Origin of the sequence: Streptomyces reniochalinae, from assembly GCF_003323735.1 — a bacterium.
Taxonomy (GTDB): domain Bacteria; phylum Actinomycetota; class Actinomycetes; order Streptomycetales; family Streptomycetaceae; genus Streptomyces; species Streptomyces reniochalinae.
Window position 1 is genome coordinate 627,393 of the sequence record NZ_QOIM01000042.1, and the last position, 55,759, is coordinate 683,151.

54 protein-coding genes, 1 other RNA gene and 2 pseudogenes (2 of these 57 only partly in view) are annotated in these 55,759 nt (G+C 72.3%); 23 read left to right on the top strand and 34 right to left on the bottom strand.

The features are described 5' to 3' along the window. The 5 genes and pseudogenes from DQ392_RS28255 to DQ392_RS28275 all read right to left on the bottom strand — a co-directional run. A protein-coding gene (locus DQ392_RS28255; protein ID WP_114018489.1) for an SCO6880 family protein crosses the window boundary here: on the bottom strand, positions 1–582 show its beginning. It extends 891 nt beyond the left edge of the window; 582 of the gene's 1,473 nt are visible here — the first part of the coding sequence; its start codon is at positions 580–582; its stop codon lies beyond the left edge, outside the window. 94 nt (positions 583–676) lie between these two features. Next, positions 677–2,065 (bottom strand): SCO6881 family protein, encoded by a 1,389-nt coding sequence (locus DQ392_RS28260; protein WP_181856603.1) that lies wholly within the window; start codon positions 2,063–2,065, stop codon positions 677–679. 30 nt (positions 2,066–2,095) lie between these two features. Then, positions 2,096–2,782, bottom strand: a complete 687-nt coding sequence (locus DQ392_RS28265) for a hypothetical protein (RefSeq protein ID WP_114018490.1) — start codon at positions 2,780–2,782, stop codon at positions 2,096–2,098. Beyond that, the gene (locus DQ392_RS28270; protein ID WP_114018491.1) at positions 2,782–3,090 is read right to left on the bottom strand and encodes a DUF6112 family protein; all 309 of its coding nucleotides are present in this window, start codon (positions 3,088–3,090) and stop codon (positions 2,782–2,784) included. Before DQ392_RS28270 ends, DQ392_RS28265 begins: the two co-directional genes overlap by 1 nt. A 73-nt stretch (positions 3,091–3,163) precedes the next feature. Then, positions 3,164–4,307 (bottom strand): annotated as a pseudogene (locus tag DQ392_RS28275) (C40 family peptidase). A 626-nt stretch (positions 4,308–4,933) separates the two neighbouring features. Here DQ392_RS28275 and DQ392_RS28285 point away from each other — a divergent pair. After that, a complete protein-coding gene (locus DQ392_RS28285) occupies positions 4,934–5,683 on the top strand; it encodes a DNA-methyltransferase (protein WP_114018494.1) in 750 nt (249 codons plus the stop codon). Between the two features lie 93 nt (positions 5,684–5,776). On the opposite strand, the gene DQ392_RS28290 is transcribed toward DQ392_RS28285, so the two are convergent. From DQ392_RS28290 to DQ392_RS28305, 4 genes are all read right to left on the bottom strand, one after another. Next, a complete protein-coding gene (locus DQ392_RS28290) occupies positions 5,777–6,694 on the bottom strand; it encodes a DUF5655 domain-containing protein (RefSeq protein ID WP_114018495.1) in 918 nt (305 codons plus the stop codon). A 255-nt stretch (positions 6,695–6,949) separates the two neighbouring features. Then, positions 6,950–8,239: an APC family permease gene (locus DQ392_RS28295; protein WP_114018496.1), complete on the bottom strand. Its 1,290-nt coding sequence runs from the start codon at positions 8,237–8,239 to the stop codon at positions 6,950–6,952. 112 nt (positions 8,240–8,351) lie between these two features. Continuing rightward, a complete protein-coding gene (locus DQ392_RS28300) occupies positions 8,352–8,687 on the bottom strand; it encodes a YnfA family protein (RefSeq protein WP_114018497.1) in 336 nt (111 codons plus the stop codon). Between the two features lie 46 nt (positions 8,688–8,733). Continuing rightward, positions 8,734–9,132 carry a heavy metal-responsive transcriptional regulator gene (locus DQ392_RS28305; RefSeq protein ID WP_114018674.1) on the bottom strand — a complete coding sequence of 133 codons (399 nt, stop codon included), beginning with the start codon at positions 9,130–9,132 and terminating at the stop codon, positions 8,734–8,736. Between the two features lie 55 nt (positions 9,133–9,187). Between DQ392_RS28305 and DQ392_RS28310 the strand changes: the two genes are divergently transcribed. Further along, positions 9,188–10,135, top strand: coding sequence for an alkylmercury lyase family protein (locus tag DQ392_RS28310; protein WP_114018498.1), 948 nt, complete (start codon positions 9,188–9,190; stop codon positions 10,133–10,135). 27 nt (positions 10,136–10,162) lie between these two features. Here DQ392_RS28310 and DQ392_RS28315 read toward each other — a convergent pair whose 3' ends face one another. Beyond that, positions 10,163–10,834 (bottom strand): class I SAM-dependent methyltransferase, encoded by a 672-nt coding sequence (locus tag DQ392_RS28315; RefSeq protein ID WP_245982047.1) that lies wholly within the window; start codon positions 10,832–10,834, stop codon positions 10,163–10,165. Between the two features lie 200 nt (positions 10,835–11,034). Here DQ392_RS28315 and DQ392_RS28320 point away from each other — a divergent pair, with 200 nt between their 5' ends. From DQ392_RS28320 to DQ392_RS28335, 3 genes are all read left to right on the top strand, one after another. Beyond that, entirely contained in the window at positions 11,035–11,370 is a 336-nt protein-coding gene (locus DQ392_RS28320; protein ID WP_114018499.1) for an ArsR/SmtB family transcription factor, read from the top strand. After that, a complete protein-coding gene (locus DQ392_RS28325; protein WP_114018500.1) occupies positions 11,370–12,092 on the top strand; it encodes a cation diffusion facilitator family transporter in 723 nt (240 codons plus the stop codon). Before DQ392_RS28320 ends, DQ392_RS28325 begins: the two co-directional genes overlap by 1 nt. 590 nt (positions 12,093–12,682) lie before the next feature. Beyond that, complete coding sequence (locus DQ392_RS28335) at positions 12,683–12,994, top strand: Rv3488 family transcriptional regulator (protein ID WP_114018676.1); 312 nt, start codon at positions 12,683–12,685, stop codon at positions 12,992–12,994. Positions 12,995–13,901: 907 nt separating this feature from the next. On the opposite strand, the gene DQ392_RS28345 is transcribed toward DQ392_RS28335, so the two are convergent. After that, complete coding sequence (locus DQ392_RS28345) at positions 13,902–14,222, bottom strand: hypothetical protein (protein ID WP_114018502.1); 321 nt, start codon at positions 14,220–14,222, stop codon at positions 13,902–13,904. A 174-nt stretch (positions 14,223–14,396) separates the two neighbouring features. Between DQ392_RS28345 and DQ392_RS28350 the strand changes: the two genes are divergently transcribed. The 3 genes from DQ392_RS28350 to DQ392_RS28360 all read left to right on the top strand — a co-directional run bounded on the left by DQ392_RS28350 (position 14,397) and on the right by DQ392_RS28360 (position 17,312). Further along, the gene (locus DQ392_RS28350) at positions 14,397–14,798 is read left to right on the top strand and encodes a hypothetical protein (RefSeq protein ID WP_114018503.1); all 402 of its coding nucleotides are present in this window, start codon (positions 14,397–14,399) and stop codon (positions 14,796–14,798) included. Positions 14,799–14,883: 85 nt separating this feature from the next. Next, complete coding sequence (locus DQ392_RS28355) at positions 14,884–16,005, top strand: PLP-dependent cysteine synthase family protein (protein WP_114018504.1); 1,122 nt, start codon at positions 14,884–14,886, stop codon at positions 16,003–16,005. Between the two features lie 74 nt (positions 16,006–16,079). Continuing rightward, complete coding sequence (locus tag DQ392_RS28360; RefSeq protein ID WP_114018677.1) at positions 16,080–17,312, top strand: MFS transporter; 1,233 nt, start codon at positions 16,080–16,082, stop codon at positions 17,310–17,312. Positions 17,313–17,408: 96 nt separating this feature from the next. On the opposite strand, the gene DQ392_RS34620 is transcribed toward DQ392_RS28360, so the two are convergent. From DQ392_RS34620 to DQ392_RS28370, 5 genes are all read right to left on the bottom strand, one after another. Continuing rightward, positions 17,409–17,585 carry a hypothetical protein gene (locus DQ392_RS34620; RefSeq protein ID WP_181856605.1) on the bottom strand — a complete coding sequence of 59 codons (177 nt, stop codon included), beginning with the start codon at positions 17,583–17,585 and terminating at the stop codon, positions 17,409–17,411. An 86-nt stretch (positions 17,586–17,671) separates the two neighbouring features. Next, positions 17,672–18,319, bottom strand: a complete 648-nt coding sequence (locus tag DQ392_RS28365) for a DUF305 domain-containing protein (RefSeq protein WP_114018505.1) — start codon at positions 18,317–18,319, stop codon at positions 17,672–17,674. Between the two features lie 93 nt (positions 18,320–18,412). Continuing rightward, positions 18,413–18,859: a DUF6153 family protein gene (locus DQ392_RS36320; protein ID WP_425470620.1), complete on the bottom strand. Its 447-nt coding sequence runs from the start codon at positions 18,857–18,859 to the stop codon at positions 18,413–18,415. A 115-nt stretch (positions 18,860–18,974) separates the two neighbouring features. Then, entirely contained in the window at positions 18,975–19,151 is a 177-nt protein-coding gene (locus tag DQ392_RS34625) for a DUF6223 family protein (protein WP_181856606.1), read from the bottom strand. 140 nt (positions 19,152–19,291) lie between these two features. Continuing rightward, a complete protein-coding gene (locus DQ392_RS28370) occupies positions 19,292–20,365 on the bottom strand; it encodes a cation diffusion facilitator family transporter (protein ID WP_114018506.1) in 1,074 nt (357 codons plus the stop codon). An 80-nt stretch (positions 20,366–20,445) separates the two neighbouring features. Between DQ392_RS28370 and DQ392_RS28375 the strand changes: the two genes are divergently transcribed. Continuing rightward, positions 20,446–20,805: an ArsR/SmtB family transcription factor gene (locus tag DQ392_RS28375; RefSeq protein ID WP_181856607.1), complete on the top strand. Its 360-nt coding sequence runs from the start codon at positions 20,446–20,448 to the stop codon at positions 20,803–20,805. 100 nt (positions 20,806–20,905) lie between these two features. Here DQ392_RS28375 and DQ392_RS35535 read toward each other — a convergent pair. From DQ392_RS35535 to DQ392_RS28395, 4 genes and pseudogenes are all read right to left on the bottom strand, one after another. After that, a pseudogene (locus tag DQ392_RS35535) lies at positions 20,906–21,130 on the bottom strand (NAD(P)-binding protein); the annotation flags it as partial. A gap of 926 nt (positions 21,131–22,056) precedes the next feature. After that, an RNA gene (gene rnpB, locus DQ392_RS28385) (RNase P RNA component class A) lies at positions 22,057–22,469 on the bottom strand. A 78-nt stretch (positions 22,470–22,547) separates the two neighbouring features. Next, positions 22,548–23,783, bottom strand: coding sequence for an alpha-hydroxy-acid oxidizing protein (locus tag DQ392_RS28390; protein ID WP_114018507.1), 1,236 nt, complete (start codon positions 23,781–23,783; stop codon positions 22,548–22,550). Between the two features lie 141 nt (positions 23,784–23,924). After that, on the bottom strand, positions 23,925–24,728 hold the full coding sequence (locus DQ392_RS28395; protein ID WP_114018679.1) for an SDR family oxidoreductase: 804 nt from the start codon (positions 24,726–24,728) through the stop codon (positions 23,925–23,927). Between the two features lie 164 nt (positions 24,729–24,892). Here DQ392_RS28395 and DQ392_RS28400 point away from each other — a divergent pair, with 164 nt between their 5' ends. From DQ392_RS28400 to DQ392_RS28410, 3 genes are all read left to right on the top strand, one after another. Next, a complete protein-coding gene (locus tag DQ392_RS28400; RefSeq protein ID WP_114018508.1) occupies positions 24,893–26,245 on the top strand; it encodes a multidrug effflux MFS transporter in 1,353 nt (450 codons plus the stop codon). Beyond that, positions 26,227–27,546: a serine hydrolase domain-containing protein gene (locus tag DQ392_RS28405; RefSeq protein WP_245982049.1), complete on the top strand. Its 1,320-nt coding sequence runs from the start codon at positions 26,227–26,229 to the stop codon at positions 27,544–27,546. The genes DQ392_RS28400 and DQ392_RS28405 overlap by 19 nt, the downstream gene beginning before the upstream one ends. 142 nt (positions 27,547–27,688) lie before the next feature. After that, positions 27,689–28,681 (top strand): small ribosomal subunit Rsm22 family protein, encoded by a 993-nt coding sequence (locus DQ392_RS28410; RefSeq protein ID WP_114018509.1) that lies wholly within the window; start codon positions 27,689–27,691, stop codon positions 28,679–28,681. Positions 28,682–28,819: 138 nt separating this feature from the next. Here DQ392_RS28410 and DQ392_RS28415 read toward each other — a convergent pair whose 3' ends face one another. Continuing rightward, positions 28,820–29,476, bottom strand: a complete 657-nt coding sequence (locus DQ392_RS28415) for a response regulator (RefSeq protein ID WP_114018510.1) — start codon at positions 29,474–29,476, stop codon at positions 28,820–28,822. Further along, positions 29,473–30,711: a sensor histidine kinase gene (locus tag DQ392_RS28420; protein WP_114018511.1), complete on the bottom strand. Its 1,239-nt coding sequence runs from the start codon at positions 30,709–30,711 to the stop codon at positions 29,473–29,475. Before DQ392_RS28420 ends, DQ392_RS28415 begins: the two co-directional genes overlap by 4 nt. A 286-nt stretch (positions 30,712–30,997) precedes the next feature. Between DQ392_RS28420 and DQ392_RS28425 the strand changes: the two genes are divergently transcribed. Together DQ392_RS28425 and DQ392_RS28430 are read left to right on the top strand one after the other, a co-directional pair. After that, the gene (locus DQ392_RS28425) at positions 30,998–32,002 is read left to right on the top strand and encodes an ABC transporter ATP-binding protein (RefSeq protein WP_114018512.1); all 1,005 of its coding nucleotides are present in this window, start codon (positions 30,998–31,000) and stop codon (positions 32,000–32,002) included. Continuing rightward, complete coding sequence (locus DQ392_RS28430; RefSeq protein WP_114018513.1) at positions 31,999–33,036, top strand: ABC transporter permease; 1,038 nt, start codon at positions 31,999–32,001, stop codon at positions 33,034–33,036. The genes DQ392_RS28425 and DQ392_RS28430 overlap by 4 nt, the downstream gene beginning before the upstream one ends. 114 nt (positions 33,037–33,150) lie before the next feature. Here the strand turns inward: DQ392_RS28430 and DQ392_RS28435 are convergent, their stop codons facing one another. The 3 genes from DQ392_RS28435 to DQ392_RS34630 form a co-directional block, all read right to left on the bottom strand. After that, on the bottom strand, positions 33,151–33,609 hold the full coding sequence (locus DQ392_RS28435) for a carboxymuconolactone decarboxylase family protein (protein WP_114018514.1): 459 nt from the start codon (positions 33,607–33,609) through the stop codon (positions 33,151–33,153). Between the two features lie 165 nt (positions 33,610–33,774). Beyond that, on the bottom strand, positions 33,775–34,581 hold the full coding sequence (gene ddaH / locus DQ392_RS28440; protein WP_114018515.1) for a dimethylargininase: 807 nt from the start codon (positions 34,579–34,581) through the stop codon (positions 33,775–33,777). A 136-nt stretch (positions 34,582–34,717) separates the two neighbouring features. Further along, on the bottom strand, positions 34,718–34,891 hold the full coding sequence (locus tag DQ392_RS34630; protein WP_181856608.1) for a DUF6243 family protein: 174 nt from the start codon (positions 34,889–34,891) through the stop codon (positions 34,718–34,720). A 152-nt stretch (positions 34,892–35,043) separates the two neighbouring features. Between DQ392_RS34630 and DQ392_RS28445 the strand changes: the two genes are divergently transcribed. Continuing rightward, positions 35,044–35,652 carry a TetR/AcrR family transcriptional regulator gene (locus DQ392_RS28445; RefSeq protein WP_114018516.1) on the top strand — a complete coding sequence of 203 codons (609 nt, stop codon included), beginning with the start codon at positions 35,044–35,046 and terminating at the stop codon, positions 35,650–35,652. An 18-nt stretch (positions 35,653–35,670) separates the two neighbouring features. On the opposite strand, the gene DQ392_RS28450 is transcribed toward DQ392_RS28445, so the two are convergent. Continuing rightward, positions 35,671–36,627, bottom strand: coding sequence for a glycerophosphodiester phosphodiesterase (locus DQ392_RS28450; RefSeq protein WP_245982050.1), 957 nt, complete (start codon positions 36,625–36,627; stop codon positions 35,671–35,673). A 226-nt stretch (positions 36,628–36,853) separates the two neighbouring features. Here DQ392_RS28450 and DQ392_RS28455 point away from each other — a divergent pair, with 226 nt between their 5' ends. Further along, positions 36,854–37,792 (top strand): bifunctional DNA primase/polymerase, encoded by a 939-nt coding sequence (locus DQ392_RS28455; protein ID WP_114018517.1) that lies wholly within the window; start codon positions 36,854–36,856, stop codon positions 37,790–37,792. Between the two features lie 60 nt (positions 37,793–37,852). Here DQ392_RS28455 and DQ392_RS28460 read toward each other — a convergent pair whose 3' ends face one another. Continuing rightward, positions 37,853–38,851, bottom strand: a complete 999-nt coding sequence (locus DQ392_RS28460) for an SCO2278 family lipoprotein (protein WP_484421985.1) — start codon at positions 38,849–38,851, stop codon at positions 37,853–37,855. 110 nt (positions 38,852–38,961) lie between these two features. Between DQ392_RS28460 and DQ392_RS28465 the strand changes: the two genes are divergently transcribed. Continuing rightward, a complete protein-coding gene (locus DQ392_RS28465) occupies positions 38,962–39,708 on the top strand; it encodes a CDP-alcohol phosphatidyltransferase family protein (RefSeq protein ID WP_114018518.1) in 747 nt (248 codons plus the stop codon). On the opposite strand, the gene DQ392_RS28470 is transcribed toward DQ392_RS28465, so the two are convergent. After that, positions 39,677–40,138, bottom strand: coding sequence for an FAD synthase family protein (locus tag DQ392_RS28470; protein ID WP_114018519.1), 462 nt, complete (start codon positions 40,136–40,138; stop codon positions 39,677–39,679). The genes DQ392_RS28465 and DQ392_RS28470 overlap by 32 nt on opposite strands. Positions 40,139–40,351: 213 nt before the next feature. Between DQ392_RS28470 and DQ392_RS28475 the strand changes: the two genes are divergently transcribed. From DQ392_RS28475 to DQ392_RS28485, 3 genes are all read left to right on the top strand, one after another. Then, positions 40,352–41,683: a glycosyltransferase family 4 protein gene (locus tag DQ392_RS28475; RefSeq protein ID WP_114018520.1), complete on the top strand. Its 1,332-nt coding sequence runs from the start codon at positions 40,352–40,354 to the stop codon at positions 41,681–41,683. Continuing rightward, positions 41,680–43,359 carry a lipopolysaccharide biosynthesis protein gene (locus DQ392_RS28480; RefSeq protein ID WP_114018521.1) on the top strand — a complete coding sequence of 560 codons (1,680 nt, stop codon included), beginning with the start codon at positions 41,680–41,682 and terminating at the stop codon, positions 43,357–43,359. Before DQ392_RS28475 ends, DQ392_RS28480 begins: the two co-directional genes overlap by 4 nt. Positions 43,360–43,502: 143 nt before the next feature. Then, positions 43,503–44,747: an MATE family efflux transporter gene (locus DQ392_RS28485; protein ID WP_245982103.1), complete on the top strand. Its 1,245-nt coding sequence runs from the start codon at positions 43,503–43,505 to the stop codon at positions 44,745–44,747. On the opposite strand, the gene DQ392_RS28490 is transcribed toward DQ392_RS28485, so the two are convergent. Beyond that, a complete protein-coding gene (locus DQ392_RS28490) occupies positions 44,701–46,236 on the bottom strand; it encodes an oligosaccharide repeat unit polymerase (RefSeq protein WP_114018522.1) in 1,536 nt (511 codons plus the stop codon). The two genes, DQ392_RS28485 and DQ392_RS28490, sit on opposite strands and share 47 nt — an antisense overlap. Positions 46,237–46,338: 102 nt before the next feature. On the opposite strand from DQ392_RS28490, the gene DQ392_RS28495 reads away from it, so the two are divergent. Continuing rightward, positions 46,339–47,565, top strand: coding sequence for a glycosyltransferase (locus tag DQ392_RS28495; protein ID WP_114018523.1), 1,227 nt, complete (start codon positions 46,339–46,341; stop codon positions 47,563–47,565). On the opposite strand, the gene DQ392_RS28500 is transcribed toward DQ392_RS28495, so the two are convergent. The 4 genes from DQ392_RS28500 to gmd all read right to left on the bottom strand — a co-directional run bounded on the left by DQ392_RS28500 (position 47,498) and on the right by gmd (position 52,133). After that, a complete protein-coding gene (locus DQ392_RS28500; RefSeq protein WP_114018524.1) occupies positions 47,498–48,370 on the bottom strand; it encodes a glycosyltransferase family 2 protein in 873 nt (290 codons plus the stop codon). The two genes, DQ392_RS28495 and DQ392_RS28500, sit on opposite strands and share 68 nt — an antisense overlap. A gap of 43 nt (positions 48,371–48,413) precedes the next feature. Next, positions 48,414–48,908, bottom strand: a complete 495-nt coding sequence (locus DQ392_RS28505; RefSeq protein WP_114018525.1) for a hypothetical protein — start codon at positions 48,906–48,908, stop codon at positions 48,414–48,416. Then, a complete protein-coding gene (locus DQ392_RS28510; RefSeq protein WP_181856609.1) occupies positions 48,905–51,022 on the bottom strand; it encodes a CBM96 family carbohydrate-binding protein in 2,118 nt (705 codons plus the stop codon). The genes DQ392_RS28505 and DQ392_RS28510 overlap by 4 nt, the downstream gene beginning before the upstream one ends. Before the next feature lie 94 nt (positions 51,023–51,116). Continuing rightward, complete coding sequence (gmd, locus tag DQ392_RS28515) at positions 51,117–52,133, bottom strand: GDP-mannose 4,6-dehydratase (protein ID WP_114018684.1); 1,017 nt, start codon at positions 52,131–52,133, stop codon at positions 51,117–51,119. A 180-nt stretch (positions 52,134–52,313) separates the two neighbouring features. Between gmd and DQ392_RS28520 the strand changes: the two genes are divergently transcribed. Further along, positions 52,314–53,465: a GDP-L-fucose synthase family protein gene (locus DQ392_RS28520; RefSeq protein ID WP_147266587.1), complete on the top strand. Its 1,152-nt coding sequence runs from the start codon at positions 52,314–52,316 to the stop codon at positions 53,463–53,465. A 42-nt stretch (positions 53,466–53,507) separates the two neighbouring features. Here the strand turns inward: DQ392_RS28520 and DQ392_RS28525 are convergent, their stop codons facing one another. Further along, positions 53,508–55,073 carry a sugar transferase gene (locus tag DQ392_RS28525; protein WP_114018526.1) on the bottom strand — a complete coding sequence of 522 codons (1,566 nt, stop codon included), beginning with the start codon at positions 55,071–55,073 and terminating at the stop codon, positions 53,508–53,510. A gap of 268 nt (positions 55,074–55,341) precedes the next feature. On the opposite strand from DQ392_RS28525, the gene DQ392_RS28530 reads away from it, so the two are divergent. Continuing rightward, positions 55,342–55,759, top strand: the 5' portion of a protein-coding gene (locus DQ392_RS28530; RefSeq protein WP_114018527.1) for an SDR family NAD(P)-dependent oxidoreductase. Its footprint extends 380 nt past the window's final position; only the first 418 of its 798 coding nucleotides appear in the window; its start codon is at positions 55,342–55,344; its stop codon lies beyond the right edge, outside the window.

Below are 55,759 nucleotides of genomic sequence, written 5' to 3' on the forward strand. Positions count from 1 at the left end.
GTCGGGGACGGTGCGCTCCAGGACCTGGATACGGGCGACGTGTCCGGTGCGGGCGAGCGCGGCCAGGGTGCGGCCCCAGCCGGTGACGTTGGCGGACTGGGTGGCCGGGTCGAGCAGCGCGAAGGCGCGGGCGGAGACGCGGACCACGGCGGTGAGGGTTCCGGCGTGTGGGTCGTGGACCGCGCCGAAGTGACCGTTGGGCGCCGTGGCGACGCGGAGCGAGGCGGTCGTACCGGGCAGGTGGAGCTGTCCCTCCCGGCGGGGCCGGGTGGTGGGCCGGGCCAGCCACACCAACTGGCCCTTCGCGCGGCGCAGTGCGTAGCGCGCGGCGATGGGGGCCCAGTCGGCCAGCGACCGTCCCCGGTGTCGTACGAAGACGCCCGCCAGGAGCAGGGCCCACAGCGGGAGGAGCTTGAGCGCGCCGAGGACGCCGGAGGTGAGCAGGACCGTGAGCAAGAGCAGGCCGGTGACCGCGACACCGAGCGACTGCGGTACAGAGAGGCCCATAAGGACGCCACGACGTGTGCGATGGGGAAACTTCACGGTGGCCGGGCCGTCGGAGGGGGAGGTTTCGGAGAGCATGGGCAGAGCCGTCCTTGAAAGCAGAGGCGAAGAGGGAAGAAGGACGGGGGCGGGCGGCCGGGCGGGCCTGAGCCCGCCCCCGTCAGAGGTGGCTCTAGGTGCCGGAATCACCGGGTGGGCCGGGGTAGACCCACCGCTGCGGTGTGGCACCGCCCTGGGGAGGCGGGCCGCTCGATGGCGGCGGACCGCTCGCTTGATGCCGGCTCCCCGACGATCCGCCAGTGGCGCCCTGGGGCGTCGGGCCGGAGGAGACCGGAGCCGAATCCGCACCCGACCCGGATTCCTGTCCCGGGCGCTGGATGAGGGGTTGGCCTTGGTCACCGCCGGTGGGCGGTCGGCGAATGAGGGCCTTGCCCTTGTCGCCCCCAGCGTTCGGGCTCCCACCGAAGCGGAAGTGGGTCTGCTTCGGAGACCCGCCGCTGCCAGCGGAGCCGTTACCCGAACCGCTCGGGTTGATCCCCGAGGCGACGCCCCCGCTGCCCTGACCGGGGACCTTCGAGGGCCCTTGCGGCGCCATGCCGCCCATCTTGGCCTGCATCGCGAGCTGGCCCGCGGTCTTCGCAGCCCCGGCGGCCGTGCCGACTCCGGCGACGCCGGAGCGGTGCAGGTCATCGTGGCCGCCGCCGTCGGCCGCCCAGTGCACGAACTTGTAGGTCGCGTACGGGCACAGCAGGACGAGGACCATGACCACGATGCCGGAGACGGCGTCGGAGAGTGCCGCCATGCCGCCGTCGGAGTCGGACTTGCCCATCGCGGAGACGCCGAGGAGGAAGACGATCGTCATCAACAGCTTGGAGACGATGAGGGTGGCGGTGGCCTCGATCCACCCGCGTCGCCAGCGCTTGGCGACCTCCCAGCCGCCGCCCGCGCCTGCGAAGACCGCGAGCGTGACGAGGACGAGGATGCCGACCTTTCGGGCGATCATCACGGCCCAGTACAAGAACGCGCCGATCGCGCAGCCGAGCGCGACGATGGCCGAGACGCCCCAGCCCAGGCCGTACGTGGCCCCCAGGTTGTCGACCTTGATGACGCGGCGGATCGCGTCATCGACCGAAGAGTTGGCCGCCTGGAAGAGCCCGGCGGACAGGGCGTCGACGACGGTGAGGGCGACGGTGGTGCAGGCGATGGCGGCGAAGGCGAACAGGACGCCGATCATCGTCCCGAACGCGGCCTGTGCCATGGCGCGTTCGTCGCGGCGCCAGGCGGCGCGGGTGAGCTGGAGACAGAACGTGCCCACCGTGAGCACGAGTCCGATGGGGAGGATCAGTTCGTAGTTGTCGCGGAACCAGGTCGCGTTCAGGTCGACGGCGGTGGTCTTGTCCACCGCCTTGGAGGCCAGGTCGGCGGCGGACTGGGCGACCTCGCCCATGGACTTGGCGATCCAGGCACCGATGCCGTCCGTGATGGCCTCACCGGTCTCGCTGGCCACGCCACCGACGGCGCCGCAGACCGTGTTCATCAGGGGAAGGTCACAGGCCCCCATCAGGCACCTCCTTGCATGTTGCGGCGCGGCTCACGGGGCGACCTCCGGCAGCACGCCGGACAGGGCGCAGTCGTGATCAGGGCGGCACTGGACGGCGAGCGTGGTCGAGCGGGGTTCGGCCCCGGCGCCCGAGCCCTTCCAGGCCAGGGACTGCTTGCCGGTCACGGTCACGGCGTAGACATACGCCTGGGTGATGCCGCCGGGGTCCTGGGACAGGGCGGTCTTGAACGCCTCGGGGAAGCGGCCCTCGCTCACCTTGGCGGTGGCGTGCTGGTGGTTGTCGTGCATCCGCGACCACAGCGCCTTGCCGGGCACTTCACCGCTCACGGACTTCCAGTCGGCGTACTTCTTCTCGCCGGTCATCCACCGCTCGAGGCCGGCCAGATGCTCGGAGCGGGAGAAGCGCTGGGTGTCATACGTCCACAGCGCCTTGGTCGCGGCCTTCGCGAACGTCACCGGATCGTCGGTACGAGGCGGTGCGGCGACAGCCTCGCTCGCACGTGGCTGGGGCGTCGGAGAGTGCGGTGAAGCGGCGGACTGTGGATGGCCACCCGACTGTGGTTCCGGGGCTTCCGGCCGGGTGAGGTAGGCGGCCATCCCGGCGACAGCTAGCAGCACCGCCAGGATGACGCCGATCATCAGCGACCGCCGCAGTACCGATGACTCCTCGACGGGCTGATCTGACGGCTTGGGGAATCGCTTCTTCAGGGTCGGCATCAGTGGACCTGTGTCCCCATCGCCGAGAAGAAGGCGACGATCCCGTTCGCGGCGCCCAACAGCAGGGCGACGCCTGCGGCGATGGTCGTTCCCTTCTTGCCGTTCTGCTCGGCCTGGTGGCCGCCGCTGTGGTGGCCCCAGGCCCAGATCACCGCCGAGAGAGCCAGGGCTCCGACCGTGGCGATGATCCCGAAGAGATTGATCGAACCGATCACCTTCTTCAAGACCTCAAGGCCCGGCAGGCCGCCCTCCTTCGGGTGAACGCCTGGGTCGTAGGCCAGGTACTGAATACGCTGCGCGAGTTTCAAGGGGGAACTCCTGTTCGAGTTCGGGCAGGCGAGAGCCCGGAAGTGGTGCGAGAGAGGGGAGAGGAGGGGCGTGTCAGGCGACGCGACGTGCGGCGAGGATGGAGGGACGCCAGTCGGCGAGCCGGGTGATCTTGGTGACGTCGCCGGTGCGGGGGGCCTGCAGGATCAGGCCGTGCCCGATGTACATCCCGACGTGCTCCGGCCGGGCGGCCGAGCCGCGGGTGAAGAGCAGGTCCCCTGGCTTCAGCCGCTCTGGGCTGACCGCCTTGCCCTCCTTGACCTGCGTGTACGTGGTCCGGGAGAGCTTGATGCCGCCGGCCTTGTAGGACGCCTGCATCAGCGAGGAGCAGTCGCAGCGGCCCATCGGGCCCTTGCCGTGCGCGTCTGCGCACGAGCCGCCCCACTGGTATGGCGTCCCGAGCTGCCCCAGGCCCCACCGGATCGCCGTACGGACCGGCTTGGGCGCCGAAGCCGGGATCTTGTAGCCCTTGGGTACGGACCCCTTCGGAATCGGACCGAACGACGAGCCGTCCTCGTAGCCGCACTCACCCCCGGCAGGAGCATCAGCCTTGTCGCCGTTGCCCTTGTCGGTGTCCTTGCCGGAACCGCCGCCACCCTTGAGGGACTTGGCGAGGGCCTTCTGCAGCGCCGTGGCCAGCGACTCCCACTTCGCGTACGCGTCGGGGAACCCACTCGCCTGGACCGCCTGAGCGGCCTGGGCGACGGTCATCGATTGCCAGCCCGAGACCTTCTTCAGATGCGTGTAGAAGGAGGTCGCCGCGTGCACAGGATCGCGGACCTGCTGGGCGGTTCCCCAGCCCTGGCTCGGTCGCTGCTGGAACAGACCCAGCGAGTCCCGGTCGCCGTAGTTCAGATTCCGGAGGCCCGACTCCTGAAGGGCTGTGGCCAGCGCGACCACCTGACCCCGGGGCGGGATCTTCAGCGCGACGCCGGTGGCCTGGATCTTCTTCGCGTTCGGGACCTGCTCGGTGGGGGCATCGAGCCCGGCCACGTGGACCGAACCAGCCTTGCCGCCATCGAGGATCGAGCGCACCTGCTTGCTGACCGCCGCAGCATCAACGTCGCCGCCCGCGTCGTCTTTTACAGGCCGCTTCGGCGCCGTGCGCACCGGCCATCGCCATCGCCATCGCCAGCGGAGCGATCAGCAGCATCGGCGCGGTCACCACCGCACCGACGGCCACCAGGGTCTTGTTCACGAGCGCGGACCGGTCACCGGACGGGGAGCGAGCCGACCGTCCTGCCGTGGAGCCGGACATTTCAGGGGGTGCCGCATCGGCAACTCCTTGTGTGTAGGCGGCGCGGTGCGGGCGCTCTCGTCGAAAAGGCCACCGGCACCGCGCCGGTCAAGAATCCGAAACCCCCTTGCTGGGGGTGGCGGATCCGGTGGCCGGGGTCTGCTCACCCCGGCCACCGGGCCGCTTTAGCGGAGAGCGGCAGCAAGCCGCGCTGGTAATCTCACGCGCCACATTCCACGATGCCCTTTCTCCCGTCAGGAGACGTTCGACAGCACGCTGAAGCGAAGCGCCCGTTGGACGGCGCAACACGCATCAGCACAGCTCAACGAGGGCGGAGCGGACTCTTTCCCGATGAGCTTGCCGAGACTGTAGAGACGAATTCCGGCCGCACCAAACGAGCCGATCCAGGCGTCGATCCAGGCCCGATTCTGGCTTGGTGCGGCCGGAATCCCGCACTACTCTTCAGCGCGCACCGGCCCCCGCCCCCGAAACCCGAAGGGGCAATTCGCCCGGCGTTCCCCTGCCACGCACCCGCCCCCCTACGGGGTCGGGCGTGCGCGCACCACATCCTGAGAGAGAACCTCGTTATGCCCTACACCCTGCACCGAGGCGACGCGCTGAGCGTCCTGTCCGACATCCCGGACGCCAGCGTCGACGCCCTGATCACCGACCCGCCCTACAACTCCGGCGGACGCACCAGCAGCGAGCGAACCGGGAGGACCGCGAAGGCGAAGTACACCGCCGTGGACGCCGGACACCAGCTCGCCAACTTCCCCGGCGAGAACCGCGACCAGCGCTCCTACGGGTACTGGCTCTCGCTGCTGCTGACCGAGTCCTACCGGGCCACCGTCGAGTCCGGCACCGCGCTGGTCTTCACCGACTGGCGCCAACTTCCGACCACCACCGACGCGTTGCAGGCCGCGGGGTGGACGTGGCGGGGCATCGCCTCCTGGCACAAGCCGGTCTCCCGCCCACAGAAGGGACGGCTCAAGCAGTCCTGCGAGTACATCGTCTGGGGCACCAAGGGCCCCGTCGACGCGAACCGCAACCCCGTCTACCTCCCCGGCCTCTATCAGGCCAGCCAGCCTCGCAAGGACCGCGTGCACATCACGCAGAAGCCCGTAGAGGTGATGCAGGAACTGGTCAAGATCTGCCCCGAAGCCGGCACGGTCCTCGACCCCTTCACCGGCTCCGGCTCAACCGGCGTCGCAGCCCTGCGCGAGGGACGGCAGTTCGTCGGCATCGAACTGTCCGACCACTACGCCGACATCGCCGAACAGCGCATGGCCCACGAGCTGACCCAGGACGACTTCGGCCTCGCCGGGCCCGAGGAGTGACCCCAGGCGGGAGACCAGGGCGCACGGCAGTACGCGCGAAGGGGCGGTCGCATACCCGACATGGGCACGCGACCGTCCCTTCGTACGGCGTGGTCAGGAGGCCGCGATGCCCCGCGCGATCAACTCCTCGGCCCGCTCCAGGTCGGCGCGCGAGCGCAAGCTCACCTCGACCCCCTTGATGCCGTGACAGCCGATCTCGGTCACATCCCGGGTGAAGCCCTCCTCCAACTTCACCGTCGCCGGATCGAGCTTCAGGTTCACCGCCACAACCTCCTTGCGCGGCAACACCCGCACCGAGGCGAACTTCTGCAACCGCCGGTAGACGACGTAGAGCTGCTGCGGCTCTATCCACGCCCCCTCCGGCAACAGCAGCCGCTCATCGACCGCGCCGAACAACTCCCTCACCTTCGCCGGAGCCCCCTCCAGCCGCTGCTGCGGCACACTCACCACCGGCCCCGCCGCGCTCGAAACCGTCGGCGCCTTGCCGCGAGAGGAAGACCCGCCGGCGCCGGCGACCGAGGCGATCAGCCGCAACGTGAGTACGTCGTCGAAGACCCGGTAGGAGACCAGGTCGATCCGACGGCCGATCTCCTCGACCGCCACCGTGTCGTGGTACGTGAACTCCCCTGCCACACACACCACCCGCGGGTTGCTCCAGTCCACCGCCCCGGCCGCCTCCGCACCGAACCGGTCGGAGACCAGCCGCTCGAACTCATGGTGATGGTCCCGCAGCCACACCAGATATGAGAGCGCCTGGTTGATCACGTTCTGATCGCGCGACCGCTTGTACTCGACGATGACCGGCGTCCCGCTTTCATCCAGCCCGAGCGAATCCACCCGACCCCGGTGCCGCCGACCGGTCCGGTACTCCGAGGCCAGGAAACGAATACCGAGCATCGCCTCCATATTGGCCTCGATCAGCGACTGCAACTCCCGCTCCACCGCCACCGACGAACCCGGAATCTCCGTCGCCCGGCCACCCCTGACCCGGAAGACCTTCAGGTCACCCATGCACTCCTCCCCACTCCCGCACGATCACTGCGAGGGAGGAATCGGAAACCGGCGCGCGTTTATTCCCGGTAGGCAACGCATAGGTAGGGCACCGCATTCTTCGTCGTGAACGCTGTTGGCCGACCCAAGCTCACGTTGGGCCCGCTTGCTGGGCGAGGCCGACGGCGAAACCCTCGGTGATGGGCCACTCCGGAGGCGGGCGGTCGATACCGCCGAGCATCAGGTCAAAGTCCAGAGGTTCTTCGCACCTACGTGTCACATGCCCAGCGTGTGGTCGCTGCGCGCGCTACGGAGGCGGCGTAGCCCGTAGACCACGGCGCCGAGCGCGAGCACCGCGGCTCCGGAGAGAACCGAGGTCAGCGGAAGGGCGAAGGCCAGGCTCAGGCAGCCGACCAGTCCGAGGAGGGGGATCAGGCGGTGGGGTCGTCCTTCGGCTGGAGTGAGGGTCCAGGCGGAGGCGTTGGCGATGGCGTAGTAGGCCAGGACGGCGAAGGAGGAGAAGCCGATCGCCCCGCGTACGTCCGCCGTCGCGGCGACCAGGGCCACCACGGCGCCGACGACCAACTCGGCCCGGTGGGGGACTTGGTGGCGGGGGTGGATGGCGGCCAGGGCGTGCGGCAGGTGGCGGTCACGGGCCATGGCCAGGGTGGTGCGGGAGACGCCGAGGATCAGCGCGAGCAGTGAGCCCAGAGCTGCTACGGCGGCCCCGACGTGCACGACCGGCGCCAGCCAGTCCGCTTCCGAGGCCCGTACGGCGTCCGACAGCGGCGCGGCGGTATCCGCCAACTGATGGGGTCCCAGGGCCATGAGCGCGGCCACGGCGACAACGGCGTAGACGGCCAGGGTGATGCCGAGTGCGAGGGGGATGGCGCGAGGGATGGTGCGCGCCGGGTCTCTGACCTCCTCGCCGAGGGTGGCGATGCGGGCGTATCCGGCAAAGGCGAAGAAGAGCAGGCCCGCCGCCTGAAGCACGCCACCGAAGGTGGCATCGTCGCTGACACTCAGCCGTGTCGTCTCGGCGCCGTCCGAGGTGAGGACGGTCACCACCACGGCGGCGAGAACGGCCAGGACCACGGCGACGATCGCCCGGGTGAGCAGCGCGGACTTGTGCACCCCCGCGTAGTTGGCCACGGTCAGCGCCACCACGGCGGCCACCGCCACGACATGGGCGTGAGCGGGCCAGACATACGCGCCGACCGTGAGAGCCATGGCCGCGCAGGAGGCGGTCTTGCCGACCACGAACCCCCAACCGGCCAGATATCCCCAGAAGGCGCCGAGCCGTTCGCGGCCGTAGACGTAGGTGCCGCCGGAGGCCGGGTAGCGGGCGGCCAGCCGCGCCGAGGACGTCGCGTTGCAGTACGCGACCACGGCGGCGAGGGCCAGGCCGAGCAGCAGTCCCGAGCCGGCAGCATCCGCCGCCGGGGCCAGGGCGGCGAAGATCCCGGCGCCGATCATCGACCCGAGGCCGATCATCACCGCATCGGGCACTCCGAGCCGCCGCTGCAGTTCATCCGGGACCTCTGCGTTGGTCGATGACTTGCTCATGACCCACTCCCTCGGTGGCACGGACAGGCCCGCCCTTACGGAACTCGATATCGGAACACGATACCGGTGTCGCCAACCTTGGGAGTGAACGTGCTGTGGAGGGGCGCGCGAGTCACTCGCCGCGCGGTGCGTACATGAGAACGCCCATGCCGACGAGGCAGATCAGGGCGCCGATGATGTCGTAGCGGTCGGGGCGGTACCCGTCGGCGACCATGCCCCAGGCGATGGACCCGGCGACGAAGATCCCGCCGTACGCGGCGAGGATCCGCCCGAAATTGGCGTCGGACTGGAGCGTGGCGACGAAACCGTACAGGCCCAGCGCGATCACCCCGGCTCCGATCCAGATCCAGCCCTTGTGCTCCCGGACGCCCTGCCACACGAGCCAGGCACCTCCGATCTCGAACAGGGCGGCGACGACGAACAGGGCGACAGAACGGGCGATGAGCACGGTGGGGCTTTCCGGGGAGTGCGGGCGGGGATTCCGGGACGGTCTCTCAAGTGTGATTGAGGATGCGGCAGATGGGGCCTTCGGGGCAGGTGCTGGGGTCGGTGGACTCGGATGCGGCCTTGAGACCGAGCAACGTCGCGCGGGCGCGGGTGAGTTCGGCGATACGTTCCTCGACCTGACGCAGGTGCGCGGTGATCAGCTCCCCGACCTGCGCGCACGGCGCCTGCCCTCCGTCCCGGATGGCCAGGACGCCCCGGATCTCGGCGAGCGCGAGGCCGGCGGCCTGGGCGTTGCGGATGAAGGCCAGGCGGTCCGCGGTCGCGGCCGGGTAGTCGCGGTACCCGGAAGGCGTACGCGGCGGGTCAGGCAGCAGCCCGGACTGCTCGTAGAAGCGGACGGCCTTCGTGCTCACTCCCGCCTTGGCTGCGAGGACTCCGATACGCATAGCGTCACCGTACGCCTTGACCTTCCAGCGCACTGGAAGGTCTACCGTCGGCGGCATGGAGATCACAGTGCTGGCGGTCCCGGACTGCCCGACAGGTGGGGTGCTGCGGCAGCGGCTGGACGAGGTGCTCGACGGCCGTGCAGGCGTGCGGGTGGAGTGGCGTGTGGTGCGGGACGAAGGCGAAGCCGTACGCCTGGGCATGGTCGGCTCGCCGACACTGCTGGTCAACGGGACGGACCCGTTCGCCGGGGGAGGGGAGACGGCGAGCGTGTCGTGCCGGTTGTACGGGCCCGAGCACGAGGCGGTGAACGGGGTGCCCTCCGTCGCGCGGCTGCGCGCGCTAGTGGACGAGGTGTTCGCGGTGGAACTCGTCGCCGAGGTGGCCGGGCGGGGTGGTCGAGGGCGTCTGGCGCCGGAGGAGGGCGGTCTGCGCGCCGTCCAGCAGGCGGTGTTGCGCGCGTTCGCCGCCCACGGTCGTGCGCCCGCGGACCGTGAACTCGACGCGGCGGCGGAACCCTTCGGCGTTCCCGCCCGGCAGGTTCTGGCTGAGCTGGACGCGGCCGACTTCCTGAGCCTCGACGGCGAGGGCCGCCTCCGGGCCGCCTATCCCTTCTCGCCCGTGCCCACGGATCACCACGTGCGCATCCAGGATGGCCCGCGGGTGTGGGCGATGTGCGCGGTGGACGCGCTCGGCATCGCCCCGATGCTCGGGCGGGATACCGAGATCCGTTCGCTGGACCCTGTCAACGGGCGGGAGGTGACGGTCTACTTCCGGCGTGGGCAGGTGGCCTGGACGCCGGAGTCTGCCGTGGTCCTCGCCTCCTCCGGCTCGTGCTCCGGCCCGGCGGTGGACGTCTGCTGCTCCGCGCTGAACTTCTTCACCGACCGGACGTCCGCGGCAAGCTGGGCCGAGAACCACCCGGACATGCACGCGGTGCCGCTGAGCCTCCGGCAGGCGGAATCCCTCGCCCGGGAGATCTTCGGTCCACTGCTGGCGAAATGATGCCTGTGGCTCATATCGCGCTAGGGATCAGCGCGACACCCGCTGAGTGACGCGCCACAGACGACGGGGCAGATCGCCCTCCTCGAAGGCATGGACCTCGTCCAGCTCCCATCCCTCGGCGAGGGCGTCGACGAGGTGCCGGGAGAAGAAGTGGACGGCGAAGCCGCCGTGTTCGTGGATGTCGTCGCCGTGGGCGATACCGGTGCCGTAGTGCGCGTCGCCTGTGTGGCGGACGGTGTAGACGAACGTGCCGCCGGGGCGCAGGACACGGCGGACCTCGCGGACCAGGCGCTTGATCTCCTCCGTGGACAACGCCATGCACAGCAGCATGTGCGCGAAGACCCCGTCGGCGGAAGCGTCAGCCAGGGGAAGCGGTTCGCGGACATCGTGGAGGGCGGTCGTGAGACGGGCCCCTATGCCCATGCTCCGGGCGGCGTCCCGCGCCTGCTCCAGCCCGACGCCGCTGAAGTCGGTCGCCTGGACGCTGAAGCCCTGGCGCGCGAAGAAGAGCGCGTCCCGGCCGTGCCCGGCGCCCAGTTCCACGACGTCCCGGGCTCCGGCACGCAGAAGAAGTTCTGCCGCGTAGCGGGCGGGGGCCGAGGGTTGGTTGCCGTACATACCGGGGTGCGAGGTGTAGGTCTGCTGCCAGTGCGCGCGCTGCGCGCGCGCCAGCTCGTCGCCCTGTTCGTGCGTGGCCACGTGCGCGGTTCCTCCTCGGGGCTGCCTTCCCGGCCGTACCGGACACGGCAAGCGTAGATCCCGTAGCTGAGCCCGGTGCTCCGGGCCGACGACTGGAACACCGGGTGCCGCACGACGTGAGGGCCGCGCCCCTGGAGAGTGGAGAGCTTGCGCGATGATTCACCTTGCTCTGAATTCAGAAAATTGTGTACTCTCAGGTTGTGCTGACTCTCGCTTCCGACATCGAGGTGCTGGCGCGCTTCGGCCGCGCGCTCGCCGACCCCATCCGCTGCCGGATCCTTCTCGCCCTGCGTGAAGCCCCGGCCCACCCCGCCGATCTTGCGCAGAAGCTGGGCATCTCGCGTACGCGGATGTCGAACCATCTGGCGTGCCTGCGCGACTGCGGGCTGGTGGTGGCCGTGCCGGTCGGCCGCCGAACCCGCTACGAACTCGCCGACGACCGCCTCGGGCACGCGCTGGACGACCTGCGTACCGCCGTGGTCGCCGTCGAGGCGGACCGCACCTGCCCGGACGCCGAGGAGAAGGGCTGCTGCTGATGTCCGCGGAGATATCCATAGGCCCAACGCCGGCCCGGCGCGACCTTCTTGCGAAGCGGGTACGGCTGCTCGTCGCGGCCACCATCACCTACAACGTCATCGAGGCCGTGGTCGCGATCACAGCGGGAACGCTCGCCTCGTCCACTGCCCTGATCGGCTTTGGGCTGGACTCGGTGATCGAGGTCTCCTCTGCCGCCGCGGTCGCCTGGCAGTTCTCCGCCCGCGACCATGCCGTGCGCGAGGCGCGGGAGAAGACCACCCTGCGGATCATCGCGGTCTCCTTCTTCGCGCTCGCCGCCTACGTGAGCGTCGACTCCATCCGTGCCTTGGCCGGAGGGGGCGAGGCCGACCGGTCATTGCCGGGCATCGTCATCGCCGCACTGTCCCTGGCCGTGATGCCCTTCCTGTCCGCAGCCCAGCGCAGGGCCGGACGCGAGTTGGGATCGGCCTCGGCCGTCGCCGACTCCAAGCAGACCCTGCTGTGCACCTACCTCTCGGCCGTCCTCCTGGTGGGCCTCGTACTCAACGCCACGCTCGGCTGGACCTGGGCCGACCCCGTCGCCGCCCTCGTCATCGCGGGCATCGCGGTCAAGGAGGGCCGCGAAGCCTGGCAGGGCAAGGGATGCTGCGCCCCCACACCGGCCGTGTCTCCCTCGGGGCCCGCGACGCCCCAGCAAGAGGGCGACGCGTGCGGCTGCCGGGAAGGCTGCGCCTGCTGCTGAACGGATACACGCGGACCGCCGCTGTCCGCAGTAAGCGGAGGAGCGCGGCACATAGCGGACGACCGCGTGCAGCGCCCAGGAGCGGCCCACTGGTGTGTCTGGCTGCCAGTGCGGGCCCGGCGTCGGTGGCCCGCCGAAGGTCACGTGCGGACCGCGCGTCAGGAGCCGTACCTCCGTACCCGCTTCGTGGAGCAGCGCGGAACTCTCCAGCGCGGACTGGCCCGTTCCGAGGACGACCATCCTTCCGCTTGCGAACCTGATCAGATCGTGGTGCTGGGAGCTGTGCGAGACCGGGCCCGGAGGGGAAGAGCCGTCCGGGCTGATCCTGGCCAGAGGCTCGGGCGGGTGTGCGAATCCGTCAGGGCGCTGGCCACGATCACCGCGGCGGCGTGGATCTCTTCCCCGGAGGCGAGCTTGACGCGCAGTCCAGCCGGGTGGCGGTCGACCGTCGAGACCTGGACGTCATCCACATCGGGCACCAACTGGTCCCGGAACCACAGACCGACCCTCTCGGACCGGGCCGTCGTAGACTCGAAGGCCGATATCGGTCTCGTCATAGTCGCGGATGTGCGTGGGAGGAGGTGGGCGCGGTGCGGGAGTTCCAACGGGGCGCGGTGCGACTGCACATCCTGCATCACGCCGCCGATGAGGAGATCCATGGCGCATGGATGACCGAGGAACTCGCACGGCACGGTTACCAGATCAGCCCCGGAACTCTCTACCCCACGCTGCACCGGCTGGAGAGCGACGGCCTGCTCGTTTCCGAGCAGCGCACGGTGGACGGACGGGTACGTCGCGTCTACCGAGCGACCGACGCTGGGCGGGCTGCTCTGGCCGAAGACCGCAAGGCACTGGCCGAGCTGGCGCGGGAAGTGCTCGGCGAGGAGAACGGCTTGGCTTGAGCCTCGTCGCGGAGCCGGGCGCGGATAAGGGGGTTCACCCGGTGTGCCCTCGCCCACGGCACTGTCGGCGGGGCTTCTTGGCGACGTACGTCGCTCTCGCCCCACACCGCACCGAAGCCGAGGCGCTGTTGCGCTGATACTCCGAGCCCGCATGGTCGTGGGGATCCCGGCACACCGTGACGTGACACCGGGCGGCGCGGCAGCGCGCCCGGCGTCGATGATCGGCATCGACTTGCCGCCCGCCCAGCCATTCCACGCGCCGTATCGTGCTCGGCCAGTACCTGGGCTTCGCCGCGATCCTCGCTGTCGCGGTGGCCGGCGCCTTCGGCGCCACGTTCCCGAGACGGCCATCCCCTACCTCCGTCTGCTGCCGCTCGCGCTGGGCCTCAAGGCCGGGTGGCAGGCGTGGGAGGAGCACCACGACGGTTGCGAGGGGTAGGCCAAAGGGGGCGGGCCGAGTCCGTTGGAGGTCGCCGCGGTTACTTTCGCCAACGGCGGCGACAACATCGGTGTCTACGTCCCAGTGTTCGCAACCGCCGCCGTTGGCGGGATGAGCGCGTTCGTTGTCGTGTTCCTTGTGTTCGTCGCCGTCTAGTGTTTCGCGGCCAGCTCTTCGCCTCCCGTCCGGTTATCGCCCGGGCCCTCGCGCGCCGAAGTCACATCCTGCTGTCGTTGGTCCTCGTCGTCATGGTCTTCGCATCCTCATCGAAGGAGAGGCTTTCGGTCTGTGACCTGGTTGGCACGCCGCCGGGAGCGATCGGCCCGCGCGTCGGTACGCAAGCCGAGGCATCCGTACGTGTTTTCGCGCCTCGGCTTTGTCCGGAATGTTGTCCTGGGCTTCCGGGTGAATGGTTAGGATCACGACGTGGTCACAGCAGGATTGCAGCCGGGTGTCGGGCGGCTCCGCTCAACAGCGGGTCCGCTCTGGACGCTTGGGCTGGCCTTGCTTCTGCTGGGGTTGCTGTATGCGCATGGTGCGGGCGCGGGGAATGCTGCCGGGCACCATGGAGGGGCCGTCGCCGCCCAGCCCGCCTCCGCGCAGGTCGGGACAGCGGCGGTGCACCATGAACATGAGGAGCATGAGGGGCACCCGAGCGGCGCTCACCAGGCGCTGGAGTGTCTCGCCGGGCAGCCGCAGGACGGCCTTGTCCTTGATGTCCCGGGTCCGGCCCCTGCGCCATGGATGGCGTCTGCGCGGGACGAATCCGTTGTGAAGCGAGCCGCGCACGCTGCCGGAGGCTGTCCGGCGGACGGTACGGACCTGTCGCGGGCGACGACGGTTCTGCGGATCTAGACGGCGGGGCGGGGCCCTCCCCGCCCTTGCGCTTCCGCCACTTCCGTCTGCCGACCTGTGCGCGCTGCCCGCTCCCCGTGAGGCCGGGCAGTGCCGCACGGAGGACCCGTGACGTCGTACCGCATCCCAGCCATTTTCGTGCGGCGCCTGCTGAGCCTGTTGCTGATCATGGCAGCGGCCGTCTGTGCGCCAGCCGGTGAGGGCCACACCGGCGATGTGCCCGTACAGGACACACGTGTCGTGGCCGTCGACCGCGCCGTGGGCGGCGCGGCCCCGGTTCCGCACCCTCACGCGCCCGTTTCCTGTTCCGCCGGCGATCACCTCGCCCAGTCCCCTCAAAGCCCCCGTGTCGCACAGGAGGCGGCCCATGGCTCGTCGTCCGGTCCGGCCGATTTCGTGGCCATGGGCGTGGCGGCGTGCGCCGTCGCGTCCGCCTTCCTCCCCGAGAGACCGGCGCTGATACGGCCTGGTCGCAGCACCCTGCTCTTCGTCTGCCGGTGGCGCGTGTAGGAGCGGCTCGGCACGGCCGCCGCGAGCGGCGGCTCGTGCCGAAGCTCGCACACACCACCTTCGAACTTCGAACGAGAGCGGACTGATGCACTCTTCATTTCTCGATACGAGCGATACCGCCCACTTCGACCCACTTCCCTCCGACCGTTCGGCGCTGGCCGGACTGGTCGGCCGTACGCCGCTGATTCGGGTGACCGAGCCCTTCGCGCCTGCTGGGCGTGGCTTCTGGGCGAAGCTGGAGGGCTTCAACCCCGGCGGTATCAAGGACCGCCCCGGGCTGCACATGATCGAGCGCGCCCGTTCACGCGGGGAACTGCACCCCGGCGCTCCGGTCGTCGAGTCCACCAGCGGAACCCTCGGCCTGGGACTCGCGCTGGCGGGACTGGTCCACGGCCACCCCGTCACCCTCGTCACCGACCCCGGCCTCGAACCCTCGATGGCACGGTTGTTGGGCGTCTACGGCGCCGAGGTCCAGATCGTCGAGGAGCCCCACCCGGCGGGCGGCTGGCAGCAGGCCCGCCGCGACCGCGTGACGCAACTCCTCGCCGGTACGCCCGGCTCCTGGTGCCCGGACCAGTACAACAACCCCGACAACGTCGCCGCCTACACCCCGCTCGCCCTCGAACTCGCCGCCCAGATGGGCCACATCGACGTCCTGGTGTGCAGCGTGGGCACCGGCGGCCACTCCGCCGGGATCTCCCGCGTGCTGCGCCAGCTCCACCCCGGACTGCGGCTGATCGGCGTCGACACCATCGGCTCGACCATCTTCGGCCAACCGGCACGCGACCGGCTGATGCGCGGACTGGGCTCCAGCATCTACCCCCGCAACGTCCCCTACGACCACTTCAGCGAGGTCCACTGGGTCCCGCCCGGCGAAGCGGTCTGGGCGGCCCGCCGACTCGCCACCTCGCACTACGCCACCGGCGGATGGAGCGTCGGCGCCGTAGCACTGGTCGCCGGGTGGCTCGCCCGTACGCTGCCGCCCGCCGACCGTATCGCGGCGGTCTTCCCCGACGGCCCGCAGCGCTACCTCACCACCGTCTTCGATGACGACTACTGCGCCACCCACGGCCTCCTCGGCGCCCGGCCGACGCCGGAGCCCGAGGTGATCGGCAGCCTGGCGGAGAAGGAGGTCACGCGGTGGACGCGCTGCTCCGAGGTGGCCGACCCGCTCTCCCGCCCCGCGGCCGAGGAGGCGAGCCAGTGACGACGTCCCTGCGGAAACCGGCCGGGTCCCTGGTCGCGCAGACGCGCGGCTACGAGCGCAGCGTCCAGTTGTTGATGGTCAATCAGTTCACCATCAACCTCGGCTTCTACATGCTGATGCCGTACCTCGCCCAGCACCTGTCCGGCACCCTCGGGCTGGCCGGATGGCTGGTCGGACTGATCCTGGGCGTACGGAACTTCAGCCAGCAGGGCATGTTCCTGGTCGGCGGCACGCTCGCCGATCGGCTGGGCTACAAGCCGCTGATCATCGCCGGGTGCGTGCTGCGTACCGCCGGCTTCGCCGTGCTCGGCCTGGTCGACTCGCTGCCCGCCCTGCTCGCCGCCTCGGCGGCGACCGGGCTGGCGGGTGCCCTGTTCAACCCGGCCGTACGGGCGTACCTGGCAGCCGACGCGGGCGAGCGGCGGGTGGAGGCGTTCGCGCTCTTCAACGTCTACTACCAGGCCGGGATCCTGCTCGGACCCGTCGTCGGGATGGCACTGATGGGGGTGAGCTTCCGCGTCACGTGCCTGGTCTCGGCCGGGATCTTCGCGCTGCTGAGCGCCGTGCAGATTCGGGCTCTTCCTGCTCGCCGGGCCAACGAGCGGGCGTCGGGCGAGCGACAGGAGAGCGTGCTCGCGCAGTGGCGTGTGGTCGTCTCCAACCGCCCGTTCCTGCTCTTCTCCCTGGCCATGGTCGGCTCGTACATCCTGTCCTTCCAGATCTATTTGGCCCTTCCGCTAGAGGTCCGGCGGCTGGGAGGACAAGGGCTGACGGGGACCTCGGCCGTGGCGCTGCTGTTCGCGGTCTCCGGGCTGAGTACGATCCTCGCCCAGACCCGGGTGACCGCCTGGTGCAAGGCCCACATCAGCCCAGGCCAAGCTCTCAGCCGAGGTCTCCTGCTGATGGGCGGCGCCTTCCTGCCGCTGCTCGCGGCGACCGCCGTGCCCGTGCCGGACGGGGGAGCGGGGCGCTGGCTGCTGGTGGCCGTACCGCCGGCGCTCACCGCGCTCCTGCTGGCCATGGGCACGATGGTCGCCTACCCCTTCGAGATGGACACCATCGTCCGCCTCAGCGGCGACCGGCTCGTGGCCACGCACTACGGCCTGTACAACACCATCAGCGGCCTCGGTATCGCCCTGGGCAATCTGCTGACCGGGACCGCGCTCGATGCCGCCCGCGCGGCGGGACTGTCCGCACTGCCTTGGCTGGTGCTGAGCACCCTTGGCCTGGCGTGCGCGGCAGCCTTGTACGGGCTCCACCGCACCGGACAGCTCGCCCCGCTCCAATCGCAGACGGCAACGGTGTGACATGCGGAAGCCGTGGGAGCTGAACTCCGGCTCCCACGGCTTCCGTGGCTCCTGTGCTCTATGAGGGATCTTTCGAGTGGCGGAAAGTTCCACCACTCACACCTCGATCTGCTCCTTGTTCGCGGAGGCCGTGGCTTCCTTTTGCGAACCCGGCGCCGCACGGATCGAAAAGCGGTCGAGGACATCGGCTACGACTGCACCGGCCGCGCCTGCTTTGGCAGCAGAACGCAGGGAACGGACTCCCAGGAAATTCTGTCGGGCCTCGTGCCCCACAGCCGTCGCCTTGTCGGGCGCCCGGCTGCGGAGCACGAGTGGTGAGCGTGGGCGTGCCAACGCGTCACCCCTTCGCGGCCGTTGAGTCAGCTCCTGCCGAGCAGCTTGTTCATCTGGGTGATCTCACTGGTCTGAGCGCTGATCACGTCACCGGCAAGCTTCTTGGCAGGGTCGTACTTCCCCTGCTTCTTCTCGGTCTCGGCCATCTCTACGGCGCCCTTGTGGTGACCGACCATCATGGTCAGGAACTGCTTGTCGAACTTCCTGCCCGAGGCGTTCTTCAGCTCGGCCATCTGCTTTTGGTCCATCATCCCGGGCATCTCGGAGCTGTCTCCCTGGCCCATGTCGTGGTCCATGCCGGACATGTCCTCGGGGACCTTCTCTCCCCAGGACTTCAGCCACCCGGACATCGTTTTGATCTCGGGGCCCTGAGCCTTCTCGATCTTCTTCGCGAGGCCCTTGACCTTGCCGGAGGAGGCGCGGGACGCCGCCATGTCGGACATCTCCACCGCCTGGCGGTGGTGGGGGATCATGCCCTTCGCGAATTCCACATCCGCCTTGTTGTGGTTCCTGGCCTTCTTCTCCGGGGCCGACGACGACGAGCCGCTGTCGTGTCCCTCGTGGGTACCGGAGGACTTGTCGTCACCGTTGCCGCAGGCGGTCAGGGCGAGCGCGGCGGCTGCGGCGGTGGCGGTCAGGGCCGTGCTGCGGATGAGGGAACGGGTCTTGGTCATGCTGGTTGCTCCTGCCTGGTTCGGATCAAAACACGCCGATGCGAGGCGCCGACCGGCTCCCGAGAGGGAGGGCCTGCGCCGCGTGGGCAGCGTCTATATCCGCAGGAGCTGAAGTTCCGACAGGGACGGTGGAGCCCGTCCACCCTCCGGTTCGTAGCGCACAGACGGCTGCGGCTGAGCAGCCAGGTCAGCCAACGGTAGCGGCGAGACGGCCAGGGCCGGAGCCGCTGGGGCGCTGGCCGCTCCAGCAGCCGCGCATGGATTGTCCGCGTGCGCGCTGTGATGGGCGGGGACACCGCCGTGGCACGCCCATTCCGGCTTCGGGCTGTACGTGGGCTTGTGGTGCGAGGCCGTCGGCATCGCCCTATGGTGCTCGCCTCCACCGGGCGGGCTGGCGGAGCCCAGCCCATGCATGCCCAGCAGCCCTCCCAGCAGCAGAACGATGAGCATGGCTCGGCCCAGCAGCACATGCTGCTGGGCCGAGCCATGCTCATTGCGGTTCACAGCACCCATCGTAGGCATCGCGAGACCGTCGGACATCCAAGGGCGCGGTCCTCCGTTACGGATATGCCGTGGGGGTGATCACAGGCGGTGCCCCACACGGGTGCTCGTTCGAGGTTTCCGCATCTAGCGGTGGGCTGTTCCTGCGACGCCGTCAAGTCCAGCCCCTCCTGGATTCGCCTATGGCATTGCGGCCCTTGCCGGTCTGCCGGTCTGTGCGGCGGGTGCGGGTCTGCGCCAGGGCGCCGAGGGCCAGGCTGATCAGCCCCAGTATCAGGGCGACGAAGGCTCCGCCTCGGCCGGTGCCGGTGCCATTGTCGGAGGTGGCCACGACGAGCCCCCGAGCGCCATGGCGATCAACCCCGCCACCAGTAGGTGCGGCGGGACTTCCTCGCAGGCAGTGAACTGGGTTAAGTGCGGGGCTGTCTGGCTCGTGCGGCTGTGTGCTCCTGTTCGGCGGGCCGGAGGCTGTCAGGCGTGGGTGTGGTGGGCCAGGGCGTGATGGGGGTCGCCCTCGCCGGCCGCGGGCTGGATGTCGGTGTGGATCACGGCGGAGGTCAGCTTGGGGACGGCGTGGAGGAGTGCGTGTTCTGCTTCGACGGCGATGGCGTGTCCGTCCCGGACGCTCTGGGAGCCGTCGATGACGATGCCCGCTTCCGCGCGGAGGCGGTGCCCGATCCAGCGCAGCCGCAGTTGTCCGGTCTCGCGAACTCCGGGCACGGTACGCAGGGCGGTCTCGGCCGCATCGACTAGGACGGGTTCGACGGCGTCCATCATGCGGTGGAAGACCTCGCGGGCGGCGTCGCGCAGGACCAGCAAGATCGCCGCGGTGATCAGCAGTCCCACCACCGGATCGGCGAGCTGCCAGCCCATCGCCGCGCCGCCGGCGCTGAGGAGGACGGCGAGGGAGGTGTAGCCGTCGGTGCGGGCGTGCAGCCCGTCAGCCACCAGAGCGGCCGAGCCGATCTGTCGGCCGACGCGGATGCGGTAGCGGGCTACCCACTCGTTGCCAGCGAATCCGACCACTGCGGCTGCGGCCACCACCCACAGGTGTGTCATCTCGCGCGGGTTGAGCAACCGGTCGACGGCCGTCCAGGCGGCGAAAAGGGCGGAAGCGGCGATGGTGGCGACGATGACGATGCCCGCCAAGTCCTCGGCCCTCCCGTAGCCGTAGGTGAAGCGGCGGGTCGCCGCGCGACGGCCGAGGACGAAGGCGATGCCCAGTGGGACGGCGGTCAGGGCGTCGGCGGCGTTGTGCACGGTGTCGCCCAGCAGCGCCACCGATCCGGAGATGACGACGATCACCGCCTGCGCGAGAGCGGTGATGCCGAGGACGACCAGGGAAACCCACAGCGCTCGCATCCCGCGGCCGGAGGACTCCAGTGCCGAATCCAGCTTGTCGGCAGCCTCGTGCGAATGGGGCACCAGCAAATGACCGGCTCTGTGCCACAGGCGGGCGAGCCGTCCGCCGCCGGGATGGCCGTGGTCGTGGGGGTGCCCGGGCTCCTGGTGGGGGTGTTCGTGGTGGCCGTGGTCGTGATGCATCGGCTCCTCCTCGGCAGCGTGCGGGCAGGGCGAAGCTGCCGCCGTTGGACATGGGCGGCACCGACCCCCATTATGTGCGTATGAGCGCAAGCTTGCACCTATCAACTGCGCATGATGCGCACCCGCACAGCCCGGGCGAGGAACAGTTCGCCCTCGCCGCGGAAATCCTCGCCCTGCTGGGCGACCGAACCCGTCTCGCCCTGCTGCACGCCCTCACCCAGCAGGAGGCGGACGTGACCACGCTTACCGAGGTCTGCGGAGCCCAGCGCCCGGCCGTCAGCCAGCACTTGGCCCGCCTACGGCTGAGCGGACTGGTCACCACCCGAAAGGAAGGCCGCCGCGTCGTCTACGCCCTGGCCGACGGGCACCTGCGGCGCGTCGTGGACGAGGCCCTGAACCTGGCCGACCACCAGCTCACCGACCGGCCACCGCACGACTGACCCGGCCCCGTCCCGGTGCCAGCTCAGTTCTCGGGAACTTCGTCCTCGTCCAGCAAGGCGCGTCCGGGTCACGCAACGGCCGCAGGCCGCCGATCAGATCCACGACGTGTGCGGCTTCCGGGTACAGCTCACCTCGCTGCGCCGACATCAGGCGGCCCGGCGACGAGGAGGAGTTCGCCGGTGAGAACAGCCGCAGACTCGCCCATATATAGCGCCAGGCTCCGCCTGGCTATGGCTGAGCGTGGAGGATGACGAAGTCCACCTTGCGGCGGCGCAGGTGGTGCCCGGCGGCGAACCCGGCCTGGCCCCCGCCGATCACCACCATGTCCGTCACACGCTCCCGGTTCACGCGGACGGCGCTCGGGGGACGGGTGCTCGGACTGCCGCGCAGGCCCCGCACTGCACCTTGCGTACCTCGGCCTCTCGGGGAGCACCGGGAGCATGCCGTGCCGGCTGCGGCGGGTGCCGATGTGGGCATGGGCGGCGCAGACCGCAGCCCCCGCAGCTCTGGCACGCGCCGACGACGGGATCGTCAGCTTCCTGTTCGCGGCAGTCCAGACAGCGCATCAGCTCTCCTCGGCTCTGGCCTGGGAAGTGACGAGGGGCTGGTGCGTGAAATTTCGTCGCCAGGGGAGCGATACGTGTGCGGCCCATCCGCGACGAAATCAGAACTCGAATTGAGGGGCTCATTGCCGAGGTCGCACCGGGGGAAGCCGGGGGACCGTCGGCGACCAGAACGTGATCATCGGCAGTGAGCTGTAGAGAGCCGACAACGCTCAAACTGCAGCGTCCCGCCACCGCCCATATGGCGTTGACTGGACAGCGGTTGGACGGACGTTCATGGACCGTGCAACACGAGGGCGCGCCTCCTGGACGCTGGCACGTGTTCTGATCAGGCACGATGTCACTCTGCGGCACCACTCGGCACGAGCCAGCATGAACGCCTGTGTGCTCGTAATGCGTAGGTCGTAGGTTCTGTGTGCAGCAGAGATGCGGCACGCGCTGGGGCCAGCGAGTCACGTGCCCAGGCCCCCTCCGGGCAGGCTGAGGAAGGCGGATGAGCGTGGCGCCGGACCTTTCCCCACCAGGGCTGGAGGCGGAGTCCGCCAGGGACTTTTCAGGGACTTTCAGCTCTGTCCGAGGGACTTGTGAGGGACTTCGAGCCGCGTAAAGCAGTAAGGGTGTGAAAGCCTGGAAAGGGCCTCCGTCGCTGGTCAGAGGCCCTTTCCAGGGTGAAGCCCCAGGTGGGGGCGGACGAGTCGGCCTGTACGCCGGGTTCTGTTCCTTCGGGGCCTTGCGGCGCCCGGAGGCGACGGTCATCCATCTAGGGCCGGTGTTGCCACCGGCCTCGTGCGGTCTACCCGCGGACTCGGGCGGGCAGCCCTCGGTCGTCCGCGCAGAGCCGCGAGTGCGGCCCCTCTTGACCTTGCTCCGGATGGGGTTTACCGAGCCGCCCAGGTCGCCCTGGGCGCTGGTGGTCTCTTACACCACCGTTTCACCCTTACCGGAAGCCGTACGGATACGGCTCCGGCGGTCTGCTTTCTGTGGCACTGTCCCGCGGGTCACCCCGGGTGGGCGTTACCCACCATCCTGCCCTGTGGAGCCCGGACGTTCCTCGGCGAGAAAGCGGCTCGCTTCCTCGACGCGACCGTCCGGCCGGCTCGTCCGCCGTGCCGTCCATGCTACCCGGCGACGGGCGGGGCACCGCACGGCCGCGGCCGCGTCCCCTCAGGGGAGCTTCTTCAGCGCAGGTGCAGGTCCCCGGGGGTGAGCTCGTCCGGTGTGCGGTGACCGGTCAGGCCCAGCGTGAGGTCGAGGTCGGCCAGCAGGGAGCGCAGCACGTGGCGTACGCCGTCCTCGCCGCCGTGCGCGAGACCGTAGGCGAACGGCCGTCCGACCAGCACGGCGCGGGCGCCGAGCGCGAGCGCCTTGAGGACGTCGGCGCCGGTGCGGATCCCCGAGTCGAACAGCACCTCCACGCCCGTGCCTTCGAGTGCCCGTACGGCTCCGGGCAGCGCGTCCAGCGACGCCATCGCGCCGTCGACCTGCCGGCCCCCGTGGTTGGAGACGACGATGCCGTCCATGCCCGCGTCGGCGGCGCGGCGGGCGTCGTCCGGGTGCTGGATGCCCTTGAGGACGATCGGCCCGTCCCAGTGCTCCCGCAGGAACGGCAGCCTGTCCCACGACCTGTCCGTCCCGGTGAACATCGGCACCCAGCGCAGCACCGCCGCGGCCAGGTCCTCCTCGGGAGGCTTGGCCAGCCCCGCGCGGAAGGCCGGGTCGGAGAAGGGGATCGCCGTGCCGACGCCCCGGATGAACGGCAGGTAGGCCCGGTCCAGGTCCTGTGGCCGCCAGGCCAGCGTCCAGGTGTCGAGGGTGACGACGAGCGTGGTGTACCCCGCACGGCGCGCCCGCCCGAGGATGCTGGCGCACACCTCGTCGTCGTTCGGCCAGTAGAGCTGGAACCAGCGTGACGCCCCCGCGGCGTCCGCGCTGCCCTCGGAGGTCGCCTCCGCGACGTCTTCGAGGGTGTGGGAGGAGGCGGTGGACAGCGTCATGGTCAGCCCGAGCGAGGCCGCGGCGCGCGCGGTGGCCGGCTCGGCGTCCGGGTGGACGATCGACTGGACCCCGAGCGGCGCGAGCAGCACAGGCGCGGGCATCGGGGTGCCCAGCACGGTGGTGCGCAGGTCGCGGTGGGTCGCGTCGGTGAGCATGCGCGGGACGAGCCGGTGGCGGTCGAACGCCTCCCGGTTGGCGCGGTGGGTGGCGCCGGAGCCCGCGGATCCCGCGAGATAGCCGAAGGCGCCGGCGTCGAGGTGGGCGCGGGCCGAGGCGCCGAGGGCCGTGCCGTCGGTGGTGAACGGCGGCACACGGTCCTCGAGGCCGTGCAGGTAGATCTCGTTCTGGTAGTTCGCGAAGTGCGCGGGGGCCGGGGCGGAGGAAGAGGCGGGGGAGGACGCGGGCGCGGGGTCGGTCACGGTGGGGCTCCTTCACGGGTCGCTGCGCGCCGAGTCTGCTGCGCCGTGGCCCGCTCAGGCCACAGCCGGGACGGCCGCGGGAGCGTGATCTCGGCCTCAGGGCTCCGGCTGGGGCGTGGGTGCGGGCGGCCGGATCCGGGGTCAGCCGCGCCCGATGTAGGGCATCTTCGTGGCCATCACCGTCGCGAACTGGACGTTGGCTTCCCCGGGCAGGGAGGCCATGTGGCGCACGGTGCGTGCGACGTCGGCGGCGTCCATGGTGGGTTCCGCGGCGACGGTGCCGTCGGCCTGGGGCACGCCCCGGGTCATGGCGGCGGTCATCTCGGTGGCGGCGTTGCCGATGTCGATCTGGCCGCAGGCGATGTCGTACGGACGGCCGTCCAGGGAAAGGGACTTGGTCAGGCCGGTGACGGCGTGTTTGGTGGCGGTGTAGGCGATCGAACCCGGCCGCGGGGTGTGCGCGGACAGGGAGCCGTTGTTGATGATGCGGCCCCCCATGGGGCGCTGACTCCTCATCAGCCGGAAGGCGCCCTGTGCGCACAGGAAGGCGCCGTGCAGGTTGACGTCGACGACGGTGCGCCACTGCTCGTAGGTGAGGTCCTCCAGCGGGACGCCGGGCCCGAAGGTGCCCGCGTTGTTGAAGAGCAGGTCGAGCCGCCCCCAGGTGTCGCGCACCGTCTCGAAGAGGGCGGTGACCGCCGCCGGTTCCGTGACGTCGGTGGCCACGCACAGGGTGGTCGCGTTGCCGCCGGCGAGCGTGGCGGTCTCCTCCAGCGCCGCGTGCCTGCGGCCCGCCAGCGCCACCGACCAGCCGGCATCGGCCAGCTCCAGTGCGACGGCCCGTCCGATGCCGGAGCCCGCGCCGGTGACCACCGCGGTGCTGTGCCGGGGGGCCGGGGCGGGCGCGCCGTGGCCGTCGTGCTGCTGCTGGTGCTCCTGCGTCATGGGCGCAGCGTACGCGGCCCCTTGCGCGCCGCCGCCCGGTGTGGGGTTCGTCACGGGGCCCGTTTCCGGCCAGGTGGGGGAGGGGGTCGGCGAACAAAGACATGGGCCGTCGCCGGAAAGCCTGGGAGAATGTTCGCGCCCGTGACAATCTCCTGGAGAGGTGCATGACCAGCCCCGGCCCCCAGCAACCGGCCGCAATACCCGCCGAGACCTCGCAGCCCGCGCACCACCCGTCCCCGTCTCCCTCCGCTTCCCCCTCCCGCCCTGGGCAGGACTCCGCCGCCGCTGCGGCGGCCTCCGCGCCCGGTCTGACGCGCCGCCGCCGCGCGGGGCTGCTGATCACCCTCATCCTCGGCGGGCTGACGGCGCTCCCGCCCCTGTCCATCGACATGTACCTCCCGGCGCTGCCGGAGGTCGGCGCCGCGCTCCACGTGCCCGCCGCCACCGCTCAGCTCACCCTTACGGCCTGTCTGATCGGGCTCGCCGTCGGCCAGCTCATCGTCGGCCCGATGAGCGACAGGTTCGGGCGGCGCCGGCCGCTGCTGATCGGCATGAGCGCCTACGTCGTCGCGGGCGTCGCGTGCGCGCTGGCGCCGACCGCCGCGACGCTCACCGTCTGCCGGCTCGTCCAGGGGCTCGCCGGTGCGGCCGGGGTGGTGATCGCGCGGGCCGTGGTCCGCGACATGTACGACGGGCTGGCGATGGCCCGGTTCTTCTCCACTCTCATGCTGATCTCCGGCGTCGCGCCGATCCTGGCGCCCGTCCTGGGCGGCCAGGTGCTGCGCTTCACCGACTGGCGGGGCGTCTTCGTCATCCTCTCCGCCATCGGGCTGCTGCTCGTTCTGGTGGTCCTGCGCAAGCTGCCCGAGACGCTGCCGGCCGAGCAGCGGCACAAGGGCGGGCTGTCCGACGCGCTGCGCAGTATGCGCGCGCTGCTGGCCGACCGGGTCTTCGCCGGATACCTGCTGACCGGCAGCCTGGCCTTCGCCGCCCTGTTCTCCTACGTGTCGGCGTCGCCGTTCGTCATGCAGGAGATCTACGGTGCGTCGCCGCAGACCTTCAGCCTGCTGTTCATGGTCAACTCGATCGGCATCGTCGCCTTCGGGCAGCTCAACGGCAAGGTGCTGGTCGGCCGGGTCTCCCTGGACCGGGTGCTGGCCTTCGGGCTGTGCATGGTGGGCGCCGCCACGGTGGCGCTGCTGGTGATGACGACCGGCGTGTTCGGTGAGGTCTCTCTCGCCCCGCTGGCGACGGGGCTGTGCGTGCTGATGTCCGGCATGGGCCTGATCATGCCCAACGCCAACTCGCAGGCGCTGATGCGCACCCCGCACTCCGCCGGGTCCGCCTCGGCGCTGCTGGGCACCTCGCAGTTCCTCGTCGGCGCTCTCGCCTCGCCGCTGGTGGGCGTCGCGGGCGAGCAGACGGCTGTGCCCATGGCGCTCGTCCAGTTCAGCGCGGTGGCACTCGCCGCGCTCGCCTTCGTGGGACTCTGCCGCCCATGGCGCGTACGCGACTGAAGAGCGCGGCCTCGCTGGAGGGTGCCGAGCGGCGCCGCTTCCAGCGCAAGGCCGGGCTCGCCACCGAACACCTGGCCGACCTGACCGGCGGCATCGACCGGCTGCCCGCCACCGGATGGTGCGCGGGCGCCGTCGTGCTGGCCGGCCGCGGCCCGTACGTCGCCGTCGAGCACGCGGCGGGATGGGCGCTGCGCTACGCCGCCTGGGACCCCGAGGCCGGGCGGCCCGTCGAACTGCCGCGGGAGAAGTGGCTGCCGATGCGGCCCGGCACCGTCTTCGACGTGGCCTCCCTCACCAAGCTGTTCACCGCCGTCGCCGCCCTCCAGCAGGTCGAGCGCGGCGCCCTCGACCTGGACGCGCTCGTCATCGAGTACGCCGACCCCCGTGCCGGGCTCGTCACCGACCACGGCATCACCGTGCGCCACCTGCTTACCCACACCTCGGGGCTACGGGCCGAGCTGCCCTTCTACGAGCACAACACCGCCGAGCACGCCGCGCTGCTGTGGTCCGAGAAGCCCCTCACCGAGCCCGGCGGCCGGCACCTGTACTCCGACCTCAACCTGCTGCTGCTCGAACGGGTGCTCTGCCAGGTCACGGGCCGGACCCTGGACGCCCTGGTACGCGACGGCATCACCAAGCCGCTCGGCATGACCAGGACCCGCTTCCGCCCGCCCCACTCCTGGCGTCCCCGCATCGCCGCCACGGAGGACCAGCGCAAACCCTGGGCCAAGCTCAACCGGGGCCTGGTGCACGGACGCGTCCACGACGAGAACGCCTACGCCATGGGCGGCGTGGCCGGGCACGCGGGGCTCTTCTCCACCGCCCACGACCTGGCTGTCCTGTGCCGCACGCTGCTGACCGGCGGCGCCTACGGCCCGGCCCGCATTCTGGCCCCCTCCTCGGTTTCGGCCCTGCTCGACCCGCCGGGCCTCGGCTTCCAGACCGGCGCCGCCTGGTTCATGGGCGAACTCGCGACACGGCCCCCCGGACCGGGACCGGGACCGGGACCCGGCCCGGCATCCGCACCCGGCCCGGCATCCGCACCCGGTCCGGCGTCCGCGTCCTGCCCCCCGTCCGAGAACGAGGCCGCGCCCGGGACCGGCGGGGCCGTGCCCGCGACCGAGCAGGCCGCCTCCCGGGCGGCCGGGCACACCGGCTTCACCGGCACCAGCCTCGTACTCGACCCCGTGACCGACACCTTCCTGGTGCTGCTGGCCAACACGGTGCACCCGGTGCGCAGGCCCGCCGACAGCCGCCCCCGCGCGGCGGCGGCCACCAGGCTGGCCCGGGCGGTGCGCTGAGCGCGTACGGCCGGGGCGGGGCGCCGGTGCTGCCCGGCTTCCCGGAGCGAGGTGCCGGGGCTGCCGGGCCCCCGCCGCGAGGGGCGGGCAGCCGGAGCGAGGCGGCGGGCGACACGCCGCGACTTCCTACACTGGCGTAGTGATGGAGCAAGAACTGCGCGGCGCGCTCGCCGCCCTCGTGGACGGGCTGCCCGCGCGGCAGGCGTCGGCCGCCGTGGAGCGGCTGATCGGCCACTACCGCGGCGAGACGCCCACCGGCGCGCCCGTACTGCGCGAGCGCGCGGACGCGGTGGCCTACGCCGCCTACCGCATGCCCGCCACCTTCGCCGCCGCCTCCGCCGCGCTGGACGCCCTCGCCGCCCGGGCCCCGGGCTGGGCCCCCGCCTCCCACCTGGACATCGGCGGCGGCACCGGCGCGGCGGTATGGGCCGCGGCGCAGGTGTGGGAGACCTCACGGACGGCGCCGAGGGCGACGACGGTCCTCGACTGGGCGGAGCCCGCGCTCGCTCTCGGCCGCGAGCTGGCGTCGTCCGCCGACGCCGTACGGGAGACCGCCTGGCGGGCCGGGTCGCTGCGCGGCTCCGTGCCGGCCATGGGCCCTGCCGACCTGGTGACGGCCTCGTATGTGCTGGGTGAGCTGGACGCCGACGACCGGCGGGCGGTCGTGGACGCGGCGGCCCGTGCGGCGCGGGGCGCGGTGGTCCTGGTGGAGCCCGGCACTCCGGACGGCTACCTGCGCGTCCGCGAGGCCCGCGACGCGCTGCTGGCGGCGGGCCTGCGCGTCCTGGCGCCCTGCCCGCACGACGCCACCTGTCCGATTGTGGTCGGACAGGACTGGTGCCACTTCGCCGTACGGGTCGCCCGCTCCTCCCTCCACCGGCGGGTGAAGGGCGGCGAACTCGGATACGAGGACGAGAAGTACAGCTACGTGGCAGCCGTCCGGGACGGCCTCGGCGAGGCCGTGGGCGCCGGTGGACCGGCGCGCGTGGTGCGCAGGCCGTTGCTCCGCAAGGGCCAGGTGCTCCTGGACCTGTGCGCGCCCGAGGGCGGCCTCACCCGCCGCACCGTCACCAAGCGCGACGGTGCCGACACCTACCGGGCCGCCCGCAAGACCGACTGGGGCGACACCTGGTGAACCCGGTGCCGTCGAGGACCGCGGTGGCCTCGGCCGTGGCCCAGGCGCGCAGGGCCGGGCGCTCGGTGAGCACGTGTCGTACGCGGCGGTGCGACCGTAGCGACGGCGTCGCGTCCTCGGCAACGGCTTCTCCGCCGGTCACCCGCGCCCGTCCACCAGTCCTGATTCCCAGGCCCAGGCGGCGATCTCCACGCGGTTGCGGGCGTTCAGTTTGGTCTGCACGTTGGTCAGGTGCGTCTTCACCGTGCCCACCGAGATGGTCAGTTCGGTGGCGATCTCGGCGTTGGTGAGCCCCCTGGCCACGAGCCGCACCAGGGCCTCCTCCCGCGGGGAGAGCGCCGTGTGCGGCTCGCGCGGGGAGGGGCCCGCGCTGTTGAGGCGCTCCAGCAGCCGGACCGTGATGGCCGGGCTCACCAGGGCCTCGCCCGAGGCCGCCGCTCTGACGGCCTCGACCAGAAGAGCGGGCCCCGAGTCCTTGAGCAGGAAGCCGGACGCGCCCTCGCTCAGGGCGCGTTGCACGTACGCGTCGTCGTCGAACGTCGTGACCACGACGACCTTCGGTGGGTTCACGGTGCCGGGCCGCGTCAGTCTGCGCAGCGCCTCCAGCCCGTCCATGCGGGGCATACGGATGTCCATCAGCGCCACGTCGGGCCGGTGGCGCTCGGCGAGTTCCACGGCGTGCACTCCGTCCTCGGCCTCCGCGACGACGTCGATGTCGTCCTCCGCCGCCAGGACCATCGCGAACCCGGCACGGACCATGGCCTGGTCGTCGGCGATCAGCACCCGGATCGTCACGAGGCCGCTCCCCGCGCCGGGGACGCCGGGGTCGCCGCGGGCACCGGGGACACCGGGAGCGCGGCCTCGACGCCCCAGCCGCCTGTGGTCACCGGGCCCGCCTGGACGGTTCCGCCGATCAGGCCCACCCGCTCGGCCAGGCCCCGCAGCCCGAAGCCGCTGTCGGACACCGGGTGCGCCCTTCCGTCGTCGCTGACCCGTACGGTGACCCGGTCCGCCGAGCGTGCCACGCGCACCCGCACCTCGGTGCAGCCGTGGGCGTGTTTGCGCACGTTGGTGAGGGCTTCCATCACGACCCGGTGGGCGGTGGTGGTCACCTCCACCGGCAGGTCGTCGAAGGACCCTTCCGACTCCAGCCGGGCCCGGGCGCCGCCGATCGTCGAGAACTCCTCGACGAGCGTGCGCACCTCGTCGATACCCGCCAGCGGCGTCAGCGCCACGTCCGAGTCGGCGTCGCGCAGCATGCCGACCATGCGCCGCATGGAGGTCAGCGCCTCCGTTCCGGCCTGCTCGATGCGGTGCAGCGCGGGCGGCAGGAGTTCGGGCCGCCGGTCCGCCACCACCTGGGCCCCCTGCGCCTGGACGACGATGCCGGTCACGTGGTGGGCGACGAAGTCGTGCAGGTCCCTGGCGAACTCCGTCCGCTGCTCCAGCCTGAGGGCCGCCGCCTGCCGCCGCCGGTCCGCCAGGAGCAGCCGCATCCCGAGGCCGATGCCCAGCACCGTGACCGCTGCCAGCGCGAAGAGCAGCGCCATGATGAGGGTGGACTGCCGGAACGCGACCGACACGGGCCGCAGCACGATCGCCAACCACAGCGCGGGGACGGCGGCGGTCGCCCACGACGGCTGCCCGCGGCGGGCGACGATCAGGAGGAGCCACGCCAGTGCCGCGGGTTCGGCGAACCCCATCGCCTGCGATCCGGCCGGCATCTCCAGGTGCAGCCACACCGACAGACACAGCGACACGAGAGCGAGGGCGCAGGCGGCCGCCGGCAGGGCCCGGCTGCCGAGCCGGGGCGAGGCCGCGACGAGGCCGACCGCCAGGAGCGCGCCGGCCAGCTTGGCGGGGCCGTGCTCCGCGATCCAGTAGAAACCGGCCGCCCGGTCCAGCGCCACGAGGCCGGCCAGGCCCACGATCAGCAGCGCCCCTACCGGAACGGGCAGTACCCGCGCCCGCCCCTGCCCAGGTGCGGCCATGGGCGCGGCCGTGGCCGCTTCGTCCGCCGCCTCCGCCATCTTTTCCACCGTGCTCCCCGCCGACCGGCCGAAAGTCGGAGCCGGTCGCGCAAGATCTGTCTTTCGCCCGATCCGCCGCGGCACGCGACGGAGAAGAGTGGTGCTCACCGGGCGGCGTTCGCCTTCCCTCACCCGAGGAGCATGTCATGGTCACGGTCCACCCCGGTCCGGCGGTACGCCGTACGTCGCGTCCCGCCGCCGGGCTCCCGGCCTCGACGGCGGCCGCACGGACCTCAGGCGACCCCGGCCTCCCCCACCCGCACGTACGTACGCACAGGAGCCACACGTGAACCACTCAGCCACGCACTTCCCAGCCGGAGCGGGGTACGCGCACCCCCTCGGCAGGCCGGCGATCGAGGCCCACGGACTCGGCAAGAAGTACCGGCGTGGCTGGGCGTTGCGGGATGTCTCCTTCCGGCTGCCCGCCGGGCGGGTGTGCGGTCTCGTCGGCCCCAACGGGGCGGGCAAGTCCACCCTGATGAGCCTGGCCACCCACATGATCCGGCCGACGACCGGCGGCCTGCGGGTGTTCGGCCAGGCACCGGGGTCGGATGAGGCGGTCCGGCGCACCGCGTTCCTGTCCCAGGAGAAACCGCTGTTCCGGCGCTTCACCGTGGCCGAGACCCTGCGGCTCGGCCGCGAGCTCAACCCCCGCTGGGACCAGGGTGTCGCGGAAGGGATCGTCAGCGCGGGCCAGGTGCCGCTGACGGCGAGGATCGGGACCCTGTCCGGTGGGCAGCGCACCCGCGTCGCCTTCGCGCTGGCCTTCGGGAAACGCCCCGACCTGCTCATCCTCGACGAGCCGATGTCCGATCTGGACCCGCTGGTGCGCCGTGAACTCACTCAGACGCTGACGGCGGAGGCCGCGCAGCACGGCACGACCGTGCTGGTGTCCTCGCACATGCTCGCCGAGCTCCAGTACATCTGCGACTACCTCCTCGTCGTCGCGAACGGCGGACTGCGGCTCGCGGGCGAGGTGGACGAACTGCGCGCCGCGCACGCCCTGCTCGCCGCCCCGGACGCCGGCCCTTCGCCCCACCTCGCACCGCACCGGGTCATCGAGTCCCGCGGCGCCCTCGGGGCCCGCGGCGACGAGGGCCGGCCTGGCGTCCTGGTGCGCCTCGGCGGTCCCCTCGAGTACGGCGAGCGGGCCGCGCCTCCCACCCTGGAGGAGCTCCTCCTCGGCTATCTGCGGTCGCCCGACGTGCCGGCGCTGATCGCCCCCAGCGCCCAGCCAGGCGACATCCACGACATCCTCACCCGCGACCAGCCCGAGACGGTGACAGCATGACGACTCCCACCCTCGACCTGACCCCCTCTGTACCCGCGGGGCCGCCACGCGACGGAGGCGCCGCCCGGCGGTGGGGACCCGGGCTCGGCGGCACGGCCTGGCTCGTGTGGCGCCAGCACCGCGCCGCCTACTGGACCCTCATCGGCCTCACCCTCCTCGGCGTGGTCGCCATGGTCTGGCTGCGCGGGCAGATGATGGACCAGCTGAACGCCCTGGACGCGTCCGGGAGGACGTCGGACGGCCTGCCGCCCGACTTCGAGAAGTACGCCGACCGCCTCTTCACCTTCGGGGGTTTCCTGGGCTACGTCCCCGTCCTGCTCGGTGTCTTCCTCGGCGCCCCGCTGATCGCCGGTGACCTGGAGTCCGGCACCGTCAAGCTGGTGACCTCGCAGTCCGTCAGCCGGCTGCGGTGGCTCACCACGAAGCTCGCCATGACCGCCGGGCTGATCGCGCTGTGCACCGGTGTTCTCGGCGCGGTGTTCAACTGGTGGTGGAGCCCGCTCAGGGGGCGTGCCGACACCCTGGAATGGACCAGCAGCGTGTTCTTCGACGGCACGGGGCCCCTGCCCGTCGCCTACGCGCTGCTCACGTTCTCGGTGGGCGTGGCGGTCGGCATGGTGCTGCGCCGCACGCTGGTGTCGATGGTGGTCACGCTCGGCGTCGTCGGGGCGATGAGCGTCGTGTGGGACAGGTTCCGCCTGGATTTGGGGAACGTCATGACGGCCACCACCCACGACGGCGCAGGTGGCGGGCTTCCGGCCCTGCCCGACCAGGCGGTGCAGCAGGGGCAGGGCGCGTCCTTCCTCACCAGCTCGGGAGAGAAGCTGGACTGGATGACCTGCCTCGCTCAGCAGGAGCACACCAAGGCGCACACCGCGTGCCTGGAGTCCAAGCACGTCGTCGGCCGGGCCATCGACTACCTGCCCGTCTCCCAGATGCACACGATGCAGTGGCTCGGAGCCGGCATCATGCTCGCCGTCACCGCCGCCGTCGTCGTCTTCGTCATGACGTGGGGCCGCGGGCGGCTGCTGTGACACGCCACGCCACGGAGGGGCCGGCTCGCCAACGGGCCGGCCCCTCGGCCCGCTCCGGCCCGCCCCGCACCGGCCGTACCCCGCCCCCGCCAGGCCCGGGCGCAGGGCGCCTGCTCAGGCTCCCTGCGAGCCGCCCGGCGTCCGCGCCGGCCTCAGCTCCAGGGGGACGCCCAGCCGGTTGAAGGCGTTGATCAGGGCGACCTGTGCCACGAGGTGACCGCGCTCCGCCTCGTCGGGGAACCGCTCGCACACCTCCTGCCACAGCGCGTCGGCCACGCGCACCTGCCGGGTGACCGCCTCGGTGTAGGCGAGGGCGGCCCGCTCCCGCGCGGTGAACAGCTCCGACTCCTCCCACACCGGCAGTTGGTCGAGCCGGTCCTGACTCTCGCCGGACCTGCGCGCCTGGCGGGTGTGCAGGTCCACGCAGAAGACGCAGCCGTTGAGCTGGGAGGCGCGGATCTTGGCGAGTTCGCGCACCGTCGCGTCCAGCGGCCCGGTGTCGAGCGCGACCTGAGCCCGCCCGAGCGCCTTGTAGGGCTCGCCAGCCGCGCTTCCCATGTCGAGACGTGCCATCGTTCCTCCTCGCTCGTTCGCCACGGCGCGGTGCCCTCCGGCCACCCGGGGCGCCGCCCCCTTTCGTCAGGGAGACGAGCCGACGTGCCCCTGGGTAACGGCACCGGCACCCCGCGCCCCTCCGGCACCGGCACCGTCCGCTGTTCACGGCCGCGGTCCGGCTCTTCACGGCCGCAGTTCGGCCGTCACGCACTTGACGCTGCCGCCGCCCTTGAGCAGTTCGGTGAGCGCGACCGGCACGGGCTCGTAGCCGCGGGCGCGCAGCGGTGCGAAGAGTCCTGTGGCCGCTTCGGGCAGGAAGACGTGGTGGCCGTCGCTGACGGCGTTGAGGCCGAGCGCGAGCGCGTCGGACTCGTCGGCGAGCAGCGCGTCGGGGAACAGCCGCGCGAGCACGGCCCGGCTGCCGGGGGAGAACGCGGCCGGGTGGTAGAGCACGTCCTCGGTGTCCGGGTCGAGGACGCACAGCGCCGTGTCGAGGTGGTAGTAGCGGGGGTCGACCAGGTCGAGGCCGATGACGGGCCGCCCGAAGAACTCCTGCGCCTCCCCGTGGGAGAGCGGGCTGCTGCGGAAGCCGCGGCCGGCCAGCAGCCAGGAGGCGGTGACGGCGAAGTCGCCCTCGCCCTCGTTGATGTGGGCGGGTTCGGTGACGTCGCCGAACCCGTGCGCGCGGTACCAGGCGCGGTGGGCCCGCGCTTCGGCGGCGCGCTCGGGGTGGGCGAACCGTGCGCCCAGCACGCGGCCTTCGATGACGGTGGCGCCGTTGGCGGCGTACACCATGTCGGGCAGCCCTGGCACCGGGTCGAGGAGTTCGACGGTGTGTCCGAGCGCGCGGTAGCGGTCGCGCAGCGCCTCCCACTGGGCGAGCGCGAGGGGCAGGTCCACGGGCTTGGCGGGGTCCATCCAGGGGTTGATGGAGTACGTGACGCGGAAGTGGACCGGAGGGCACATCAGATAGCGACGGGTTGCGTACATCTCAGGCTCCTCAGGAGGTGGTGCACACGATGCGGTGTGCCCATGATTCCCCCCAAGGAGCCCTTTTGCGCGGGCGGCCGGCCAACAGCGCACGGCGGCGGTTCCGTTGCGCGGGCTCGCACGCGGGCGTCGCGTCTCAGTCGCGCGACTCGCGCAGTGCGCGGAGCAGTTCGCGCTTCTGGGTGAGCGGATCGGCGGTGCCGCCGGGGCCGTGGCCGCCGTGCCCGCCGGTGCCGCGCAGCTGCGTGCGGGACAGGTGGGAGCGGGTCCCGCCGACGCCCAGCATCTTTCCGCCGCGTCCCTTGCTCATGAAGGTCTCCTCTCGTCGTTCCACGGGTTCGTCCGTCCCGCGACAGTGGTCGAGACGTATCGTCTCGCCTTGTCGCTCTCCGAGGATGCGGCGAGACGTATCGTCTTGTCAAGACGGTTCGTCTCGTCTCTGGTCGCTGCTAGATTCGAGCCATGTCACCCACGACCGCCAAGACCCCCGACGTCTCCCGGCGCAGCGAACGCTCCCGCAAGGCGATTCTGCGCGCCAGCATGGAACTCGTCGGAGACGTCGGGTACCCGAAGCTGACCATCGAGGCCATCGCCGCCAGGGCGGGTGTCGGCAAGCAGACGATCTACCGCTGGTGGCCCTCCAAGGCGGCCGTACTGCTCGACGCGTTCACCGAAGTCGTCCACGACGACGACTACCAGGGCGGCCTGCCCGACACCGGCGACATCGAGGCCGACCTCAAGACCGTGCTGCGTGCCACCGCCGACGAGTTCTCCGACGCCGCGTTCGAGGCGCCCTACCGCGCACTGGCCGTCGCCTCCGCCGCCGACGCCGCGCTCGCCGAACAGTTCCTGGCCCGGCTCCAGGAACCCGGCCTGGAGGTCTACGCCAGACGGCTGCGCGCCGGGCAGGAAGCCGGCCAGATCGACCCCGGCCTCGATCTCGGCCTCGCCGTCGAGATGCTGCTCGGGCCGTTCCAGCAGCGCTGGCTCACGCGCTCGGGACCGCTCACCCACGAGTTCACCGACCAGCTGGTCGAGATGGCGCTGCGGGCCTTCGCGCCTCGCGGGTGACCCCGCACGGGCGACCGGTTACGGACGGGCGGCCGTCGGTGCCAGGCTGCCCGGCTTGTCGGTGACGATGCCCTCGCAGCCCAGCTTCAGCATCCGGTCGCGGTCGGCACGGCTGTTGACCGTGTGCGACCACACGTAGGTGATGCCCGAGCGCACCGCCTTGCGCACGTGCCTGTCGGCCGTCTCGCGGTCGACGCTGAGCATCGTCACGTACCGCTTCCAGCGCTCCGGTCTGTCCCCGGCCAGCTGCCGCGCCGAGCGCCACACGGCCGTCAGCAGACCCCGGGCGTGCGCCCGCTCGGCCACCCGCGGATCGTTGGACTCCACCAGCACCGAGTGGGACAGGTGCCGCTCCCTGATGAGCCGCGCCAGCCGGGGCAGCCCGGCCGGGTCCTTCAGCTCCAGCATCAGCAGGCCCTTCCCGCCGAACCGCTCCAGGATCTCGCGCACCGACGGCGGCCGCTCGGGGCGCCAGTGTCCCGGCAGTCCCCGCTGCGGGGTGAGCCTGACGTCCTGCCAGTCGTTCCAGTCCAGCGCGCTCACCTTGCCCCTCTTGTCGGTGGTGCGGTCGAGCGTCGCGTCGTGCATGGCCACGAGGGTGCCGTCGCGCAGCTGCCTGATGTCGGTGTCCAGCACCCGCGCGTAGCCGCGCCGGAACGTCGCCGCGAGCCCCTGCATGCTGTTCTCCGGCACCTCCTTGGCGCCGCCCCGGTGCGCCGTGACGGTCGTGCCGGTCAGCTGTGGGGTGCCCGGCAGCCGCGCGTCGGCCCCGCCGCCGTCCGCACCGCCGCCCTCGGGCCCCGGCCGGTCCCTGCCGCCCTCCGCGGTCCCGGCCGGCACGGCCGCCCTGGAGGCTTCCGCCGTCGCCGTCGCCGCAGCCGCCTCGTCGGCCCCCACCGCGGGGGCCGCCAGTGCGACCGCGAGCGCCACGGGGACCAACCGCACCATAGGGACGAAAACCGCCTTTGTGACCATGGACCCAAGCTAGAGGGGACCCGGACGATCCGCCGGGCAGGACGCCCGCCCGGGTGGTCCTCCCGGGTGACGCGCCCGACCCCGCGTTCCCGATCGCGCGACGGACAGCGCAGGATAGAGGGGAGTCATCCGTGATCCGCGGATTCCCCCTCAGCGCGCCGACGCGCTGCGTACCCTCGGAATTCGTGACGCGCCCTGACACCACAGTCGCGGAGTGAGGCGGTAGATGGAACGCGAGAGCAGGATCGCCCAGTGGCTGCGCCGCCGGGCCGCCCAGGCGGAGGCCGCGCGCGGCGGCGACGGTTCCCCAGGGTCCCCCGCGCAGCCGCCCTCGGGCCGCGCGCCCCGGTCACGCCGCTGGTCACCACGGGGCGGCCGAGCGGCTGCGGGCGCCGGCGAGGCCGCCGCGGAGCGCGCGGACCTCCTGCTCACGGCCGCCGAGGCCGGCTTCCCCCTCGCCCCGGCGGCCCATCCCTCCGGATACGGCTGCTCCTGCGTACGGATCGGCTGCCCCACCCCGGGACGGCACCCCCTCTCCTTCGCCTGGCAGACCCAGGCCACCACCGACCGCGCCCAGATCGAACGCTGGCTCCACGCCGAGCCGCAGGCCAACTTCGTCACCGCCACGGGCCGCTCCCACGACGTCCTGGACGTGCCCGCCGAAGCGGGGTACGCGGCGCTGGCCCGGCTGGAGGAACGGGAGCGCGAGGCCGCCGCGGACGGCGTGCCCGGCACCGGGGGCCACTCCGGCGACGCCGACAGCGCGGGGGGCCCAGGGGCCGACGGTGACACCGGCTCCGGCACCGCGGCCGAAACCGTGCTCGGGCCCGTAGCGCTGCTGGGCGAGGACCGGATGCTCTTCTTCACCAGGACGCGGGGCAGGCCGGAGGACGAGGACGAGTGGTGGCCCTGCGAGCTGGACAGCCACCCCGAGACGATGGAGGAGCACCCCGGGCTGCGCTGGCACTGCCGGGGCAGCTACGTGCTGCTGCCGCCCTCCCGGCTGCCCGACCAGGACGAGGGGGTGCGCTGGCTGCGGCCTCCCGCCGCCGGTGCGCAGCTCCCCGAACCCCTCACCCTGCTGGAGACCCTCACCGACGCCTGCGCGGAGTACGCCATCACCGTGGACGGCCTGGAAGAGCGCGCGCCCTGGCCCGCACGCTGAGCGCCGCGCTCCACCCGTGCTGCGGGCCCGGTCCGGCGGCGCGGGGAGGGGCGCGCCCGCTCAGCTGCCGTGGGCCGAGGTCAGGCCCTCGACGCGGCTGAGGAAGGTGACCTTGCCGTTGGACTTCTGGGTCGGAACGGTCACGGCCTGCTCCGACATCCGCACATAGGTGACCGACTGCTGGGGCTTCCCCTTCATCAACGCCTTGACCAGCGGGTTCTTGACGTCGGGGTGGTAGCCGCGCGGCAGTGTCTGCTTGTGGTGGTGGCGGGTGGCGAAGAAGACCAGGGCGCCGCCGTCCTTCGTGCGGAGCCCGAAGGGCGCGTACCGCGGCGGTTCCGCCGCCTGGTCGGCGAACTCGTTGCGCACGTTCTTGCGCTTCGCCTCCTCGACGCGTTCCTCCCGCTGCTCGCTGGTGTGCGGCCCTGCCGCGAAGTCGTCCCCCGCGCCTTCTTGGAGGTAGCGGGCGTACCGCTTGCTCAGCTCGTCGGGCGGCACGGTCAGTCCGGCGTCGCCGCCGGCGACCGGGACGGTCCGCACATGGCCGTGCTCGTCCCTGGCGAACTCCGGCACCGCGTCGGGGTCGATCACGGACAGGTAGGACGCCTTCCACGGCCCGTCGGCCCGGTCGCGCTGGAAGACGAACAGCCAGCGTCCCTGCCCTTCGCGGTCGCTGCGGGAGTCCGTGACGAAGAACTTGGGCCAGCCCGCCTGTTCGGGGATCAGGTAGTGGGTGTCGGTCAGCTTCAGCCGGTTGTAGTCGGGGTTGCCCTCGGGCCTGACCTTCTTGCGCGAGGTGAGCCCCGCCTGGTCGATGGCGCCGAGCGGTCCTGTCTCGATCGTCGCGTTGAGGTCGACGTCGTAGGCGGTGTTGGCGCGGTTGTTCTTCTTCACGAACGTGGCGAGGACGTCGGCCGCCTCGGCCTTGCTCAGCGCGGGGACCACGGCACTGGCACCGTGCACGGTGACGCAGCCGGTCAGCGAGGCGAGCAGCGCCCCGGCCGTCACGGTCGCCGCCAACGGTATGCGCGCCGGCCCCCGAGTCCTCGTCCCCTTCACCTGTTCAACCCCTCCCGGTGCTGTTGGCGAACGTGACCCTACCTTGCGGGGTGTGGCTCCCCGCGCGGTGCCTGGCACAGTATGCGCGGCACACCGAGCGAGGGGGACACATGTCTTCGACCACACCATCGGGCCCGCCCTTGGAGGGGTTCCGTGCCGCTCTCGGGGCGTTACGGAGCGCGCAGAAGACATCGAAGGGGGTCTCCCTCTACTCGCGGTACGTCAACCGGCCCCTCGGCCGCGTTCTGGCCGCCGCCGCCCACCGGGTGGGGCTGACGCCGAACCTGGTCACGCTGGCGAGCGCCGCTTGCAGCTTCGCGGGGATCGCGGCCGTGGCGCTGGTGCGGCCTTCGTGGGGGCTGGGGGTGGCGGTCTGGGGTGCGCTCGTCGTCGGGTTCGCGCTGGACTCGGCGGACGGGCAGCTGGCCAGGTTGCGCGGCGGTGGCAGCCCGGCGGGCGAGTGGCTCGACCACGTCGTGGACTGCGCGAAGATCGTGGCGGTGCACGCCGCCGTGCTGGTCTCCTTCCACCGCTTCGGCGAACTGCCCGGCGAGGGCTGGCTGCTGGTGCCGCTGGGCTTCCAGATGGTGGCGGTACTGGTGTTCTTCGGCGGGCTGCTCACCGACAAGCTGCGGCCCGGTGGCGGAAGAGCCCGTGCGGCGCGGCCCCCTTCGACGTGGCGTGCGGTGGCGCTGCTGCCGGTCGACTACGGCGTCTTCTGCGTGCTGTTCCTGCTGCTGGGCGGCCCGGAGCTGTTCCGGGCCGCCTATGCCGTGCTGTTCGGGTGCTACGCGCTGTTCCTCGTCGCCTTCGGCGGCAAGTGGTTCAGGGAGCTGTCCGCGCCGTCTCGGGCGTGACGGGCTCGGGTCCCGCCAGCGCGTCGAGCGCGCGGCGCAGCTGAGTGGAGGAGGTATGCATGGTGTACGGGAAGTAGACGATCTCGACGCCGACCGTACGGAAGTCCGCCTCCAGCTTGTCGCCCTTGGGCGTACCCCGCCAGTCGTCCCCCTTGAACAGGACGTCGAAGCGGATCCGCTGCCAGGTGACCAGTTTGTCCGGCACCGTCTCCACGAACGCGGCGTCCACGAAGCGGATGCTGCGCACGATCTGGAGGCGTTCGACCAGCGGGATGACGGGGGGTCTGCCCTTGGCGCGCCCGGCCATCTCGTCCGAGACCACGCCCGCGACCAGGTAGTCGCAGCGTGCGCGGGCGTGCCGCAGCAGGTTGAGGTGGCCGACGTGGAAGAGGTCGTAGGCGCCGGGCGCGTAGCCCACGGTGTGCGTCATGGCTGGTCCCCCCAGGACGTGTGCCTTCCCCGGCGGCGGCCGGGTGGTGCCCGCGGCGCTCCACGGCCGCGGGTCGCATCGCTGCATGCAACCACAACCCGCAGGAAACGGGGACATGTTGGGGAAACCGCGCACCGCAGGCGCTACCCTGCCGGAGGGGGACGCGAGGGGAGCTCTCAGGGGAGAGAGAGGCGGATGTATGGGGGGATTTCCATGGTGAACGGCTTCGCCGCGCCCGCCCGGCGGGTGCTGCTGGTGTCGACCAACTACGCACCGGAGCAGGCGGGCATCGGGCCGTACGCGGCGCAACTCGCCGAGCACTGGGCGGCACGGGACGGCTGGGAGGTGCACGTCCTGGCGGGGATGCCGCACTACCCCGCCTGGCGTACCGATCCCGCCTGGCGGGGCGTGTGGCGGGCGACGGAAGTGCGCGGCGGGGTACGCGTCCACCGCCGCAGGCACACCGTCCCGCCCCGGCAGACCGCGGCGCGCCGGGCGCTGTACGAGGCGTCCATCCTGGCGCACGGGCTGCTCGCCCCGCCGCGTCTCGCGGGCCGCCCCGACGTGGTCGTCGCCCAGCTGCCGAGCCTCGCCGGGGGCGTGCTGGCCGCCCGCCTGGCCCGCGCGGCCGGGGTGCCGTTCGTCCCCGTCGTGCAGGACCTGATGGGTGCCGCTGCCGCCCAGAGCGGAATCCGCGGCGGCGACCGCGCCGCCGCACTCGCGGCGGCCGTCGAACGCCGGGTCCTCGCCTCCGCGGCGCTCGTCGGCGTCATCCACGAGAGCTTCACCGCCCGCGTCACCGCACTGGGCGTGCGGGAGGCCCGGGTGCGCACCGTCCCCAACTGGACGCACATCGCACCGCCCACGCGTGCGCGTGCCACGACCCGGGCCCGGCTGGGCTGGCGGGAGGACGAGACGGTGGTGCTGCACTCAGGCAACATGGGGCTCAAGCAGGGCCTGGAGGTCCTGATCGAGGCGGCCCGCCTGGCTCCCGGGTTACGCGTCGTCCTGATGGGCGAGGGCAATCAGCGTGCCCACCTCGCCCAACTGGCCGCGCCGCTGCCCAACGTGGACCTGCTGCCGCCCGCGGCCGAGGCCGACTTCCCCGACGTCCTGGCGGCCGCCGACGCCCTCGCCGTCACCCAGCGGGCCTCCGTCCTGGACATGAGCGTGCCGTCCAAGCTCACCTCCTACTTCGCCGCGGGACGCCCCGTCATCGCCTCCGTCGCCGACGGCGGCGGCACCGCGCACGAGGTGCGCCGCTCCGCCGCCGGACTCCTCGTGCCGCCCGAGGACCCGTCCGCGCTCGCCGCCGCCGCCCGCTCCCTGGCCGCCGACCCGGCGCGCGCCGCCGCGCTCGGCGGCGCCGGCCGCGACTACGCCACCGGACACCTCGGCCGCGAGGCGGGACTGACCCGATGTACGGCCCTGCTGGAGGAGGCGCTCAGGATGCGACGGGCACGGCCCGCGCGCGGAAGACACCTCGCCAGACCCCGGCCGCCCGCCGTACGCGGTGCGGCCCGCGAGCAAGGCGCCGTGGCATGACCGCCCGTGACGGGCACCAGGGCGACGAGACGGCCGGCTCGCCCGCGTACGACGAACCCGACCTGCTGCGCGACCAGTTCCGCCAGCTCCTGCGCTACCGCTGGCTCATCGCGCTCGGCGTCGTCCTCGGCCTGCTCGGCGGCGGCTGGCTCGGCCTGCGCGGCGCCGACTCCTACGCCGCCACCACCGAGATCACCGTCCGCCCGCTGCCCACCGACAGCAGCGGCGAGAACACCTCGGCGGGCGAGATCAGCATGGGCTCCGAGCGGCGCACCGCCTCCAGCAGCGTCGTCGCCGAGCGCGCGGCCCGCGCCCTGGACAGCTCTACGGACCCCCCTCGGCTGCTCGACGACCTCCAGGTCACCAATCCGCCCGAGACCCGCATGCTGCGCTTCGCCTACACCGCGCACAGCCCCGACGACGCCGCGCGCGGCGCCGACGCCTTCGCACACGCCTACCTCGACAACCGCGAGAGGGACGCCGCCGACCGCGTCGCCGACATGGTCGACCGCTACGAGAAGCAGCGGGCACCCCTGACCAAGGAACGCGACCGGCTGGCCGAGGAGATCGCCTCATCCGGCAAGGAGGGAGCGCTCGACGGCACCCTGTCGGCGCACTCCTCCGTCGTCAGCCGCATCGCCGAGATCAACGGGCGGATCAGCGACCTGCGCGCCGAGGACACCACACCGGGCCGCGTCGTCACCGAGGCCGCGCCGCCCACCGCGCCGTCGGGCCCCGGGCTGCCGCTGATGCTCGGGCTCGGTGCCGCCGTCGGCATCGGGCTCGGCCTGCTCGCCGCCTGGGTACGGCTCGTCTTCGACCCGGCCGTACGCACCCTGGGCGACGTCGTGCGCGCCCTGCACGCCCCCGTCCTGGGCACGCTGCCGCGCCGCCGGCGCCGCGGCCGCCGCCGGGCGCGGCGCTCCCTGCTGGCCGACGGCCGGCTCGCCGAGGAGTACCGCTCGGTCGCCTTCCGGCTGGCCTACGACGAGACGTTCGCGCGGCGCCGCCGCGTCCTCGTCGTCTCCCCGCGCGGCGGCATCGCCACCGCACTGGCCGCCTCCGTGAACCTGTCCGCCTCGTTCGCCGAGATGGGCAGGGAGGTGCTGCTCCTGGAGGCCGACCTGCGCACCCCCTCCCTCACCGAACGGCTGAGGCAGGCCGACGGCATCCAGCCGGGCTGGGCCCGCGCCCCGGGCCACGGCACCATCGGCTGGCCCGCGGGACACCGCATCCCCATCGACGCGGGCGAGTCCGGCGTCTTCGACCTCGTCCCCGGCTACCGCGTCAGCAAGGTCTCCCGCGCGCTGACCTCCTCCGCCGTCACCCAGCTGATCGGGCACGCCGACGAGCGCGACGGGGTGCTGGTCGTCCTCGCGCCCGCCGTGCTGTCGTACGCCGACGCCATCGCGCTCATCGACCGGGTCGACTGCGTGCTCATCGTGTGCGATCCGCGCGAGGTGCGGCGGGACGACCTCGCGCGGGTGCGGGAACTGGTCGCGGGGGCGGGCGGCTTTGTGCTGGGTGCGCTGCTGCACGGGGAGGGCGCGGGGACCGCCGCCCCGCGCGGCGGTACGCCGCCGCCACCCTCCACACCTGCGCGCAGGGCCCACGCGGGCCCGCGCGAGACCGAGTTGACCCGGCAGGGTGTCGCCCTGCGCGTGACGGGCCGGTGACGGAGCCCGGGGAAGCGCGGCGCCCCGAGCGGGGACCGGTGCCTGAGGACGGAGCCCCGGACGACCGGGCCGGAACGGGAGGGCGGGAAGGACCGGGGGCGCCGCGGCCAGGGCGGCGGCGGCACACCCGCACGGCCGCCCTCCTGTGCAGCGTCGCCGACCAGGGCGTGGCGGCCTGCACCAACATCGCGGTGCTCGTCGTCGCGGCCCGCCAGTCGACGGTGCACGCCTTCGCCACGTTCTCCCTCGTCTACACCGTCTTCACCGTCGTCCTCGGCCTCACCGTGGCGTACGTGGGCCAGGCGCTCGTCCTGGAGAAGGGCGCCCCGGCGGGCGTCGCCCGCGCGTGCCGTTCGGCGGTGGCGTTCACCGCACCGGCCTCGGCCGCCGTCGGCCTGCCCACGGCAGCAACGCTGTGGGCGTCGAGCGGCGGGGGGACGGCGACGGCGCTGGCCGCACTCGCGCTCGTGCTGCCGCTCGTCCTCACCCACGAGACCACCCGCTACGCCTTCTCCGCCCTGCACCGGCCCCACCACGCCCTCGGCGCCGACCTGCTCCGCCTGGTGGTGGCGGTGCCCGCGCTGGCCGTCCAGCCGCACGGCGCGAGCGCGCACCGGCTGCTGCTGGTCTGGGGCCTGGCCACGCTGCCCGCACTCGCCGCGGCCTCGCTGCTGCTGCGCCGGCACACCCGGGGCGCGGGCCAGGACCCGGCCCGCTATCTGCGCGCCGGGCACCTCGGGCGCAGGTTCGCCGTGGAGTTCGGCGTCGGGAACGCGGGCACGCAGCTCGCGATCATCGGCCTGGGACTGGTGGCGAATCCGCTGGCGGTGGGCGCGCTGCGCGGCGCCGCCACGCTCTACGGCCCGTTGAACGTGCTGTTCAACGCGGCCACCGGGTTCGGACCGCCGCTGCTGCACCGCGCCGGCGGCGAGAGGCGGGCCGCCCGCGCCGCGTGCGCCACCGGGGGAGTGCTGGCCGTGGCGGCGGCCGCGTGGACGGCGGTGCTGGTGCTGCTGCCCGGCGCGTACGGGCGGGCGCTGCTGGGGGACACGTGGTCGGCCGCGTCCCGGCTGCTGCCCGCGACGGGCAGCCAGTACGCGGCGATGGCGCTGGGCACGTGCGGGCTGCTGGCCCTGCGGGTGCTGCGTCCGCGTACCACGCTGCCCATCCAACTCGTCTTCTCCCTCGCGTCCGTCGGCTGCATGCTCGGCGGTTACGCGCTCGGCGGGGTGCTCGGCGCCGCCTGGGGGCTGTGCGCGGGCTCGGCGGCGAAGGGCGCGGCGAGCTGGTCGCGGGCAGCGCGGGTGCTCAGGTCGGGGGAGCGGGCCGAGGCCGGGGCCCTCACCTCGGCGCGCCGTGCGCCCGGCGGTCCTCGCGGAGCGTCGTGACGAACAGGACGCACAGCGCGGCGATGGCCACCCGGCCCATGCCCTGGAGCAGCGAGCCGCGCAACAGGATGAAGCTGTATCCGGCGACGAGGGGCACGACGACGGCCGTGACGCTGCCGGGCCCCGCGCGGCTGTGGGGCGCACCCGTGCGGGCGGTCGCCGCGGCCCAGCCGTCCTCGGCCGTGCGCCGCGCGTACCGCCGGTCCGCGCGCGCGGCGCCGTAGCCGACGGCGGCGAAGCCCAGCGCCATGCCGTAAGGGCCGAAGTCGAGCCAGAGCTCCGCCCACAGCGGGGAGGAGAGGTTCGGGTAGGGCATGCCCATCCACGTGCCGACGCGGGTGCCCGGGTCGTGGGGCTTGTCCGTCCACACCGAGCGGGGCACGAAGAACAGCGCGGTGCCGGTCAGTTGCCTCCCGTAGCTGTGCCCCTCGCCCGAGCCGGCGAAGGTGACGGTGTTGGCGACCATGCCCACCTGGTCGTAGTCCTTCATGGTGAGCGGTTCCAGCAGCGAGTCCGTCGACCGGCTGGGCCGCTCTGTGCCCTCCTCGTAGCGGAACCGGTCGGCGAAGGGGAAGACGACCAGCGCGATCGCCACCCCGGTGGCCAGCGCGGCCCGGTACATCACGGGGCTGCGCGGGAACGCCGTGAACAGCAGCGAGAACAGCACCGTCAGGAACCAGTAGCGCGGGTTGGACACCGGGTTGTTGACGACGGCGTTGAGGCCCAGCATCGCCAGCCACAGCACGGGCACCAGCGGGCGGCGGCGCGCCGTCCGCGAGACGACGAGCCAGCGCGTGAGGAAGAGCAGCGCCAGCAGCGCCGGCACGGTGCCGAAACCGCGCAGGAACGCCGAGCCCGCCTGCGAGGTGGCCTCCGCTGCGGCGGCGCCCAGGCTCTCCCTGACCTCCTCGCGGTTGGAGAAGAAGACCGCCGGGCCGCCGAGTTCGCCGATCAGCAGGCCGCTGCACACCAGTGCCAGCGCGCACAGCGCGTACAGGCGGCGCGTGTGGACGCGCGCGTGCGGCCTGCGCCGCTCCTGCATGCGGCCGCGCAGCGGTGGCCGGTGCCGCGCCACCAGCGCGCCCACGTCGAAGGCCACCATCCCGGCCAGGACGAGCGCAGAGGCGAGCACCGTGTCCGAGCGCGGGCCCACCACAGGTGTGGGCGTGCGGTCCAGCACCGTCTGCGCCAGGGGAGCGATGCCCATCGCGATGTAGCCGAACAGCCAGAACGCACCCTGGATCAGGCGCCGGTGCGCGGTCAGCACCATGGCCGCCAGGCGGGTGCCCGCGTACGCGCAGGTGGCGGACTGGAGCCAGTAGACCGCGTCGTGGGGTCCAGGGCCAGGCTGGGTGGCGACCGCCGCGGGGAGCACCGCCACGAGCGCCGCGACCAGCGGGATGGCGAGGGCGCGGGAGAGGACGGCGCGGGGGGCGGTGGGCGAGGGGAGGCGGCCCGGTGGCGCGGCGGTGCCGGTGCGGGTGCTCACGCTCCCCGCCCCCGCCGTACCGCAAAGGAGAAACGGGAAGAACCGGAGTGATTGAGGGCAAATCCGGTAATATGCCTACCAGTGGCCAGGGAGGGGACACCGATGAAAGCGCTGCACGTCGTGACGCTGCACACGCCCACGCACGACTTCGGAGGGCCCACGCGCGTGGCCCTCAACCTGTGCCGGGGTTTACGGGAAGCGGGTGAGAGCGCGGCCCTGGTCGCCCTCGGGGACGGTTTCCCCGGCGTGCTGCCCCGCACGGTGGACGGCGTACCCGCCCGGCTCTTCCAGGCCCGGCACGTGCTGCCCCGCTTCGAGGTCAGCGGCATCACGTCCCCCGCTCTGCTCGCGGCGGCCCCCCGCCTGCTCCGCTCGGCGGACGTGGTGCACGTCCACCTGATGCGCGATCTGGTCACGCTCCCCGTGGCGATGATGGCAGCCCGCATGGGCCGGCCGCTGGTGTTGCAGACACACGGCATGATCGACCCGACCGAGAAGCGGGTGGCGAAGGCCGTGGACGTGCTGGGCCTGCGCTGGGTGCTCGGACAGGCCGACGCGGTGCTCCACCTGACCGGCAGCGAGCGGGAGTTGACCGAGGCGGTGACGGCGCCTGCGCCGATGGGGCCCTCGTACCGGCTGGTCAACGGGGTGGCACCGCAGCCGCCGCGCCCCCAGCCGCGGGCCGGGCGGCCGCCGACGGTGCTGTACTGCGCGCGGGTGCAGGAGGGCAAGCGGCCGCAGGATTTCGTCGGGGCCATGCCCACGGTGCTGGCCGAGCGCCCCGAGGCCCGGTTCGTTCTCGCGGGCCCCGACACGGGGGCCTTGGCCGAGGAGTTGCTGGCGCTGGCCCGCTCGCTGGGCGTGGGCCACGCGCTGGAGTACGCCGGCGCGCTGGACCACGCGGGCGTCATGGAGCGGCTCCGCTCCAGCGACGTGTTCGTGCTGCCCTCCGTCAAGGACGCGTTCTCCGTCTCCGTGCTGGAGGCCCTGTCGGTGGGGCTGCCCGTCGTGGTGACCCGCACCAGCGGTCTGGCGCCGGACGTGGCGGCGGCCGGGGCGGGCCGCCTGGTGGACAGCGCACCGGAAGGACCCGGCGCAGCGGAGAACGGGGCCAGGGTGGGCCGGGCGGTACTGGAGCTGCTGGACCCGGCGGCAGGCGAGGCCGCCTCCCGCGCGGCGTGGCGGCTGGCGCGCGACAGTTTCACCCTGGACGCGGTCGTGGAGACGCTGCGCGGGGTGTACGCGACGGCGTGCGAGCGGGTCAGCGCCGCCCCCTCGCCCCGGACCCGGTACCGGCGCCCGGCGGGTCGGCCGCCTCGCGTGCCTTGAGCCCGATCTGCCACCGGTAGAAGCTCATCGCGAGCGCGTAGTCGAACCCGGCGCGGCCGTCGAGGAAGCCCCGCCGGTAGACGTAGGCGTAGGCGAAGGACACCAGCGGTTTGAGCGGGGCCCGGTGGAAGAGGCGGCCCTGGCGGGTCTTGGCCTGCCGGATCTGCTCCCTCACCCGCGGGCGCCCCTCCAGCCAGGCCTCCCAGTCCGAGTAGCGGTTGTGCCGCTCGAACCAGGTGCGGACCGGATCGAGGTCCCGGTGTTCGAGGGGCGCGGCGAGACGGACGGCCGTCGGGGCCAGCGGCTGGTAGTGGCCCTCCTGTTCGCCCATGCCGGGGGCGGCGAGGTCGTCGGGTTCGGGGAAGCGGCAGCGGGTGCGGTCCAGCAGCACGCGCTTGACGATCGTGTACCCGTGCCGCAGCCGGCGCCCGGCGAACCAGTAGCCCAACGGGATGTCGAACGCGGCAGGGCGTACGGTGCGGCCGGGCGGCGGGGTGAAGACGCGCCGGATCTCGCGCAGCAGCTCCTCGCTCGGCGTCTCGTCGCCGTCGAGGAAGAGGACCCAGTCGACCTCGGGGTGGACGTGGTCCAGACACCACTGCTTCTTCTTCGGGTACCGGCCGTCCCAGGTGTAGGGCACCACTTCGGCGCCCTCGGCCTCGGCGAGGGCGCGGGTGTCGTCGGTGCTGCCGGAGTCGACGACCACGACGTGCGCGAAGTGGCCGATCACGGACCGCACGGTGCCCGCGATGTTCCGGGCCTCGTTCCTCGTCGGAATCGCGACGACGACGGGCAGCTTGTCCACAGCGGCTCTCTCCACAGCGGTCGGTCTCCAGGGGGTGCGGGGGTCACTTCTTGCCGGCTGCTTTTAGCAGCGGGGCGAACTTCGGGCACAGGTGCCGGATCGCGGGTCCGGCCTGGTCGATCTCGCCCGCCCTCAGGGCGCTGACCGCGTCCTTCTCGCTGCTCTCGGCCGTCGTGGCGATCCGTTCGCAGGCTCTGCGGCCCGCCTCCAGCACGGCGGCGGGCTCCAGCCCCCGCGGCACCCGGTCGACCAGGTAGTCCTTCTCCTTCCTGGTGAAGGACCCGGTGGCGGGCGTCAGCCGGGAGCGGGGCACCTTCGCCGTGGCCTTGTCGTCGGGTGCGTCCTCGCCGTCCTTCCCGGCGGAGGCGCTCGGACGGGGCGAGGCCGTCGCGGTGGCGCCGGTGCGGCCCGCCTGGTCGGAGCCCGCACGGTCGCCGTGCTGCCGGCCGCCCTCACCGCCGCCGCATCCGGCCGTCAGCGCCAGGGCGGCCGCCACCAGGGCGGCCGCCACGGCACGTGAGACCTTGGCGGCGCTCACGGCTTCCTGTAGGTCAGCGTGAGCTTGGGGCCCGTGCCGCCCGACTCGCGGGCCCACAGCCACAGGCTGTCGCTGCCCAAGGAGGTCAGGGCCAGGTCGAGGGTGTCGCCCGCCGCTTCCCGGACCGCGCCCGCACGCAACGGCACGTCGTAGTCCGTACGGACGTCGGCCGCGCCGTCGAGGCCGCCCAGCGGCGTCTCGCCCACGGCGGGACGCTTCGCCCAGGTCACCTCCTTCTCCGACCAGGAACCGGTCACCGGCACGACGTCCACCGTGTCGCCGCTGGCCGCGCTCGGCTCACTGCTGGTCGTGACGGTCAGCGTGGCCTCCTCCAGCACCATTCCGCTGGGCGGGGACGGCACGTCGAAGCGCACGTAGCCGATGTACGGCGACGAGCCGCGCACCGCGAGCTGCTGGTGCGTGCCGTACGTGGCGTTCACGGCCGCGCCGTTCACGTACGCGTCGGCCGTCGCCTCCCGCTCCAGCGTCGTCTCCGTCGGGGTGCCGGGCGTCGTCACCGTGGCCGCTTCGGAGCGGGCGCTGGTGTTGGTGTCGTCCGCGTCGCTCGCCGTGATCCGGTAGGAGTAGTCGGTGCCCGGCTTGGCCGAGGTGTCGGTGAAGGCGACCGTGGGCCTCTCCCAGAACGTGGAGTCGGCCGTGACCGTGCCCACAGGCTCTCCGCCGCCGTTGCGGTAGACGCGGTAGGTCAGCTTCCGGTCGTCCAGGTCGGTGCTCGCCGGCCAGCTGACCCGCACGCCCTTGGTGGTGTTGGCGGCCTTCACCCCGTCCGGCACGGAAGGCGCCCCGGTGTCCGGGCCGTTCGCGAAACGCACCAGCCCCTGCTGCGGCCTGTTGCCGTCGCTGGTGATGCGGGTGAACGCCCCGCCCACCCACATGTAGTCCTTGCCGCCGCCGGAGGAGACCACCATGGCGCGCGGCCCGACCTGCTCGACGTTCAGCGGCCCGTCGTCCGTGTCGGGGAACCACGACAGCAGCGGTGTCGGATCGTCGACCGACTCCGCCAGCAGGTGCTGCCGCTCGTGCAGCTCGGGGAACTGGCCCATGCTCTCGCAGTTGTGCGCGTGCGAGCTGCTGTAGAGCACGCCCTTGTAGACGGTCAGGTCCTGGGTGGCGCCCAGGCAGGTGTCGCGCCAGCGCTGCTCGAAGTCGTCCAGGTCGAGCGCGATCCGGCCGTCGAACACGCCGCCGCCCGTGCCCTCGTTGCCGGTGTAGATCCCGGTCTCGTCCACGTAGAGCCCCTTGACCACGCTGTTGCGGGGCACGAACCGGTTCGGATAGCTCTTCCTCAGCGCGCCCGACGAGGCGTCCACGACCGCCAGCGCGTGCGAGTCGGCCCCGCGCACCTGTTCGAAGTCGCCGCCCAGCACCACGCTCTTCCCGTCCGGCGTGACCTCCACCGCCCGGCCCGCCTTGTCCGCGTCCGCCTTCCAGGACTTCAGCTGCCCCTCGGTGGAGACCGCCGCGAACTTGGCCCGCTTCTCCCCCTCCACCGTGGTGAAGTCACCGCCGAGGTAGACGGTGTCGTCGGTGGCGGCCAGCGCGTGCACCGGCGCCGAGACCGTCAGCTGGAAGCCGGATTCGACCTTGCAGGAGGGCAGGTCGATCGCGGCCACCCGGCTGGCGTTCGTCCCGTTGACGGCGGCGAAGTTCCCGCCGGCGTACAGCGTCTTCCCGTCCGGCGAGACCGTCAGCGCCCGCACGGTGGCCGTGCCGCTGCCCACCGTGAAGTTCAGGCGGCAGTCCGTCGGCTCGCCGGTCGCCGCGTCGAACGCGGCGAAGTTGACGGCCTCGCGCTCCTTCGCACCGGGCTCCGCGCCCGGCGGACGGATCGCGGAGAAGGTGCCGCCCGCGAAGACCGTGCCGTTCGACTGGGCCATCGCCCACACGACGCCGTTCGTCTGCCACGTCGGTAAGGTGTCCGCCGTCATCGCCACCGGCGGTGTGAGGGCCGCCGCCTGGCGGGCGCCCCGCTCGGTGAGGGCCGGCACCGCCGTGGTGGCGGCCGCCACGGCCAGCACGGTCGCGGCCACGGCCGCCTTGCGGGGCCCCGTCGTGCGGGCCCCCGCCTTGCGAAGGGTCCTCGTTCGTCTCACTGTGCTCCCCAATTGCTGTGGTTGATGCGTGTCCCCGGCCGAGGGCACCCGGCGTCACCGGCGCTGCGTGTCCCCGGCCGGGGGACACCCGGCGTCACCGGCGGTCAACGCGCACCGCCTCACCCGACAACTCCGCCTCCAGCGCCGCGATGTCGGCCTCGACCATGACGCGTGCCAACTCCGCCCACGTGACGCGCGGCTTCCACCCGAGCAGGTCGTGCGCCTTCGCCGCGTCGCCGATGAGCGCGTCCACCTCGCTGGGCCGCTCGTAGGCGGGGTCGAACTGCACGTGCTCGCGCCAGTCGAGTCCGCCGGCGAGGAAGGCCTCCTCCAGGAAGGCCCGCACGGTGGTGGCGGATCCTGTGGCCACCACGTAGTCGTCCGGCCGCTGAGCCTGCAACATCAGCCACATGGCTTCGACGTACTCGGGCGCGTACCCCCAGTCCCGCACCGCGTCCAGGTTCCCGAGGTAGAGGTGGCGTTGCAGCCCGGCCCTGATGCGGGCGACGGCTCGGGTGATCTTGCGGGTCACGAACGTCTCGCCGCGGCGCGGGGACTCGTGGTTGAAGAGGATGCCGTTGACCGCGAACAGGCCGTACGCCTCGCGGTAGTTGACCGTGGCCCAGTACCCGAAGACCTTCGCGCAGCCGTACGGGCTGCGCGGGTGGAAGGGCGTCGCCTCGTTCTGCGGGGGAGGGGCCGCGCCGAACATCTCGGAGGAGGAGGCCTGGTAGATGCGGGTGTCGATGCCGCTGGCCCGTATCGCCTCCAGCAGCCGCAGGGTTCCCATGGCGGTGACGTCGCCGGTGTAGAGCGGCGAGTCGAAGGAGACGCGCACGTGGGACTGGGCGCCGAGGTTGTAGACCTCGTCGGGGCGAAGGTCGCGCAGGAGGTTGACGAGGGCGACGCCGTCGGCGAGGTCGGCGTGGTGGAGGACGAGGGAGCGGCCCTCGTCGTGCGGGTCCTCGTACAGGTGGTCGATGCGGCCGGTGTTGAAGGAGGAGGAACGGCGGAGCAGGCCGTGCACCGTGTAGCCCTTCTCCAGCAGCAGTTCGGTCAGGTACGAGCCGTCCTGGCCGGTGATGCCGGTGATCAGCGCGCTCTTGCCCACGCTGTCGCCCACGCTCTTGCCCATGCGGCGCCGTCCTCAGTGGTGTGTGTCCGTGGTGGCGGGGAGACCTGCCGTGCTCTCGGCCGGTCCCGGGATGACGGTCTCATCCGGTGCGCGGGCTTCGTACTCTTTGCCGCTTATCTGCCCGTTCGGGGCTGTTGGGTGGCACAATGCGACGCCATGACGCCGACGCCGCGCACGACGCCCGCGCACGCCACCCCTCGATCCGCCCCGGTCCCCGGCCCCGCTCCTGTTCCCGACCCCGTCACCGGGGCCGGGACGCTGCTGCCTGACCGTGCCCGCGTGGTCGTCGCCGGCCACCGCGGACTGGTCGGCTCCGCCGTGGCCCGCCGGCTGGCGGCCGACGGCTACGAGGTGCTGACCCGCGACCGCGCCGCCCTCGACCTGCGCGACGCGCCCGCCACCGCGCGCTGGCTGCGCGAAGCGCGCCCCCACGCGGTCGTACTGGCGGCCGCCAGGGTCGGCGGCATCATGGCCAACAAGACGCAGCCCGTGCCGTTCCTGGAGGACAACCTGCGCATCCAGCTCAGCGTCATCGCGGGCGCCCACGCCGCGGGCGTCCCCCGGCTGCTCTTTTTGGGCTCGTCCTGCATCTATCCCAAGCACGCGCCGCAACCGATCACCGAGGACGCCCTGCTCACCGGCGCCCTGGAGCCGACGAACGAGCCGTACGCGCTCGCCAAGATCGCGGGCATCACCCAGGTCCGCGCCTACCGCGAGCAGTACGGCGCCGCCTACATCAGCGCGATGCCGACCAACCTGTACGGGCCCGGTGACAACTTCGACCTGGAGACCTCGCACGTGCTGCCCGCCCTCGTGCGCCGCTTCCACAAGGCGAAGCGGGACGGGGCGCCCGAGGTGGTGCTGTGGGGCAGCGGCACGCCGCGCCGCGAGTTCCTGCACGTCGACGACCTGGCGCGGGCGTGCGTCCTGCTGCTGCGGGACTACGACGGTCCCGCACCGGTCAACGTCGGCTGCGGGCGGGACCTGACCATCGCGGCGCTCGCCGAGACGGTGCGCGACGTGGTCGGCTACCGAGGGCGCGTCACCTGGGACACGGACCGCCCCGATGGCACCCCGCGCAAACTTCTCGACGTCAGCCGCCTGTTCGCGCTCGGCTTCCGGCCGCGGGTGCCGCTGCGGGAGGGTATCCGCTTCACGTACGAGTGGTGGCAGGAGTCGGAGCTGTCCACGCGGCCCGGCCGGCAGGGGCGGTCCGGTCCGCCCAGTCGACCGGATCGGCCGGATCGACCGGATCGGCCCGATCGGCCGGAGCGGCGAGGGCGGCCGGGGGCTGCGGCGGGTGCGTAACCCTGCGCGGGTGCGTAACGCTTCGGGGGCTCGGGGGTCCATTCAGTATGCGCCTCTTCCGTCCACCACGGCCCGCACGGTGCGGGCCAGCAGGTCCAGGTCCGTCGTCAGCGACCAGTTGTCCGCGTAGCGCAGGTCCAGCGCCAGGCTCTCGTCCCACGAGAGGTCCGAGCGGCCGCTCACCTGCCAGGGCCCGGTCAGCCCGGGCCGCACCGCCAGCCGCCGCAGCGCCGTCGCCCCGTAGTCCGCCACCTCCTCCGGCAGCGGAGGCCGCGGGCCCACGAGCGACATCTCCCCACGCACCACGTTCACCAGCTGCGGCAACTCGTCCAGCGAGGTGCGCCGCAGTACCCGGCCGACGCGGGTGACGCGCGGGTCGGTCCGCATCTTGAACAGCGGCCCGTCCACCTCGTTGGCGGCGGCCAGATGCGGCCGCAGCCGGTCGGCGCCGACGGACATCGAGCGGAACTTCCACATGGTGAACGGCGTGCCGTGGTGGCCGACGCGGACCTGCCGGTAGAGCGCCGGCCCGGGGGAGTCGAGCCGTACGGCCAGCGCCACGAGCGCGAACAGCGGCGCCAGCAGCGCCAGTCCGAGCGCGGCACCCACCCGGTCCAGCACGGCCTTGAGCGCGAGTTGCGGGCCGCGCCGCACCGGGGGGTCGACGTGCAGCAGATGGAGCCCCGCAGCGGTGGAGGGGCGCACCCGGCGCAGCGCCACGTCCGCCAGCCCTGAGGCGATGACCAGCGGCAGCCCCGCGTCCTGCACCGCCCACGTCAGCGTGCGCAACCGCTCGCCGCACAGCAGCGCCCCGGGCACCACCAGCACCGTCTCGACCCGGTGCAGCCGGATGGCCGCCAGGACGGCCGCACCGTCGACGGTGCCGCCGTCTCTGCCGTCCCCGGACGGCGCGGCGTCCAACTGCCCGGCCTCGGGCACGCCGCTGCGGGGGGCCGCTCCACCGACCGGCACGGCGCCGATGACGACGTAGGGATGGTCCGTGCGGCTGGCCAACTGCTCCACCACCCGGTCCACGGCGCCGCCCTCGCCGACCACCAGCGCCCGCCGCACCGCGTGGGCCTGGCGGCGCTGTGCCGTCAGGTGCCGGTGCGTCACCGAGCGGCATGCCGCGGTGAGCAGCGGAGCGGGGGTCAGCGCCACCAGGGCGACCGCGGGCGGGGAGTTCTCGCCGGTCACCACCCGGACGACGGCGAGCACCCCGACGAGCGTGAGCCAGTCGTGCACCGTCGCCAGCAGTCCCCTGGTCTCGCCCAGCCAGCGGCGGCCGTACCGCTGGTGGGCGGCCAGCACGCCGAGCCAGCATCCGCCGACCGTCGCCGTCGCGGCGGCCGTGTGCGCCTGCGACGCCTGGTGGAAGAGCAGTGCCACGGGCAGCGTGCCTCCGACGGCGTCGGCTGCCAGCGCGACGGGCCGGTACCAGCCGCACTTCTCCCGGCTGGCGGTGACGTCTCCGGCCGCGATGTCGTCCCTGTGCCTGCCACCGGTGCGGCCGGCTTCGACCGGTGCCGGTACGGCTCCGGGCCTTCTGCCGGGCTCCGGCTCGGCCGGCTCCCCCAGCTCGGACACAAACGCGAAGTCGCGCCGCATGAACCCCCCAGGTACGCGGAACCCCCACACAGCGCACAGAACCGCCACGTTTGTGGTGAGGCGCCGACATCCACCAGACCTTAAGGCATATGAGTACGCTGCGTGGCCATCTGCTCACTTCCTCGCAAGAAGTGCGGAGAGTGCGGTGGGGGTTGTAGCACAGTGCGCGTATATTCCGGGTGATTCGTCGTAGAAGATCGCCGCCGGGACCCACCGCCGTGCCGAGCGCTTGACCTTGACGTCAGCGGCAGGGTTCGAGGATGCGGACATGACCGAGAACACCTCACCCTCCGGCTCCGCCTCCCGCCCAGGCGACGGTCCGCGCACCGTCGTCGTCACCGGTGCGGGAACCGGGATCGGCCGGGCCACCGCCCGCGCGTTCGCCGCCAACGGCTCCCACGTCATCGCCGTGGGCCGCCGGGCGGAGCCGCTGCGCGAGGCGGCCGCCGAACCGGGCTCCGGCACGATCACGCCCGTATCCGCCGACATCACCGCCCCGCACGCGCCGGACCGCATCGTCGAGGCGGCGCTCCAGGCGACGGGCCGGCTCGACGTGCTGGTCAACAACGCCGCCGTGGTCGGCGACGAGAGCCTGGGCGGCTACACCCCCGCCGGGATAGAGTGGCAGCTCACCACCAATCTCACCGCCCCCGTCCTGCTGACGCAGGCGGCGCTGCCCGCGCTGC

Coding starts and splice junctions, on each gene's coding strand:
- DQ392_RS28295 (WP_114018496.1), bottom strand. CDS start 8,239: ATGAGCAAGTCATCGACCAACGCAGAGGTCCCGGATGAACTGCAGCGG.
- DQ392_RS28305 (WP_114018674.1), bottom strand. CDS start 9,132: ATGCGTATCGGAGTCCTCGCAGCCAAGGCGGGAGTGAGCACGAAGGCC.
- DQ392_RS28405 (WP_245982049.1), top strand. CDS start 26,227: ATGGCGCGTACGCGACTGAAGAGCGCGGCCTCGCTGGAGGGTGCCGAG.
- DQ392_RS28520 (WP_147266587.1), top strand. CDS start 52,314: ATGACGCCGACGCCGCGCACGACGCCCGCGCACGCCACCCCTCGATCC.
- DQ392_RS28410 (WP_114018509.1), top strand. CDS start 27,689: ATGGAGCAAGAACTGCGCGGCGCGCTCGCCGCCCTCGTGGACGGGCTG.
- DQ392_RS28325 (WP_114018500.1), top strand. CDS start 11,370: ATGTCCGCGGAGATATCCATAGGCCCAACGCCGGCCCGGCGCGACCTT.
- DQ392_RS28455 (WP_114018517.1), top strand. CDS start 36,854: ATGGAACGCGAGAGCAGGATCGCCCAGTGGCTGCGCCGCCGGGCCGCC.
- DQ392_RS28445 (WP_114018516.1), top strand. CDS start 35,044: ATGTCACCCACGACCGCCAAGACCCCCGACGTCTCCCGGCGCAGCGAA.
- DQ392_RS28355 (WP_114018504.1), top strand. CDS start 14,884: ATGCACTCTTCATTTCTCGATACGAGCGATACCGCCCACTTCGACCCA.
- DQ392_RS28525 (WP_114018526.1), bottom strand. CDS start 55,073: ATGCGGCGCGACTTCGCGTTTGTGTCCGAGCTGGGGGAGCCGGCCGAG.
- DQ392_RS28265 (WP_114018490.1), bottom strand. CDS start 2,782: ATGCCGACCCTGAAGAAGCGATTCCCCAAGCCGTCAGATCAGCCCGTC.
- DQ392_RS28365 (WP_114018505.1), bottom strand. CDS start 18,319: ATGACCAAGACCCGTTCCCTCATCCGCAGCACGGCCCTGACCGCCACC.
- DQ392_RS28430 (WP_114018513.1), top strand. CDS start 31,999: ATGACGACTCCCACCCTCGACCTGACCCCCTCTGTACCCGCGGGGCCG.
- DQ392_RS28475 (WP_114018520.1), top strand. CDS start 40,352: ATGGTGAACGGCTTCGCCGCGCCCGCCCGGCGGGTGCTGCTGGTGTCG.
- DQ392_RS28470 (WP_114018519.1), bottom strand. CDS start 40,138: ATGACGCACACCGTGGGCTACGCGCCCGGCGCCTACGACCTCTTCCAC.
- DQ392_RS28450 (WP_245982050.1), bottom strand. CDS start 36,627: ATGGTCACAAAGGCGGTTTTCGTCCCTATGGTGCGGTTGGTCCCCGTG.
- DQ392_RS28465 (WP_114018518.1), top strand. CDS start 38,962: ATGTCTTCGACCACACCATCGGGCCCGCCCTTGGAGGGGTTCCGTGCC.
- DQ392_RS28420 (WP_114018511.1), bottom strand. CDS start 30,711: ATGGCGGAGGCGGCGGACGAAGCGGCCACGGCCGCGCCCATGGCCGCA.
- DQ392_RS28395 (WP_114018679.1), bottom strand. CDS start 24,728: ATGACGCAGGAGCACCAGCAGCAGCACGACGGCCACGGCGCGCCCGCC.
- DQ392_RS28375 (WP_181856607.1), top strand. CDS start 20,446: ATGAGCGCAAGCTTGCACCTATCAACTGCGCATGATGCGCACCCGCAC.
- DQ392_RS28480 (WP_114018521.1), top strand. CDS start 41,680: ATGACCGCCCGTGACGGGCACCAGGGCGACGAGACGGCCGGCTCGCCC.
- DQ392_RS28435 (WP_114018514.1), bottom strand. CDS start 33,609: ATGGCACGTCTCGACATGGGAAGCGCGGCTGGCGAGCCCTACAAGGCG.
- DQ392_RS28370 (WP_114018506.1), bottom strand. CDS start 20,365: ATGCATCACGACCACGGCCACCACGAACACCCCCACCAGGAGCCCGGG.
- DQ392_RS36320 (WP_425470620.1), bottom strand. CDS start 18,859: ATGTCCGACGGTCTCGCGATGCCTACGATGGGTGCTGTGAACCGCAAT.
- ddaH (WP_114018515.1), bottom strand. CDS start 34,581: ATGTACGCAACCCGTCGCTATCTGATGTGCCCTCCGGTCCACTTCCGC.
- DQ392_RS34630 (WP_181856608.1), bottom strand. CDS start 34,891: ATGAGCAAGGGACGCGGCGGAAAGATGCTGGGCGTCGGCGGGACCCGC.
- DQ392_RS28285 (WP_114018494.1), top strand. CDS start 4,934: ATGCCCTACACCCTGCACCGAGGCGACGCGCTGAGCGTCCTGTCCGAC.
- DQ392_RS28260 (WP_181856603.1), bottom strand. CDS start 2,065: ATGGGGGCCTGTGACCTTCCCCTGATGAACACGGTCTGCGGCGCCGTC.
- DQ392_RS28400 (WP_114018508.1), top strand. CDS start 24,893: ATGACCAGCCCCGGCCCCCAGCAACCGGCCGCAATACCCGCCGAGACC.
- DQ392_RS28290 (WP_114018495.1), bottom strand. CDS start 6,694: ATGGGTGACCTGAAGGTCTTCCGGGTCAGGGGTGGCCGGGCGACGGAG.
- DQ392_RS28310 (WP_114018498.1), top strand. CDS start 9,188: ATGGAGATCACAGTGCTGGCGGTCCCGGACTGCCCGACAGGTGGGGTG.
- DQ392_RS28495 (WP_114018523.1), top strand. CDS start 46,339: ATGAAAGCGCTGCACGTCGTGACGCTGCACACGCCCACGCACGACTTC.
- DQ392_RS28360 (WP_114018677.1), top strand. CDS start 16,080: ATGGTCAATCAGTTCACCATCAACCTCGGCTTCTACATGCTGATGCCG.